Annotated in this window: 33 protein-coding genes; 16 read left to right on the top strand and 17 right to left on the bottom strand. The window is 60.1% G+C overall.

Going from position 1 to position 46,442, the window contains the following annotated elements:
• Positions 1-255 precede the first annotated feature (255 nt).
• The 3 genes from zipA to AC1DU9_RS18500 form a co-directional block, all read right to left on the bottom strand.
• Complete coding sequence (gene zipA / locus AC1DU9_RS18510) at positions 256-1,116, bottom strand: cell division protein ZipA (protein WP_477810593.1); 861 nt, start codon at positions 1,114-1,116, stop codon at positions 256-258.
• 258 nt (positions 1,117-1,374) lie between these two features.
• A complete protein-coding gene (smc, locus tag AC1DU9_RS18505; RefSeq protein ID WP_477810592.1) occupies positions 1,375-4,863 on the bottom strand; it encodes a chromosome segregation protein SMC in 3,489 nt (1,162 codons plus the stop codon).
• Positions 4,864-4,865: 2 nt separating this feature from the next.
• Positions 4,866-5,525, bottom strand: a complete 660-nt coding sequence (locus AC1DU9_RS18500; protein ID WP_223462914.1) for a GntR family transcriptional regulator — start codon at positions 5,523-5,525, stop codon at positions 4,866-4,868.
• A 267-nt stretch (positions 5,526-5,792) separates the two neighbouring features.
• Here AC1DU9_RS18500 and xdhA point away from each other — a divergent pair, with 267 nt between their 5' ends.
• The 4 genes from xdhA to guaD all read left to right on the top strand — a co-directional run bounded on the left by xdhA (position 5,793) and on the right by guaD (position 11,945).
• Positions 5,793-7,247: a xanthine dehydrogenase small subunit gene (gene xdhA / locus AC1DU9_RS18495; RefSeq protein WP_223462915.1), complete on the top strand. Its 1,455-nt coding sequence runs from the start codon at positions 5,793-5,795 to the stop codon at positions 7,245-7,247.
• The gene (gene xdhB, locus AC1DU9_RS18490) at positions 7,240-9,639 is read left to right on the top strand and encodes a xanthine dehydrogenase molybdopterin binding subunit (protein WP_477810591.1); all 2,400 of its coding nucleotides are present in this window, start codon (positions 7,240-7,242) and stop codon (positions 9,637-9,639) included. The genes xdhA and xdhB overlap by 8 nt, the downstream gene beginning before the upstream one ends.
• Positions 9,640-9,774: 135 nt before the next feature.
• Entirely contained in the window at positions 9,775-10,617 is an 843-nt protein-coding gene (xdhC, locus tag AC1DU9_RS18485) for a xanthine dehydrogenase accessory protein XdhC (protein ID WP_477810590.1), read from the top strand.
• Between the two features lie 23 nt (positions 10,618-10,640).
• The gene (guaD, locus tag AC1DU9_RS18480) at positions 10,641-11,945 is read left to right on the top strand and encodes a guanine deaminase (protein ID WP_477810589.1); all 1,305 of its coding nucleotides are present in this window, start codon (positions 10,641-10,643) and stop codon (positions 11,943-11,945) included.
• Between the two features lie 179 nt (positions 11,946-12,124).
• Here the strand turns inward: guaD and AC1DU9_RS18475 are convergent, their stop codons facing one another.
• Positions 12,125-12,889 (bottom strand): GntR family transcriptional regulator, encoded by a 765-nt coding sequence (locus AC1DU9_RS18475; RefSeq protein ID WP_007993504.1) that lies wholly within the window; start codon positions 12,887-12,889, stop codon positions 12,125-12,127.
• A gap of 373 nt (positions 12,890-13,262) precedes the next feature.
• On the opposite strand from AC1DU9_RS18475, the gene AC1DU9_RS18470 reads away from it, so the two are divergent.
• A complete protein-coding gene (locus AC1DU9_RS18470) occupies positions 13,263-14,477 on the top strand; it encodes a benzoate/H(+) symporter BenE family transporter (RefSeq protein ID WP_477810588.1) in 1,215 nt (404 codons plus the stop codon).
• A 112-nt stretch (positions 14,478-14,589) separates the two neighbouring features.
• Here AC1DU9_RS18470 and AC1DU9_RS18465 read toward each other — a convergent pair whose 3' ends face one another.
• The gene (locus AC1DU9_RS18465; RefSeq protein ID WP_007971486.1) at positions 14,590-14,934 is read right to left on the bottom strand and encodes a YggL family protein; all 345 of its coding nucleotides are present in this window, start codon (positions 14,932-14,934) and stop codon (positions 14,590-14,592) included.
• Positions 14,935-15,168: 234 nt separating this feature from the next.
• On the opposite strand from AC1DU9_RS18465, the gene dacB reads away from it, so the two are divergent.
• Positions 15,169-16,629: a D-alanyl-D-alanine carboxypeptidase/D-alanyl-D-alanine endopeptidase gene (gene dacB / locus AC1DU9_RS18460; protein WP_223462920.1), complete on the top strand. Its 1,461-nt coding sequence runs from the start codon at positions 15,169-15,171 to the stop codon at positions 16,627-16,629.
• A gap of 138 nt (positions 16,630-16,767) precedes the next feature.
• On the opposite strand, the gene AC1DU9_RS18455 is transcribed toward dacB, so the two are convergent.
• Both AC1DU9_RS18455 and rlmKL read right to left on the bottom strand, forming a co-directional pair.
• The gene (locus AC1DU9_RS18455) at positions 16,768-19,167 is read right to left on the bottom strand and encodes a sensor domain-containing diguanylate cyclase (RefSeq protein ID WP_477810587.1); all 2,400 of its coding nucleotides are present in this window, start codon (positions 19,165-19,167) and stop codon (positions 16,768-16,770) included.
• A 199-nt stretch (positions 19,168-19,366) separates the two neighbouring features.
• Positions 19,367-21,637 (bottom strand): bifunctional 23S rRNA (guanine(2069)-N(7))-methyltransferase RlmK/23S rRNA (guanine(2445)-N(2))-methyltransferase RlmL, encoded by a 2,271-nt coding sequence (gene rlmKL / locus AC1DU9_RS18450; RefSeq protein ID WP_223462922.1) that lies wholly within the window; start codon positions 21,635-21,637, stop codon positions 19,367-19,369.
• Between the two features lie 529 nt (positions 21,638-22,166).
• Here rlmKL and rmf point away from each other — a divergent pair.
• Positions 22,167-22,382, top strand: a complete 216-nt coding sequence (gene rmf / locus AC1DU9_RS18445; protein WP_003223300.1) for a ribosome modulation factor — start codon at positions 22,167-22,169, stop codon at positions 22,380-22,382.
• Between the two features lie 259 nt (positions 22,383-22,641).
• On the opposite strand, the gene AC1DU9_RS18440 is transcribed toward rmf, so the two are convergent.
• Positions 22,642-23,661: a quinone-dependent dihydroorotate dehydrogenase gene (locus AC1DU9_RS18440; protein WP_223462923.1), complete on the bottom strand. Its 1,020-nt coding sequence runs from the start codon at positions 23,659-23,661 to the stop codon at positions 22,642-22,644.
• 228 nt (positions 23,662-23,889) lie between these two features.
• Here AC1DU9_RS18440 and AC1DU9_RS18435 point away from each other — a divergent pair, with 228 nt between their 5' ends.
• From AC1DU9_RS18435 to cobA, 8 genes are all read left to right on the top strand, one after another.
• Positions 23,890-25,101, top strand: coding sequence for a CmpA/NrtA family ABC transporter substrate-binding protein (locus tag AC1DU9_RS18435; RefSeq protein ID WP_223462924.1), 1,212 nt, complete (start codon positions 23,890-23,892; stop codon positions 25,099-25,101).
• 15 nt (positions 25,102-25,116) lie between these two features.
• On the top strand, positions 25,117-25,692 hold the full coding sequence (locus tag AC1DU9_RS18430) for an ANTAR domain-containing response regulator (RefSeq protein WP_108218906.1): 576 nt from the start codon (positions 25,117-25,119) through the stop codon (positions 25,690-25,692).
• Between the two features lie 339 nt (positions 25,693-26,031).
• The gene (locus tag AC1DU9_RS18425; RefSeq protein WP_223462925.1) at positions 26,032-27,243 is read left to right on the top strand and encodes a nitrate/nitrite transporter; all 1,212 of its coding nucleotides are present in this window, start codon (positions 26,032-26,034) and stop codon (positions 27,241-27,243) included.
• 7 nt (positions 27,244-27,250) lie between these two features.
• A complete protein-coding gene (locus AC1DU9_RS18420) occupies positions 27,251-28,918 on the top strand; it encodes a bifunctional protein-serine/threonine kinase/phosphatase (protein ID WP_477810586.1) in 1,668 nt (555 codons plus the stop codon).
• A 290-nt stretch (positions 28,919-29,208) separates the two neighbouring features.
• Entirely contained in the window at positions 29,209-31,662 is a 2,454-nt protein-coding gene (gene nirB, locus AC1DU9_RS18415) for a nitrite reductase large subunit NirB (protein ID WP_477810585.1), read from the top strand.
• Complete coding sequence (gene nirD / locus AC1DU9_RS18410; RefSeq protein WP_223462928.1) at positions 31,659-31,976, top strand: nitrite reductase small subunit NirD; 318 nt, start codon at positions 31,659-31,661, stop codon at positions 31,974-31,976. The genes nirB and nirD overlap by 4 nt, the downstream gene beginning before the upstream one ends.
• Positions 31,976-34,693: a nitrate reductase gene (locus tag AC1DU9_RS18405; protein ID WP_223462929.1), complete on the top strand. Its 2,718-nt coding sequence runs from the start codon at positions 31,976-31,978 to the stop codon at positions 34,691-34,693. The genes nirD and AC1DU9_RS18405 overlap by 1 nt, the downstream gene beginning before the upstream one ends.
• 10 nt (positions 34,694-34,703) lie before the next feature.
• The gene (gene cobA, locus AC1DU9_RS18400) at positions 34,704-35,489 is read left to right on the top strand and encodes a uroporphyrinogen-III C-methyltransferase (RefSeq protein WP_223462930.1); all 786 of its coding nucleotides are present in this window, start codon (positions 34,704-34,706) and stop codon (positions 35,487-35,489) included.
• Between the two features lie 75 nt (positions 35,490-35,564).
• On the opposite strand, the gene AC1DU9_RS18395 is transcribed toward cobA, so the two are convergent.
• The 8 genes from AC1DU9_RS18395 to ppsA all read right to left on the bottom strand — a co-directional run bounded on the left by AC1DU9_RS18395 (position 35,565) and on the right by ppsA (position 43,762).
• A complete protein-coding gene (locus tag AC1DU9_RS18395) occupies positions 35,565-36,611 on the bottom strand; it encodes an OmpA family protein (RefSeq protein ID WP_223462931.1) in 1,047 nt (348 codons plus the stop codon).
• A gap of 107 nt (positions 36,612-36,718) precedes the next feature.
• Entirely contained in the window at positions 36,719-37,309 is a 591-nt protein-coding gene (sigX, locus tag AC1DU9_RS18390) for an RNA polymerase sigma factor SigX (protein WP_081501652.1), read from the bottom strand.
• A gap of 90 nt (positions 37,310-37,399) precedes the next feature.
• The gene (locus AC1DU9_RS18385; protein ID WP_007996721.1) at positions 37,400-38,224 is read right to left on the bottom strand and encodes a mechanosensitive ion channel family protein; all 825 of its coding nucleotides are present in this window, start codon (positions 38,222-38,224) and stop codon (positions 37,400-37,402) included.
• Between the two features lie 2 nt (positions 38,225-38,226).
• Entirely contained in the window at positions 38,227-38,475 is a 249-nt protein-coding gene (locus AC1DU9_RS18380; protein WP_223454991.1) for a CrfX protein, read from the bottom strand.
• 62 nt (positions 38,476-38,537) lie between these two features.
• A complete protein-coding gene (locus AC1DU9_RS18375; protein WP_477810584.1) occupies positions 38,538-39,533 on the bottom strand; it encodes a zinc transporter ZntB in 996 nt (331 codons plus the stop codon).
• Between the two features lie 26 nt (positions 39,534-39,559).
• Entirely contained in the window at positions 39,560-40,048 is a 489-nt protein-coding gene (gene rraA / locus AC1DU9_RS18370; RefSeq protein ID WP_477810594.1) for a ribonuclease E activity regulator RraA, read from the bottom strand.
• A gap of 140 nt (positions 40,049-40,188) precedes the next feature.
• Positions 40,189-41,178, bottom strand: coding sequence for an alpha/beta fold hydrolase (locus AC1DU9_RS18365; RefSeq protein ID WP_477810583.1), 990 nt, complete (start codon positions 41,176-41,178; stop codon positions 40,189-40,191).
• Positions 41,179-41,386: 208 nt separating this feature from the next.
• On the bottom strand, positions 41,387-43,762 hold the full coding sequence (gene ppsA / locus AC1DU9_RS18360) for a phosphoenolpyruvate synthase (RefSeq protein ID WP_223462934.1): 2,376 nt from the start codon (positions 43,760-43,762) through the stop codon (positions 41,387-41,389).
• Between the two features lie 173 nt (positions 43,763-43,935).
• Between ppsA and ppsR the strand changes: the two genes are divergently transcribed.
• Positions 43,936-44,754: a posphoenolpyruvate synthetase regulatory kinase/phosphorylase PpsR gene (gene ppsR / locus AC1DU9_RS18355; RefSeq protein ID WP_223462935.1), complete on the top strand. Its 819-nt coding sequence runs from the start codon at positions 43,936-43,938 to the stop codon at positions 44,752-44,754.
• A 63-nt stretch (positions 44,755-44,817) separates the two neighbouring features.
• On the opposite strand, the gene prpD is transcribed toward ppsR, so the two are convergent.
• On the bottom strand, positions 44,818-46,302 hold the full coding sequence (prpD, locus tag AC1DU9_RS18350; RefSeq protein ID WP_223462936.1) for a 2-methylcitrate dehydratase: 1,485 nt from the start codon (positions 46,300-46,302) through the stop codon (positions 44,818-44,820).
• Positions 46,303-46,442: the final 140 nt, after the last annotated feature.

The raw sequence follows: 46,442 nt of genomic DNA, 5'->3' as shown, positions 1-46,442 counted from the left end.
CGTCAGGCCAGCATTTTGCCTCGGGCTTCCTTCAGATTCGCAGTCACCCGCGACACCCTTGCCTCTGGCTAACACTTCCCCTTGCCGGGTGTGTAGAGGACTTTCACCTCCAAGTCACCAGCGAGGCCACCACAGCCAAGCTGGTTGCGCTTACGCGCAACGCGCCATGCCTGGCGCACAAGCAAAAGAGCAGCCGAGGCTGCTCAATCTGTTTTGCCGATTATCCCGCGCACCGCGCGGGAATAACCATTTCAATCAACGTTTCTGGGTCAGGGCGCGGCGTTCAAATTCCACGATCCGCTGACGGTAATGCTCGATCGTCTGGGCGGTCAGTACGCTGCGCTGGTCGTCCTTCAGTTCGCCGTTGAGCTCCTGGGACAATTTGCGCGCCGCTGCCACCATCACATCGAAGGCCTGCTTCGGATGACGCGGGCCTGGCAGCCCCAGGAAGAAACTCACCGCCGGGGTGCTGAAGTGGTCGATGTCGTCCAGGTCGAATACGCCCGGCTTGACCGCGTTGGCCATGGAGAACAGGACTTCACCGTTGCCGGCCATGCTTTCGTGGCGGTGGAAAATATCCATCTCACCGAAACGCAGGCCGCTCTCCAGAATGTTCTGCAACAGCGCCGGGCCCTTGAAGCCGGCAGCGTCGCGGCAGATCACGCTGATCACCAGCACTTCTTCAGCTTGCGGTTGTTCTTTGCCGTTGACCGCTGGCGAAGCCTTGGTGTCATCCGGGAAATCGTCGTCGCGGCTGCTGAAGCTCGGGCCGCCGTCCAGATCCAGACTGAGGTTCATATCGCCCTGGGAAGGTTCGCCGTGGCTACGCTTGCCGCGCTTGGACCCCGACTCGCGAGGCTCGCGGGCCGGCATGCTCACCGACGGCAGATCCTGCTCGTCCAGTTGCGGCTCTTTATGTGTGTCCAGCACGCGCGGCGGGCCCAGCAGCTCGGCGCTGGTGCTGCCTTCCTCGTCTGGCAGGCTGGACAGACTTCGATCAAGACGGAACTTCAGTTTTCCCTTGCCGCCGCGCATACGGCGCCAGCCATCGAAAAGAATACCGGCAATGACAATAATGCCGATGACGATCAGCCACTCGCGCAGACCGATTTCCATGTAATCCCGTGCCTCTATGAAAAATGCTGAAAAATAAGGGGTTTACAACCTGCAAACCGCTTTAAAACGTGGCGCCAACTCTATGTTCTGACAGGCGTTTTGCCCACGTATACGAAAAATTGACATTAAACTAGCACGACCAAAGGTAACTTTACACCGTCTACCACATTGGCTAGCGCGAATATGTCGATTGGCCAGCAAGTCGAAGCCAGTAAAAGAGTCCTACAAACCGTAAACACCCTTTCCTGCAACCACGACTCAGGCATCCACCATTGCCATCGCCTCCTCGACATCCACCGCCACCAGACGTGAGCAACCGGGTTCATGCATCGTTACCCCCATCAGTTGTTCGGCCATTTCCATGGCGATCTTGTTGTGGGTGATATAGATGAACTGCACTGTCTGTGACATTTCTTTTACCAATCGCGCGTAGCGTCCAACGTTAGCGTCATCCAGCGGCGCGTCAACCTCATCGAGCATGCAGAACGGCGCCGGGTTCAATTTGAAGATCGCAAAAACCAGGGCCAATGCAGTCAGGGCTTTTTCGCCGCCGGAGAGCAAATGGATGGTGCTGTTCTTCTTTCCTGGCGGCTGCGCCATGATTGTTACCCCTGTATCGAGTAGATCTTCGCCCGTCAGTTCCAAATACGCGCGGCCTCCACCGAAAACTTTTGGGAAAAGCGCCTGTAAACCGCCATTGATCTGATCAAAGGTATCCTTGAAACGGTTACGGGTTTCCTTGTCGATCTTGCGAATCACGTTCTCAAGGGTATCGAGCGCTTCCACCAGATCRTCGTTCTGCGCATCCAGATAACGTTTACGTTCCGATTGTTGCTGGTACTCATCGATGGCCGCCAGGTTGATCGCGCCCAGACGCTGAATCCTCGCGGCGATACGCTCGAGTTCTTCCTCGGCCTCTTTCTCGCTGGCCTCTGCAGTCAATGTCGCGAGTACGCCGTGGAGATCGTAGCCGTCTTCCAGCAATTGGTCCTGCAAGGTCTTGCGGCGCACGCTCAGGGCTTGCCATTCCATGCGCTGGGTTTCGAGCTGGCTGCGAATCAACTGGGATTGCTGTTCGGCCTGACTGCGACGCTTTTCGGCGTCGCGCAGTTCGCGGTCGGCGTCTTCGAGGGTGATCTGCGCGGTCTTGAGTTCTTCGTCGACGGTCATGCGCTTGTCGAGCAACTCCTCGAGTTTCAGGCGCAGCTCTTCCAGCGGTGCTTCGCCCTCCTCCAGATTGAGGCTCAGTTGCTCGCGTTTTTCCGTCAGCCGCTCGGACTGCATCTCCAGACGCTCCAGCGCCTGGCGCGTGGAATCGTGCTGCGCCTTGAGCGAGCCCAGACGCACCGCCAACTGGTGGGCGTGATCCTTGTGCTGCCGGGCTTCCTGACGTACCCGGTCAAGACGCTCACGCAGGCTGTCGCGCTGGGCCAACAGCAACTCACGCTGCTCGGTGTCCAGCGCCATGCTGTCGAGGGCTTCCTGCAATTGCAGGCGCGCTTCACCGATGTTTTCGTGCTCCAGGGCCCGCTGCTCGTCCAGCTCGGTGAGCTCTTCGTCGAGGCGGCTACGGCGCAGGGTCAATTGTTCGGCCTTGGCTTTGCCGGCGGACAATTGAGCCTTCAATTCACCTTGCTGGCGTGCTTCGTCCTGCAGCAAACGGCGCAAATGTTCGCGACCGTTTTCCTGCTGACGCTGCTGCGCCCYGAGATTCTGCAGCCGGGTTTCCAGGGTTTCGACGGCGGCTTCGCGCTCTTCACGCTCAAGGCCCAGTTGCTGGATTTCCTGACCGCGAGCGAGCACGCCGCTTTCCGCTTCACTGGCCCGACGCACCCGCAGGAAATGCCGTCCAACCCAGTAACCGTCACGACTGATCAGGCTCTGCCCGACGGCCAGTTGACCGCGCAAGGCCAAGGCCTGCTCGAGGCTGTCGACCGGCTTGACCTGCCCCAGCCATGGCGACAGATCGAGCTGCGCCTCGACCTTGTCCAGCAGGCTGCCCGGCACCCGTACGCCATCGCTGGACGGGCTGAGCAAACGCAAATCGCCCTGGGCAAACCCGGACAGATCGAAATCGTTGAAGTCGTCCACCAGCACCGCTTGCAGGTCGGCGCCGAGCACGGTTTCCACCGCCAGCTCCCAACCGGCTTCAACCTTCAGGCCTTCGGCCAGGCGCGGGCGATCCGCAAGATTCTGATCGCGCAGCCATTCGGCGGTGCCGGTGCCCGGATCGAGCGCGGCTTGTTGCAAGGCTTCGAGTGAAGCCAGTCGACCGTTGAGGCGCTGCAAATCGCCCTGGGCCTGCTGTTGCGCCGACAGCGCCTGCTGCAACTCCTGACGCAATTGCTCAAGCTTTTCGACCTGAGCTTCTTCACTGGTCTGCAAATCTTCAAGGGTCGCTTCGGATTCAGCGAGCTGCTCGCTGAGCCCCATGATTGCCGCGTCTTCGGGATCTGCCGAAAGCAAGGCGCGTTCTTCGCCAAGGCGCTTATGCCGGTCCGCCAGACGTTCCAGGCTGGTTTCCAGCTGCTGGATCCGCGACTGCTGCACTTCGGCCTGACGGCGCGGCTCGGCGGCGGTGAGGTTGAACGTATCCCACTGCTCTTGCCAGCCGTGCATGGTGGTTTCGGATTCTTCCAGCGCGGCAGCGGCCTCTTCGGCGGCGGCGCTGGTGACTTCCTGCTCCGGGGTGAGCATGTCCAGCTCTTCGCCGAGGGTCAGCAGCAGCGTGCGGTCGTGGCCCAGGTGCGATTCGGTTTCCAGGCGTGCGCGCTCGGCCTCTTTCAGGTCGTCCTGCAACTGGCGCAAACGCTGCTGACCGTGCTGGATGCTCTGCTCGACCCGGGCGATGTCGCCACCGACCGAGTAGAAGCGTCCCTGCACCAGATTGAAGCGCTCCGAGAGATCGTGATGCCCGTCGCGCAGGCGCTCGATGCTCGCATCGGCGTTACGTTGCTCGGCGACCAGGGCTTCGAAAGAAACTTCCTGGTTGCCGATGATCACTTCACGCTGGCCAACCTGATCGTTCAGCGCCTGCCAGCGCAGGGCCGACAGCTGGGCCTTGAGCTGACGCTCCTCGCCCTTGAATTCCTGATACTTCTTGGCGGCCTCGGCCTGGCGATGCAAGCGTTCTAGTTGACGCTCAAGCTCTTCGCGCAGGTCGGTCAGGCGCTCGAGGTTTTCGTGGGTGCGGCGGATGCGGTTTTCCGTCTCTCGCCGGCGCTCCTTGTACTTGGAGATGCCTGCGGCTTCTTCGATGAAGTTACGCAGGTCTTCGGGCTTGGACTCGATCAGCTTGGAAATCATCCCCTGCTCGATGATCGAGTAGCTGCGCGGGCCGAGGCCGGTGCCGAGGAAGATGTCAGTGATGTCGCGGCGCCGGCATTTGGTGCCGTTAAGGTAGTAAGTCGTCTGGCTGTCGCGGGTCACTTTGCGGCGAATGGAAATTTCCGCATAGGCGGCGTACTCGCCAAGCAGTGTCCCGTCGGAGTTGTCGAACACCAGTTCGATGCTCGCCTGGCTCACCGGTTTGCGACTGGTGGAGCCATTGAAGATAACGTCGGTCATCGACTCGCCGCGCAGGTTCTTCGCCGAGCTCTCGCCCATCACCCAACGCACGGCGTCGATGATGTTCGACTTGCCGCAGCCATTGGGCCCGACCACTGCCGCCATGTTACTGGGGAAGTTCACCGTGGTCGGGTCGACGAAGGACTTGAACCCCGCCAGCTTGATGCACTTGAGCCGCACGTTTAAGCGTCCGTCAGGGCAGAAACCACCAGATCGCAACTGCGCTGGGCGTAAGCCGTCAGCACTTCGCGGATCTGCGGAAAGTCACGGGCCAGCACGGCAGCGAGCAAGCGCTCGAACAGTTCCAGGAATTCGCTCATCGACGCTTTGCGCTGGTCCAGCGCGAGGAAATACGCACGGCTCATGGCCGGTTGCAGATTCTCGACGGTTTCCTGCAAGTACGGGTTGTTGGCGAACGGATACGCGGCGCGCATCACATTGAAGCTATCGTCGACGAAGGTGCGGATGTCCTGACGCTCGTAGCTGGCAGTCAGGCGCTGCTGGATCTGCAAGAACGGCGCCATGTCGGCCTGGGTTTTCCAGCCACTGGCCACCGAGTTACCGAGCAGAATGTAGAGCTCGCTCATCAGCGTGCACAGACTCCGCACCTTGTGCGCGGTGAGTTCGGTAACGTGGGCGCCACGTCGCGGCAGGATCGCGATCAGGTGCCGACGCTCGAGGATCAGCAAGGCCTCGCGAACCGAACCACGGCTGACATTGAGGGCCAGCGTGACTTTCTGTTCCTGGATGCGCTCTCCGGGCTTCATTTCGCCGCGAATGATACGTTCGGCGAGGTGGTGAGCGATTTGCTCGGCGAGGCTGTCCGGCGCCTTGAACGTCATGGTTGTCCTTCAAACTCTTCGATCTGTACAAGCGGCGCAGTGTAGCGCAATTGCTGCATCAGGGCGGAGTGCCCGTCCGGAGGTTTTTGGCACGATTCAAGCAAAAAAGCAGGCTATCGAACCAACGACAATAATTAAGGAACAGGTGGTTGATCGACAAATTGCAATTTCCTGACCTTTAAGTCAGAAAATCATTGACCGAAAAGTCAGACCTGCTAAATTCAGTTCCTGTCGGTTAACAACAATAATGAGTCTGCGAGGCCTTCCGTGATCCAGTTTTTACTAAACCAGGAACTCCGTAGCGAGCACGCCCTGGACCCGAACCTGACCGTGCTCAATTATCTGCGCGACCATGTGGGCAAACCCGGTACCAAAGAAGGCTGCGCCAGCGGTGACTGTGGCGCCTGCACCGTGGTGGTCGGCGAGTTGCAAACGGATGATGACGGCCGCGAACACATTCGCTATCGCAGCCTCAACTCGTGCCTGACGTTCGTGTCGTCCCTGCACGGCAAACAGCTCATCAGCGTTGAAGACCTCAAGCACAAGGGTGAACTGCACAGCGTGCAGAAAGCCATGGTCGAGTGCCACGGCTCGCAATGCGGTTTCTGCACCCCCGGTTTCGTGATGTCGCTGTTTGCCCTGCAAAAGAACAGCGATGCACCGGACCATGCCAAGGCCCACGAAGCACTGGCCGGCAATCTGTGCCGCTGCACCGGCTACCGGCCGATCCTGGAAGCCGCCGAGCAGTCCTGCTGCGCCAAGCAGCCGGACCAGTTCGACGCCCGCGAGGCCGACACCATCGCGCGCCTGAAAGCCATTGCCCCGACCGATATCGGCGAACTCAACAGCGGCGACAAACGCTGCCTGGTGCCGCTGACCGTGGCCGACCTGGCCGACCTCTATGACGCCTATCCACAGGCCCGCCTGCTGGCCGGCGGTACCGACCTGGCGCTGGAAGTCACGCAGTTCCACCGCACCCTGCCGGTGATGATCTACGTTGGCAACGTCGCCGAGATGAAGCGCATCGAACGTTTTGACGACCGCCTGGAAATCGGCGCCGCCACGGCCCTGTCCGATTGCTACGAGGCCTTGAACGCCGAGTACCCGGACTTCGGTGAATTGCTGCACCGCTTCGCGTCCTTGCAGATCCGCAATCAGGGCACCCTTGGCGGCAACATCGGCAACGCCTCGCCGATTGGTGACTCACCGCCCCTGCTGATCGCCTTGGGCGCGCAAATCGTGCTGTGCAAGGGCGAAACCCGCCGCACCCTGGCGCTGGAAGATTACTTCATCGATTACCGCGTCACTGCGCGTCAGGAAAGCGAGTTCATCGAGAAGATCATCGTGCCGCGTGCCAGCGCCGAAAAACTGTTCCGTGCCTACAAGATCTCCAAGCGTCTGGACGATGACATTTCGGCGGTGTGCGCCGCCTTCAACATTCGCCTGGAAAACGGTGTAGTCGCTGAAGCCCGCGTCGCCTTTGGTGGCATGGCGGCTATCCCGAAGCGCGCCGCCGCCTGCGAAGCCGCGTTACTCGGTGCGCCGTTCAACAACGCCACCATCGAGCGTGCCTGCGCTGCCCTGGGCGAAGACTTCACGCCGCTCTCGGACTTCCGCGCCAGCAAGGAATATCGCCTGCTCAGCGCGCAGAACCTGCTGCGCAAATACTTCATCGAACTGCAAACACCGCACATCGAGACTCGGGTGACCGCTTATGTCTAATCATCACGCCGTAGAGAAGACCCAAGCCGAATTGGCTGAACTGTTCGCCAAGGACCTGACCACCGGTGTCGGCCGCAGCGTCAAGCACGACAGCGCCGCCAAGCATGTGGCCGGTGAAGCGCAGTACATCGACGATCGCCTGGAGTTTCCGAACCAGTTGCACGTTTATGCGCGCATGTCGGACCGTGCCCACGCCCGGATCATCAGTATCGACACCGCCCCCTGCTACGCCTTCGAAGGCGTGCGCATCGCCATCACCCACGAGGACGTGCCGGGCCTGAAAGACATCGGCCCATTGCTGCCAGGCGATCCGCTGCTGGCCATCGATACCGTGCAATTCGTCGGTCAACCGGTGGTCGCCGTTGCCGCGAATGACCTGGAAACCGCGCGTAAAGCGGCCATGGCCGCGATCATCGAATACGAAGACCTCGAGCCCGTGCTGGATGTGGTCGAAGCCCTGCGCAAACGCCACTTCGTACTCGACAGTCACACCCACAAACGCGGCGATTCAGCCACGGCGCTGGCCACTGCCAAACATCGCATCCAGGGCACCCTGCACATCGGTGGCCAGGAGCACTTCTACCTGGAAACCCAGATCTCTTCGGTGATGCCCACCGAAGATGGCGGCATGATCGTCTACTGCTCCACGCAAAACCCCACCGAAGTGCAGAAACTGGTGGCGGAAGTGCTGGACGTGTCGATGAACAAAATCGTCGTCGACATGCGCCGCATGGGCGGCGGTTTCGGCGGCAAGGAAACCCAGGCGGCGAGCCCCGCGTGCCTGTGCGCGGTGATCGCGCACCTCACCGGCCAGCCGACCAAGATGCGCCTGCCGCGGGTCGAAGACATGCTGATGACCGGCAAACGTCACCCGTTCTATGTCGAGTATGACGTCGGCTTCGACAGCACCGGCCGCCTGCACGGCATCAACCTGGAACTGGCCGGCAACTGCGGTTGCTCCCCTGACCTGTCGGCGTCGATTGTCGACCGGGCGATGTTCCACTCGGACAACTCGTACTACCTGGGCGATGCGACCATCAACGGTCATCGCTGCAAGACCAACACCGCATCGAACACCGCCTACCGTGGGTTCGGCGGCCCGCAAGGCATGGTCGCCATCGAAGAAGTGATGGACGCCATCGCCCGGCACCTGGCCCTGGATCCGTTGGCAGTGCGCAAGGCCAACTACTACGGCAAGACCGAGCGCAACGTCACCCACTACTACCAGACTGTCGAGCACAACATGCTCGAAGAGATGACCGCGGAACTTGAAGAAAGCAGCCAGTACACCGAGCGTCGCGAAGCGATCCGTCGCTACAACGCCAACAGCCCGATCCTGAAAAAAGGCCTGGCGCTGACCCCGGTGAAATTCGGCATTTCCTTCACCGCGAGTTTCCTCAACCAGGCAGGAGCACTGGTGCACGTCTACACCGACGGCAGCATCCACCTCAACCACGGCGGCACCGAAATGGGCCAGGGCCTGAACACCAAGGTCGCGCAGGTCGTGGCCGAAGTGTTCCAGGTGGAAATGGACCGCGTGCAGATCACCGCGACCAACACCGACAAAGTGCCGAACACCTCGCCGACCGCCGCTTCCAGCGGTGCYGACCTGAACGGCAAGGCCGCGCAGAACGCTGCCGAAACCATCAAGCAACGCTTGGTGGAATTCGCCGCTCGCCAATACAAGGTCAGCGAAGAAGACGTGGAATTCCACAACGGCCACGTGCGGGTTCGCGATCACATCCTGACCTTCGAAGCACTGATTCAGCAGGCGTATTTCGCCCAGGTGTCGCTGTCGAGCACCGGCTTCTACAAGACCCCGAAAATCTACTACGACCGCAGCCAGGCCCGTGGCCGGCCGTTCTACTACTTCGCCTTCGGCGCGGCGTGCTGCGAAGTGCTGGTCGATACCCTGACCGGCGAATACAAGATGCTGCGCACCGATATCCTCCACGACGTCGGCGCCTCGCTGAACCCGGCCATCGACATCGGTCAGGTCGAGGGCGGTTTCATCCAGGGCATGGGCTGGCTGACCATGGAAGAGCTGGTGTGGAACAACAAGGGCAAGCTGATGACCAATGGCCCGGCCAGCTACAAGATCCCGGCCGTGGCGGACATGCCGCTGGACCTGCGGGTGAAGCTGGTGGAAAACCGCAAGAACCCGGAAGACACGGTGTTCCATTCCAAGGCTGTGGGCGAGCCGCCGTTCATGCTCGGCATTGCCTCGTGGTGTGCGATCAAGGACGCGGTGGCAAGCCTGGGCGATTACAAGCATCAACCGAAAATCGACGCACCGGCGACTCCGGAGCGGGTGTTGTGGGGTTGTGAGCAGATGCGCCAGTTGAAGGCGGCGAAGGCTGTCGAAGCCGAGACCGAGTTGGCTTCGCTCTAAGACCGAGGTGCGGCTATCGCGAGCAAGCTCGCTCCCACAGGGTTATGTGCTGACTGATGGACCTGTACAAATCCAATGTGGGAGCGAGCTTGCTCGCGATGGCGGACTAACAGACACACAGATGTCGAGGTGAACATGTACAACTGGATCGACGCCCTCGCCGACCTGCAAAACCGGGGTGAGCCCTGCGTGCTGGTCACTATCATCGAAGAGCTCGGCTCGACGCCGCGCAACGCTGGCTCGAAGATGGTCATCAGCGCGAACCAGAGCTTCGACACCATCGGTGGCGGGCACCTGGAATACAAGGCCATGAAGATCGCCCGCGAGATGCTCGCCAGCGGCAAGCAGGACACGCATCTGGAGCGCTTCAGCCTCGGCGCCAGCCTGGGCCAATGCTGCGGTGGTGCGACGGTATTGCTGTTCGAACCGATGGGCCAGGTGCAGGCGCAGATCGCCGTGTTCGGTGCCGGCCACGTGGGCCGCGCACTGGTGCCACTGCTCGCTGGCCTGMCCTGCCGGGTGCGCTGGATCGACTCGCGGGAGGAAGAATTCCCCGAGCAGATCCCCCACGGTGTGCGCAAGATCGTCAGCGAAGAACCGGTGGATGAAATCGATGACCTGCCCGCCGGCAGCTATTGCATCGTGATGACCCACAACCATCAACTCGACCTCGAACTGACCGCTGCGATCCTCAAGCGCAACGACTTCGCCTACTTCGGTCTGATCGGCTCGAAGACCAAACGCGTGAAGTTCGAACATCGCCTGCGCGACCGCGGTTTCGACAGCAGCGTTGTGCAACGCATGCGCTGCCCGATGGGCATCGGCGAAGTCAAAGGCAAATTGCCTGTGGAAATCGCCATCTCCATCGCCGGCGAAATCATCGCCACCTATAACGCGAACTTCGGGCAGCACACCGCCAGCGCCGGATCGATTGCCAAACTGCTGCCTGCGTCACGCCGCAGCCAAGCGTCGAACTAAAGAGCCACCATTTGAGAACGCCCATGCCACTGACTCGCAAAGCCTACCGCGCCGCCATCCTGCACAGCATCGCCGACCCCGCCATCGTGGGCATCGAAGCCTCCTACGAGTATTTCGAAGACGGCTTGCTGGTTGTGGATAACGGCCAAATCAGCGCCCTCGGCCACGCCAGCGAATTGCTGCCGACCCTGCCGGCTGACGTCGAAATCACCCACTACCAGGATGCACTGATCACTCCAGGTTTCATCGACACCCATATCCACCTGCCGCAAACCGGCATGGTCGGTGCCTACGGCGAGCAATTGCTGGACTGGCTCAACACCTACACCTTCCCGTGCGAAAGCCAGTTCGCCAACAAAGCCCATGCCGATGAAGTCGCGGAGATTTTCATCAAGGAACTGCTGCGCAACGGCACCACCACTGCGCTGGTATTCGGCAGCGTGCATCCGCAATCGGTGAACTCGTTCTTCGAAGCCGCCGAGCAGTTGGACCTGCGGATGATCGCCGGCAAGGTGATGATGGRCCGCAACGCCCCGGACTACCTGACCGACACCGCCGAATCCAGCTACGTACAAAGCAAGGCGCTGATCGAGCGCTGGCACGGCAAGGGTCGCCTGCACTACGCGGTCACCCCACGCTTCGCACCGACCAGCACTCCGGAACAGCTAACCCTGGCCGGCCAATTGCTGACCGAATACCCGGATCTGTACATGCAGACCCACATCAGCGAAAACCTCAAGGAAATCGAGTGGGTCAAGGCGCTGTTCCCGGAGCGCAAGGGTTACCTGGACGTCTACGATCACTACCAGTTGCTCGGCGAGCGCTCGGTATTCGCCCACGGTGTGCATCTGTGCGATGACGAGTGCGCGCGACTGGCGGAAACCGGTTCAGCCATCTCGTTCTGCCCGACCTCGAACTTCTTCCTCGGCAGCGGCCTGTTCAACCTGCCGATGGCCGAGAAGCACAAGCTCAATGTCGGCATCGGCACCGATGTGGGCGGCGRCACCAGTTTCTCGCTGCTGCAAACCCTCAACGAAGCCTACAAGGTCATGCAGCTGCAAGGTGCACGCCTGAGCCCCTTCAAGTCGCTGTACCTGGCGACCCTCGGCGGCGCCCGTGCACTGCGCCTGGAAGACAAGATCGGCAACCTGCAACCGGGCACCGACGCCGACTTCCTCGTGCTGGACTACAACGCCACGCCGCTGCTGGGCTATCGCCTGAAGCAGGCCAATAACATCGCCGAGACGTTGTTTGTGTTGATGACGCTGGGTGATGACCGGACTGTGCTGCAGACTTATGCGGCGGGGAATCTGGTGCATCAGCGCTAAAAGTTTGCGCCCATAAAAAATCCCCCGTCGCTGTACAGCCCGGGGGATTTTTATTGCCTGTCAGATCGTCATCGCGAGCAGGCTCGCTCCCACAGTTGATCTTCAGTGATCACAAATTTCGCATTCGACACAAAACCCTGTGGGAGCCAGCCTGCTGGCGATAGGCGCGACGCGGTCTATCAGAGTTTCGCGGTCGACCGCCCTGGCTTCTTGGTCTGCAACAAATGCGAGAACACCGCATGCAGATCATCCGAAGCACTTTCTTCGTCGAGGTTGAGCTTGCTGTCGATGTGATCCATGTGGTGCATCATCAGGTCGACCGCCAGTTCAGCGTCGCGTTTTTCGATGGCGTCGATCAACTGGGTGTGCTCGTCGTAGGAGCAGTGGGAGCGGTTGCCGCTTTCGTACTGGGCGATGATCAGCGAAGTCTGGGACACCAGGCTGCGCTGGAAACTGATCAACGGGGCGTTTTTCGCCGCTTCGGCCAGTTTCAGGTGGAATTCGCCCGACAGGCGGATGCCGGCACCACGGTCGCCACGGGAAAAGCTGTCGCGCTCGTCGTTGACCATCTGGCGCAGTTCGGCGATCTGCTCGGCGGTGGCGTGCTGCACCGCCAGCTCAGTGATCGCGCGCTCGACCAGACGCCGGGCCATGAACACCTGGCGCGCCTCCTCGACACTCGGACTGGCGACGACGGCACCGCGGTTCGGACGCAACAGCACCACGCCTTCATGGGCCAGGCGCGACAAGGCGCGGCGAATGATGGTGCGGCTGACCCCGAAAATTTCCCCCAGCGCTTCTTCGCTCAACTTGGTGCCGGGCGCCAGGCGCTGTTCGAGGATGGCCTCGAAGATATGCGCGTAGACAATATCGTCCTGGGTGCCGCTACGGCCGGCTTTGCCTGCTCGCGGTTGTTTCTTTAGGGGTTGCAACTGTTCGTTCATGGGCACTCGAGTCGGAAGAACTGCGGCGAATTGACGGTGACTGTATTACGGCACGGTGGGTCGCTGGCAAGTATCGCGTAAATAACACTGTGATTGTACACAATGGTTAGTGCCAACACGACTGTACGGCTGAATGTTGCTACGGCTGTATTGCAACGTCTGGTTACTTTTGAGTTTAGGCTTGTTCGTAGAATCCGCCTTTGTAACGCGATCCCTGTGGGAGCGAGCTTGCTCCGGGCGGCGTTCCGACGATGGCGGCGTCACATTCAGCACTCCTGTTGGCTGATCCACCGCTATCGCGAGCAAGCTCGCTCCCACAGGGGTTCAGACGTTGCCGCGGACATCTTCATTTGTAAAAGGAACACCATCCGTCATGAACGACGCCACCCAAACGCAGCTCCGCCCGTTGGCCGACACCTCGCCCTCGGCCATCGTCGCCGGATTCATCGCCATGATGACCGGCTACACCAGTTCCCTGGTGCTGATGTTTCAGGCCGGGCAAGCGGCGGGCCTGAGCAGCGGGCAGATTTCTTCGTGGATCTGGGCCATCTCGATCGGTATGGCGGTGTGCTCCATTGGCCTGTCCCTGCGCTATCGCACGCCGATAACCATTGCCTGGTCGACCCCCGGCGCCGCGCTGCTGATCACAAGCTTAGGCGGTGTGAGCTACGGCGAAGCCATTGGTGCCTATATCACCTGCGCGGTGCTGGTGACGATTTGCGGGCTGACCGGCAGCTTCGAACGGCTGATGAAAAAGATTCCCGCATCCCTGGCCGCCGCCCTGCTGGCGGGGATCCTGTTCAAGATCGGCAGCGAGATTTTCGTCGCGGCGCAACACCGCACCGCCCTGGTACTGGGGATGTTCTTCACTTATCTGGTGGTCAAGCGCCTGTCGCCACGCTATTCGGTGTTGGCAGCATTGCTGATCGGCACGGCATTGTCAGGCTTCATGGGGCTGCTGGACTTCAGCGGTTTTCACCTGGAGGTGGCGACGCCGGTCTGGACCACGCCGCACTTCTCCCTGGCCGCGACCATCAGCATTGGCATTCCGCTGTTTGTCGTCGCCATGACCTCACAAAACATGCCCGGTATCGCCGTATTGCGCGCCGATGGCTACACGGTGCCTGCCTCGCCGCTGATCACCACCACCGGCATCGCCAGTTTGCTGCTGGCACCGTTCGGCTCCCACGGGATCAACCTGGCGGCGATCAGCGCAGCGATCTGCACCGGACCGCACGCCCATGAGGATCGCCACAAGCGCTACACCGCAGCCGTCTGGTGCGGGATTTTCTACGGGATCGCCGGGGTGTTCGGCGCGACGCTCGCGGCATTGTTTGCCGCGCTGCCCAAGGAGCTGGTGCTGTCGATTGCGGCGCTGGCGCTGTTCGGCTCGATCATCAACGGCTTGAGCATCGCCATGAGCGAAGTGAAGGAACGTGAAGCAGCGTTGATCACCTTCATGGTCACGGCATCGGGGCTGACGCTGTTTTCCATCGGTTCGGCGTTCTGGGGGATTGTCGCGGGTGTTGTGACTCTGCTGATCCTGACCTGTAGGAGCGAGCCTGCTCGCGATGGTCGTCAACGATAACGCTGGAAACCTGAGACCCCGCAGCGCTCTCAGGTTCATCGCGAGCAAGCTCGCTCCTACAAAAAAAGCAAAAAAAACGGCGACCCTTGAGTCGCCGTTTTTTACTGGAACATCAAGCTACCGGATTGATCGGCTTTTCCGGGTACCAGACGTCCAGCAGCGGGCTGACTTCAACGCTGGTCAGCTCGGTGCGGCCTTTGAGCCAGGCTTCAACGGCAGCGCGCTGTTCAGCGCTGACCGAGCCACGCTTCTGCAGGCAAACCAGACCGTAGTCGTCGCCGCCAACATAACCCAGACCGTTGGCTTCCATGGCTTCTTTGAGGAACGCATCGAGGAAAGCATCAATGGCTTCATCAGCCAAATCTTCTTTGAAATCCAGGTTCAGTTCGAAACCCAGCTCTTGAAATTCATCGACGCACAGTTTTTTGCGCAGACGCTGGGAACGGTTAGTCGCCATTGAAACAATCCTCTTAAGTAATAACGGCCGGCACTTTAGCAGTTTAAGCCGCCGATTGCCTGACTCTCTGGGCCACGATGCCTACCGTCGGTAAAAAAATAGCCGATCAGACAGCCCGCGCACGGCACAAGCTGTGACACCTTGGGGCATAATGCCGACACTTTCATGACCATTGAGGGAATTTATCTCCATGCCCTCATCTTTTTTCCCCTCGACTGTAGGGTTTTATTTCAGATGATCAGATCTTTGCGTCCATTGCTGTTGGCCGGTTTTCTTCTCCCCCTGGCCCTCTCCGTTTCCGCCGCTCCAATCAATACCGCGTTGTCGCCCAACGTTGAAAAAGCCCTGAAAGCCAGCAAGTTGCAGGACAATGCCCTGTCGCTGGTGATGATCCCGCTCACCGGCCCCGGCACCCCGACAGTGTTCAACGCCGACGTGTCGGTCAACCCGGCGTCGACCATGAAACTGGTCACCACCTACGCAGCCCTGGAAATGCTCGGGCCGAACCACCAGTGGAAAACCGAGTTCTACACCGACGGCACCTTGAGTGGCGGCATTCTCAACGGCAACCTCTACCTCAAGGGTGGCGGCGATCCGAAGCTGAACATGGAAAAACTCTGGTTGCTGATGCGCGACCTGCGTGCCAACGGTGTCACCCAGGTCACTGGCGACCTGGTGCTGGATAAAACCTTCTTCGTGCAACCGCAATTGCCGGAGTTCAATGACGACGGCAACGACGAGAACAAACCGTTCCTGGTCAAACCCGATTCGCTGCTGGTCAACCTCAAGGCGCTGCGCTTCGTCGCGCGCAATGACTCGGGCAAGGTGCTGATCTCGGTGGAACCGCCGATTGCGACCATCCGTATCGACAACCAGGTCAAGGCCCTCAATTCCAAACAGTGCACCGGCGGCGTGCGCTACAACCCGGTGGCACAGGCCGACGGCAGCATGACCGTGACGGTCGGCGGTCAGCTGGGTGAAGGCTGCAGCTCGCAGACTTACCTGTCGCTGCTCGACCACGCGACCTACACCGCTGGCGCCGTCCGCGCGATCTGGAAGGAACTGGGTGGCAGCATTCAGGGCAAGGATGTGCTGGCGCCAACACCGAAAGACGCCAAGGTCCTGGCCCGGGCGTTTTCGCCAGACCTGGCGGAAATCATCCGCGACATCAACAAGTACAGTAACAACACCATGGCCCAGCAGTTGTTCCTGAGCCTGGGCCAACGCTTCCGCACCGATGCCGATGGTGACGACGCCAAGGCCGCCCAGCGCGTCGTGCGTCAGTGGCTGGCGAAAAAGGGCATCACCGCACCGCATCTGGTAATGGAGAACGGCTCCGGCCTGTCCCGTGCCGAGCGCGTCAGCGCCCGGGAAATGGCCTCGATGCTCGAAGCTGCGTGGCACAGCCCGTATGCCGCCGAGTACATCAGTTCGATGCCGATTGCCGGCACCGACGGCACCATGCGCAAGCGCCTGAAGACCACTGCGATGCGCGGTGAAGCCCACGTCAAGACCGGCACCCTGAACACTGTGCGGGCGATCGCCGGTTTCAGTCGCGACGTCAACGGCAACACCTGGGTGGTGGTGGCGATCCTCAACGACAAGGCCCCGTTTGGCGCCTCTTCGGTGCTCGATCAGGTGCTGCTCGACCTGTACCGCCAACCGAAACTGCCGCAGACGGCTTCGGTGTTGTAACCCGGCCCCTGAGAACTACAGAGATCCACTGTGGGAGCGAGCTTGCTCGCGATGACGGAGTGTCAGTCACATTAATACTGACTGAACTGTTGCTATCGCGAGCAAGCTCGCTCCCACAGGGTTAGCGTGCAACCCGGGTTAATTCATCTCCCCTTCTACCCGATCCCTTCCCGCCTGCTTCGCCGCGTAAACTCCCGAATCCGCGCGCAACAGCAAGGCATCGGCGCCCTCCCCGGCCCGCCAACTGGCAATCCCGAAACTGGCGGTGACCGTACCTACATCGTCAATGGGTGAACTGCGCAAGCCTTGCCACAATTGCCGGGCCAACACAAAGGCATGTTCGCCGCTGATATCCGGGCACAGCACCATGAACTCCTCACCGCCCAGGCGGCAGAACACATCGGTCCGGCGCAGCCGGTGACCGATCCGTTGGCACACGGCCTGCAACACCCGATCACCGATGGCATGCCCATGCAGGTCATTGATGCGTTTGAAATGGTCGATATCGAGCATGATCACCGACAGATCCCCACCGCCGCGCTCCACCCGGGCCATTTCGGTGGTCAAGCGCTCCTGGAAATAGCGCCGGTTGTGGATACCGGTCAGCGAATCGGTGACCGACAACGCGCGTAATTCTTCCTCCACCCGCTTCATATCGGAAATGTCCGAGATGTAGCCGTGCCACAGCACGCCGCCACCGGGCAGTTCCTCCGGAGTGGCTTCGCCGCGAACCCAACGCAAACCACGTTGAGGCAGTTGCACCCGGTATTCCTCGCGCCAGGGGCTGAGGGTGTCGGCCGAGGCGCGGATCGAGGCGCGGACACGGGTGGTGTCCAGAGGGTGAATCCGGGTAAAGATCGCTTCGGCATTGAGCACCAGCACGTCGGATTCGAGTTCGTAGATCTCGCGAATGCCGTCGCTGGCGTAGATCACACTGAAGCGTCCGTCGAACTCCATCTTGAACTGGTAGATGCCACCGGGCACGTGGGCACTGAGTTTTTTCAACAGCAGGTCCCGCGCCGCGAGCGCTTCGTGGACCCGTTTGCGTTCGGTGATGTCGATGCACACCGCCAGGTGCCCGACCCACAGGCCTTGCTCGTCGAGCACTGGCGTGGCGAGCATGTTGACCATCAAATGGCTGCCATCGTCGCGCACCAGCGTCCATTCCCGCGCCTCGTGATTGCCCTCTACGTCGCCTTCGACCAGCATCGCGTGGCAGGTTGGAACCGGCTTGCCATAGCGTGCGCTCAACTCCGCCGAGCGAGCGACCAGCTCCCGGGGCAGGTGCAGGTTCTCCAGGGTCATGTGCCCCACCACCTCGGCGCTGGCATAGCCGAGCATCTGCTCGGCACCGGCATTGAAGGTGCTGATGACGCCACGCAGGTCGGTGGCGATGATCGCAACCTGAGTGGCGGCATTCAGCACGCCACGCAACTGACCATGGGTACGACGCAGCTCCTGTTCTCGATCCCGCAGCTCCCGGGTGCGTTGCTCGACCAGTTTCAGCGCCCGCTGCCGCTGACTGACCAGCACATACAGCAAGGCACTGAGCAACACGCTGAGCAAACCACCCAACACCACCAGACTGGTCACGGAGGAATGGTTGGCCTGTACGAACGCGTCGCTGGGCTGGATATCGACTTGATAGTCATGGTCGGCCATGCGCAACAGGCGCGTGGCGGACAACTCGCTGATAGCCGGCGGGTTGGCCGACTCGAACAGCACCTCGTGCTGCTTGTCGGTCGACAAATCGAGGATGCGCACCGAGAGATAGTCACGACTCGCTTCCGGCAGTCCGTCCGCCAGCAACTGGCGCATGCTGATCACTGCCATGACATAACCGTAGGGCTTCGTGAGATTGAGGTCTTGACTGTTGCGTTGCGTGACCGGCGCGACCAGCAGCACGCCTCGCGCATAAGCCGGCTCGATACTCACCAGATGCATCGGTTGCGACACTGCCATGCCACCACGCTGATCGGCCCGATCGAGCGTGGCACGCCGTAGCGGCTGGGCCAGCAAGTCGTAACCGAGGGGGGGGCCGAGTCTGCTTTGCGTCTGGCTATACAGGACCGCTACGTATTCATCTCGCTCACCGGCCAGTTGCAATTGGCCGTCAGCGTTGAGTTCTCTCAGGGTGAAGCTGCTCAAGCCTTCGTCACGCACTCGCCCCTCGAACGCCGCCCGCTCGTCACGAGTGACCCGTTTGGCAAAGGAGTAAGCCTGGGTTCGCAGCAGTAAAGGCTGGGTGTAACCGTCGAAATCCGCTCGAGAAACCGATTCGGAGTTGGCGAAAAACCGGCGCAGGCCATCGAGGCGCTGCTCCTGATCTTCGAAACGCTCTTCGATACGGCTGTAACGCTCACTGGCCAGCAGTTGGAAACGTTGCCGCAATTGATGGTGATACAGATTCAGCGTCGACCACGCCAGCAACCCGGTGAGCACCCCGCCGACAAGCAATGCCAGCAGCGCGACCAGCCAGGCCGAAACATCTTCACTGATAAAACCCAGGATCTTGGGGCGCACGGCGTGCAACGACATAAAACGCAAACTCAAAACGCCAGGTGCGGAGAAGCCCTTTGGCCATGGACTGAGTTATAGCTATTAGCCACTAATTTGACCAGCACTGTAGGAGCGAGCTCGCTCGCGATGGACTCAAGAACACCGCGTGCATTCAGAAAGCACGCGTTATCGTTGTCGACCATCGCGAGCAGAGCTCGCTCCTACACAGATCCAGGTGTCAACGAGCCATGATTTTCCAGGCACGATGGATTTTGGCGTTGCGGGAAAAATCCGGATCGATGGTCTGGGCAGTGATTTCCTCGACCGCATAACGCTCGCCGAGGTTGGCCTCCAGTTCGAACTTGCGGAAGTTGTTGGAGAAGTACAACACGCCGCCGGGTGCCAGCCGCGCCATGGCCAGGTCAATCAATTGCACCTGGTCACGCTGCACGTCGAACACGCCTTCCATGCGCTTGGAGTTGGAGAACGTCGGCGGGTCGATGAAGATCAGGTCGTACTCGTCACGACTGGCTTCAAGCCACGCCATCACATCGCCCTGCTCCAGGCGGTTCTTGTCGGAAAAACCGTTCAACGACAGGTTGCGCCGCGCCCAGTCCAGATAGGTTTTCGACAGGTCGACACTGGTGGTGCTGCGCGCGCCGCCCTTGGCCGCATGCACACTGGCCGTTGCTGTGTAGCAGAACAGATTGAGGAAGCGTTTGCCGGCCGCCTCCTTCTGGATACGCATGCGCATCGGCCGATGGTCGAGGAACAGCCCGGTGTCGAGGTAGTCGGTGAGGTTCACCAGCAGCTTCACGCCGCCTTCATTGACTTCGACGAACTTGCCCTGCGCCGCCTGGCGCTCGTATTGTTTGGTGCCGCTCTGACGCTCGCGGCGCTTGACCACCACACGGTTCTTGTCGATGTTCAACGCCTGCGGGATGGCTGCCAGGGCATCGAACATACGGCCCGAAGCCTTTTCCGGATCGATGGATTTCGGCGCGGCGTACTCCTGGACGTGGACCCAATCGTGATACAGGTCGATGGCCATGGAGTATTCCGGCATGTCGGCGTCATACACGCGGTAGCAGTCGATGCCTTCACGCTTGACCCACTTGCCCAGGGCCTTGAGGTTCTTTTGCAGGCGGTTGGCGAACATCTGCCCGCCTTCGCTCAGGCGCGGCTGCTCGATCACCGGAGCCGGTGCCGGCGTCGGTTTGATCGGGTTGCCGTTTTTGTTGAACTTGCGTTCCTGCGGCTCGTTCGGCGCCTGATCGTAGGCAGCTTGCTCACGCTCGACCTGGCGTTGCTCCGGGGTACGACGCTCGCCGGTGACGAACTGGTCCGGCAGCACCTTGATCAGCAGCAGCTTGCACGGCAAGGCGCCGTTCCAGAACGAATACTGCTTGTGGCTGCGGATGCCCATGCGCTTGCCCAGGTCCGGCGCACCGGTGAACACCGCCGCCTCCCAGTTCAGGCAGGCCTGACGCAGGCGCTCGCCGAGGTTCTGGTAGAGGTAGAGCAGGCTCGCCTCGTCACCCAGACGCTCGCCGTATGGAGGGTTGCAGATCACCAGGCCTTTCTGGTTCTGGTCCGGACGCGGCTCAAAAGTCGCGACTTCGCCCTGGTAGATCTTGATCCACTCGCTCAGGCCGGCTCGCTCGACGTTGTTGCGACCCGGTTGAATCAGCCGTGGATCGGCTTCGTAGCCGCGAATCCACAACGGTGTTTTGGCCAGACCGGCAGCGGCGCGCTCGGAAGCTTCTTCGTGGAGTTTTTTCCACAGCGCCGGGACATGACCGAGCCAGGCGGTGAAGCCCCACTGCTCGCGACGCAGGTTCGGCGCGATGTCGGCGGCGATCATCGCCGCTTCCACCAGGAAGGTACCGACACCGCACATCGGGTCGGCCAGCGCGCCGCCTTCGGCCGCGATACGTGGCCAGCCGGAACGGATCAGGATGGCGGCCGCAAGGTTTTCCTTGAGCGGTGCCGCACCTTGCTGCAGGCGATAGCCGCGCTGGTGCAGGCTGTGGCCCGACAGGTCGAGGGAAAGAATGGCTTCGCCACGGTCCAGGCGCAGGTGAATGCGCAGGTCCGGGTTGAGCTTGTCGATGGACGGACGGTCGCCTTGCGGGGTGCGCAGCTTGTCGACGATGGCGTCCTTGACCTTCAGCGCGCCGAAGTGGGTGTTGTCGATACCCGAACCATGGCCGCTGAATTCGACGGCCAGGGTGCCGTCATTGAGCATGTGGTCTTGCCACTCGATGTCCAGCACGCCGTGGTACAGGTCTTCGGCGTCCTTCATCGGGAAACGTTTGAGCACCAACAGCACGCGGTTGGCCAGACGCGACCACAGGCACAGGCGATAAGCGGTTTCCATGGTGGCCATGCCGCGCACGGCCGAGGTGTGCTCCCGCGCTTCCTCAAGGCCAAGCCCGACGGCTTCCTCGATGAGCAGGCCTTCAAGGCCTTTTGGGCAAGTGAGGAAGAGTTCGAAACGATCGGACATGGGAATTCCAGAACCTTTAGCTGAGTGACCGGGCAACGCATTGCCGGTCCGGTTTTCAATCAGGCGCTTTTCTCGAAGAGCGCCCGCGTGGCACGAAGGTGTGCCGTTCCACCCTTGCTGCCCGGGTTAAAAGAGCTTAGATGCAAGGACAGATAAAAAAGTTGATGCAACAAAATGTCATAAGTCGACCCTTCGTCGAATAGTGCTTCCCGGTAACGGGAGCCATTCTCACTAAAGGATTAAGCCCATCATCCAGCGCGGGGCCGATCATACCGGGGTTTGGCCAATAAATACGGTAAAACACGCTGTTACTTATGGCCTTAACATATGAACGGTTACGTCCTTATGACAAAACGATCATTCCCTCGATGTGACGCATTGGTTAGAACTCAATACAGGTTGGCGCCGCAATGACGCCAACACTTTGGCTCGTCACGCCGGCAACGAGCCCCCAACGGCAGAATTTTTCTGCCAGACCTCAATTGAGGTCGACGCGATAAATACAGTCAACAAGTGAGGGCAACACCCTATGAGAAGACTTAAGCGTGATCCGTTGGAAAGAGCATTTTTGCGCGGATATCAATATGGCGTTGGTGGTAAATCCCGTGAGCTTTGCCCATTTACTCTACCGTCGGTACGTCAAGCCTGGATCAATGGCTGGCGAGAAGGACGCGGCGACAACTGGGACGGTATGACCGGCACTGCGGGAATCCACAGACTCAACGAACTTCACGCCGTCGGCTAATTACAGGGCATAACACTCCGACACGACAATCTGATTTTGTACCGAATTAACCATGCGCGTCCCATCCGGACGGCGGGCTCCGGCCCAGGGGCTCCTTTTAAGGAGCCCTTTTTTATGTCTGACGATTCAACGTTCGAACTGCAAACACACCTGTGGGAGCGAGCTTGCTCGCGATAGCGGTTTAACATTCAACGATGATGTTGACTGAAAGGCTGCCATCGCGAGCAATCGAGCGTCGACCGGCTGCTCCCACAGGGGATCAGCGTAGCGCTGCGATTGCGTCTACCGACTCGCGAATCAGCGCCGGGCCTTTGTAGATGAAGCCCGAGTAGATCTGCACCAGGCTCGCGCCTGCGGTGATTTTTTCTGCAGCGTGCTTGCCTTCGGTAATGCCGCCGGCAGCGATGATCGGCAGGCGACCACCCAGCTCCGATGCCAGCACTGTCACGGTGTGGGTGCTCTTGTCGCGAACCGGTGCGCCGGACAGACCACCGGCTTCTTCGCCATGCTCCATGCCTTCGACGCCTACGCGGCTGAGGGTGGTGTTGGTGGCGATGACGGCGTCCATTCCGGTTTCGATCAGCGCTTGTGCAACCTGGGCGGTTTCTTCGTCGCTCATGTCCGGCGCGATCTTGATCGCCAGCGGTACATGTTTGCCATGACGCAATGCCAGTTCCGCGCGGCGCTCGGCCAGATCGGCCAGCAACTGCTTGAGCGAGTCGCCAAATTGCAGGCTGCGCAGGCCCGGCGTGTTCGGCGAACTGACGTTGACCGTCACATAGCTGGCGTGGGCGTAAACCTTGTCCAGGCAGATCAGGTAGTCATCCACGGCACGCTCGACCGGGGTATCGAAGTTCTTGCCGATGTTGATGCCCAGCACGCCCTTGTACTTGGCCGCCGCCACGCGGGCCAGCAGGTGATCGACGCCGAGGTTGTTGAAGCCCATGCGATTGATGATCGCCTCGGCTTGCGGCAAACGGAACAGGCGTGGCTTCGGGTTGCCCGGCTGTGGACGCGGCGTGATGGTGCCGATCTCGACAAAACCGAAACCCAGTTGGGCGAACCCATCGATGGCCGCACCGTTCTTGTCCAGACCGGCGGCCAGTCCCACCGGATTCGGGAAGTCCAGGCCCATCACATTCACCGGCACCTTCGCCGGGGCCTTGCACAGCAAGCCGTTGAGCCCAAGACGTCCGCCCGCGCCGATCAGGTCCAGGGACAGATCGTGGGAGGTTTCCGGAGAGAGTTTGAACAACAGCTGACGGGCCAGGGTGTACATGGGCGGATTTGACTCGATTGGCGGCGAATTGAGGCGGCGATTATAGCCGGGCAACGGGGTTGCAAGCGAGGCGCGTGAGCAAATCAGCGGTTAATGGCATATGCCTTGCACCAATCCAGGTACCAGCACTCATGCCGACGACGGAATGTGTGCAAAGACAATGGCGTCGTCCACGGCCTGCTCATGCAAGGACTCGGGACGACGTTTTTTTTGCAAGGTGAACACGCGATGAACGAACCGTCAGCCGGCCCTTTGGCCTGGGTCAATGGCAGCGATGCCCCGGAAAAAACCGAAATCAATCTCGGCTTCATGGCCCTGAGCGACTGCGCCTCGGTGGTGGTCGCCGCCACCCAGGGCTTCGCCCAACCCCACGGCTTGACCCTGAATCTCAAGCGCCAGTCGTCCTGGGCCAACCTGCGGGACAAACTGGTCAGCGGCGAACTCGATGCAGCCCACAGCCTCTACGGACTGATTTACGCCGTACACCTGGGCATCGGTGGCGTGGCCGCGACCGACATGGCCGTACTGATGGGCCTGAATCAGAACGGCCAGAGCATCAATCTTTCCGGAGGCTTGCAGGCGCTTGGAGTGACCAGTCCTGAAGCACTGGATCGGCACGTGCACCAAACTCGCTCAAAACTCACCTTCGCCCAGACGTTTCCAACCGGCACCCACGCCATGTGGTTGTATTACTGGCTCGCCAGCCAGGGCATTCACCCATTGCAGGATGTCGACAGCGTGGTGGTGCCGCCACCGCAAATGGTCGCGCACCTGCGAGCCGGACGTATCGACGGGTTCTGCGTCGGCGAACCCTGGTCCGCCAGTGCCGTGCAACAGGACCTCGGCTTCACCCTGGCCACGTCCCAGACCATTTGGCCCGATCATCCGGAAAAAGTCCTGGGCTGCACCCACGCGTTCGTCGAGCAATACCCCAATACCGCCCGGGCATTGGTGATGGCGGTTCTGGAGGCCAGCCGCTTCATCGAAGAAAGCACCGAGAATCGTCGCAGTACCGCACAATTGCTCAGCGCCGATCAGTACCTTGACGCGCCACTGGACTGTATCGAACCGCGCCTGCTGGGTGAATACGCCGACGGCCTTGGCCACCGCTGGCAAGACCCGCATGCGCTGCGCTTGCACGGGGATGGCGAGGTCAACCTGCCGTACCTGTCCGACGGCATGTGGTTCATGACCCAGTTCCGCCGCTGGGGCTTGTTGCGCGATGACCCGGACTATCTCGCGGTGGCCCGGCAGGTCCAGCAACTGGACCTGTACCGTGAGGCCGCCAGTGCCGTCGGCGTCGCCTCACCAGCCGAGGAAATGCGCAGCAGCCAGTTGATCGACGGCAAAATCTGGGACGGCTCGGACCCGACCGGTTATGCCCGCAGTTTCAAACTGCACGCCATGAGCGACAGCTCCCATCGATCCGCCAGCCGCTGACAGGAGACCACGACCATGCTGCGTATCCTGCTGATCAACGACACCGCGAAAAAAGTCGGACGCCTGAAGGCCGCCCTGACCGAGGCCGGATTCGAAGTGATCGATGAATCCGGCCTGACCATCGACCTGCCCGAACGCGTCGAAACGGTGCGTCCGGATGTGATTCTGATCGATACCGAGTCACCGGGTCGCGATGTCATGGAACAAGTGGTGCTGGTGACTCGTGACCAGCCACGACCGATTGTGATGTTCACCGACGAACACGACCCCGGTGTGATGCGACAGGCGATCAAGTCCGGGGTCAGTGCCTACATCGTCGAAGGCATTCACGCACAACGCCTGCAGCCGATTCTCGATGTGGCCATGGCACGCTTCGAAAGCGATCAGGCCTTGCGTGCCCAGTTGCAGGCCCGCGACCAGCAACTGGCCGAGCGCAAGCGCATCGAACTGGCCAAAGGGCTGCTGATGAAAATGAAGGACTGCAACGAAGAAGAGGCCTACACCCTGATGCGCCGCCAGGCGATGAGCCGTCAGCAGAAGCTGATTCAAGTGGCGGAGCAGATTATTGCCATGAGCGAGTTGCTCGGCTGAAGTCCTGTAGCGCCTGTCCAGCCGCCATCGCGAGCAAGCTCGCTCCCACAGGGGAATTGTGTTCGACGTCATTCCCTTGTGGGAGCAGGCAAGCCCGCGATTGGCCACGACTCGATTTCGAGTGTTGGCACAGATCTCGCTATGTAATCACCACAGGTAACCAACGGCGGTTGCCCCACCTACGACAAAGACGTCGCGCACCTCATTTGCCCTTGGCGAATCGGGTGGCGGCGTTTTTTCGTTTTGGCCCCACAGCACGGGGCCGGTGGTGCGGCCGTAACGGCGCCCCACCTGCAAGCTCATGACTCCTTTCGAGACTCTTCACAGCTGAGGTGCGCGATGAATTCAAGCTTCTGGAAATCCGGCCATACACCCACATTGTTCGCAGCCTTCCTCTATTTCGACCTGAGCTTCATGGTCTGGTACCTGCTCGGTCCGTTGGCGGTACAGATCGCCGCCGACCTGCACCTGACGACGCAGCAACGCGGGCTGGTGGTCGCCACGCCGATTCTGGCCGGGGCGGTCTTGCGTTTCGTGATGGGGATGCTGGCTGATCGCCTGTCGCCAAAAACTGCCGGCCTGATCGGTCAGGTCATCGTGATCTGCGCATTGTTCGGCGCCTGGAAGCTCGGTATCCACAGCTACGAGCAAGCGCTACTGCTGGGGCTGTTCCTCGGCATGGCCGGCGCGTCTTTCGCCGTCGCCCTGCCCTTGGCATCGCAGTGGTATCCGCCGCAGCATCAAGGCAAGGCCATGGGCATCGCCGGCGCGGGGAACTCGGGTACGGTGTTCGCTGCGTTGATCGCCCCGGTGCTGGCGGCGGCGTTTGGCTGGAGCAACGTGTTCGGGTTCGCCCTGATCCCGCTGATTCTGACCTTGATCGTCTTCGCCTGGCTGGCCAAAAACGCCCCCGAGCGGCCAAAAGCCAAATCCGTGGCCGACTACTTCAAAGCCCTGGGTGATCGTGACAGCTGGTGGTTCATGTTTTTCTACAGCGTGACATTTGGCGGTTTCATCGGCCTGGCCAGCGCCCTGCCCGGTTACTTCAACGACCAGTACGGCTTGAGCCCGGTGACTGCCGGCTACTACACGGCAGCCTGCGTGTTCGGCGGCAGTCTGATGCGCCCCTTGGGCGGCGCGCTGGCTGATCGGTTTGGCGGCATTCGAACCCTGTTGGCGATGTACACCGTCGCGGCAATCTGCATTACCGCGGTCGGTTTCAACCTGCCGAATTCCTACGCCGCACTGGCGCTTTTTGTCTGCACCATGCTCGGTTTGGGTGCAGGCAATGGCGCCGTATTCCAGTTGGTGCCACAGCGTTTTCGTCGGGAAATCGGCGTGATGACCGGTCTGATCGGCATGGCTGGCGGCATCGGTGGTTTTGCCCTCGCGGCCGGCATGGGCGCGATCAAGCAAAGTACCGGCAGCTATCAACTGGCGCTGTGGTTGTTCGCCAGCCTCGGTGTACTGGCGTGGTTCGGTCTGCACGGTGTGAAACGGCGCTGGAGAACCACCTGGGGTTCGGCTGCCGTGACGGCTGCGCGGGTCTGAGGTCTCGATGAGCCTGCAACTGAGTTTCGCCGAAGCCAGCGCCATCGGTCCTCGCGAGGAAAACCAGGATGCCCTGCGCCTGGTCACGCCGGCTCCGGCGCTGGCCGCGAGCAAAGGTTACCTGTTCGCCATCGCCGACGGCGTCAGCCAGTGCGCCGATGGCGGTCTGGCTGCCCGTTCGACGCTGCAGGCCCTGGCGCTGGATTACTACGCCACGCCGGAAACCTGGGGCGTCGCCCAGGCACTCGATCGTCTGTTGTTGGCGCAGAACCGCTGGTTGCAGGCCAATGGCGGCGGACAACCGTTGCTGACCACCCTCAGTGCGCTAGTCCTGCGCGGCCGGCGTTTCACCCTGGCCCATGTCGGCGATTGCCGGGTGTATCGCTGGCACGCCGACCAATTGCAGCGGATCAGCGAGGATCACGTCTGGGACCAGCCGGGCATGCAGCATGTGCTGAAACGGGCGCTGGGGCTCGACCAACATCTGGTGCTGGATTTTCTCGACGGTGAGTTGCGCCTAGATGAAAGCTTCGTCCTGCTCAGCGACGGCATCTGGGCGGTCCTGGGCGATACCGCCATTGCGGCGATCCTGCGCGATCAACCGGATTTGCACAGCGCCGCGCAAACCCTGGTCAATGCCGCGCACCTGGCGGGCAGCCAGGACAACGCCAGCGCCCTGCTGGTGCGAGTCGATGCCCTCGGTGAAGCGAGCATTGGCGATGCGTTGATTCACTTGCAGCAATGGCCACTGCCGCCAGCCCTGAAACCGGGTCAGGCGTTCGAGGGCTGGCAGGTCGAAGGAATCGTCGCGCAGAGTCAGCAATCGCTGCTTTATCGGGTGCGCGACAGTCAGCACCAACCCTGGCTGCTGAAAACCCTGCCGGGACGTCTGCACGACGATCACCAGGCCGGACAGGCGTTACTCTCGGAAGAGTGGTTTCTCAAACGCGTGGCCGGTCGACATTTTCCTGAAGTGCATGCCGCCAGCCAGCGTCAGCATTTGTACTACGTGATGCGTGAATATTCGGGCGCTACCCTGGCCCAACGGCATGAGCAAAGCGGACCGTTGCCGCTGCCCCAGTGGCAGGACATCGCCGAACGTTTGCTGCGGGCGGTCGGCCTGTTGCATCGACGGCAGATTCTGCATCGCGATATCAAACCGGAAAACCTGTTGCTGGGGGACGATGGTGAGTTGCGCCTGCTGGATTTCGGCCTCGCCTATTGCCCCGGTCTCTCGCAAGATCTGCCCTGGGCTCTGCCGGGTACACCCAGTTACATCGCGCCAGAAGCCTTTCGCGGCGACATGCCAACGCCACAGCAGGACTTGTACGCCGTCGGTGTGACCTTGTATTTCCTGCTCACCGGGCACTATCCCTATGGCGAAATCGAAGCGTTCCAGCGCCCGCGGTTTGGCCTCCCGGTCAACGCCAGCCGCTACCGGCCCGACCTGCCGGACTGGATCGCCCATAGCCTGGAACGCGCCGTGGCGGCGGCCCCCGAACAGCGTTTCGAAACGGCGGAAGAATGGTTACTACTGATCGAGCAGGGCGAACGCCGCAGTTTGAATGTGCGCCCAAAGCCGTTGTTGGAGCGCGAGCCGCTGAAAGTCTGGCGGACATTGGCGCTGGTATCGTTGCTGCTCAACCTGGCGCTTCTGGTGGTCGCGCTCCATTAGCGGGCAGCGCGCTTTGAATCGGTGCATCCCCTCACGATTCTGCCCTTGTGAACTGGAAGAAAGCCAACGAATACGGGACCTGAGCGAGTTGGCACAACCACTGCATTACCTCTTTCAACAGACATAAAGCGCGGGCTTCAACGACGAAGGCTGCACTTCCCGAGAGAACGGGACCAGGACAAAGGCGTCCTCGCTAGGCAACTAGCGGGACGCCTTTTTTTGTTTGCGCAAAATTTGTCGAGCGTGGCCTGAACCCTGATGAGGCAGGCCTGAGCTCCCCGGAGAACCTGATGAAAAAACTAAAACTGGTGATGATCGGCAACGGCATGGCCGGGGTCCGGACCCTGGAAGAACTGCTCAAACTGAGCACAGAGCTGTACGACATCACGGTCTTCGGTGCCGAACCGCACACCAACTACAACCGCATCCTGCTGTCGCCGGTGCTGGCGGGCGAACAGACCTTCGAAGAGATCGTGCTCAACGACCTGGACTGGTACCTGGACAACAACATCAAACTGCTGCTCAACCGCAAAGTGGTGGAGATCGACCGGGTCAAGCGCCGGGTCATTGCCGAAGACGGCAGCGAAGCCGAATACGATCGCCTGCTGATCGCCACCGGCTCGACGCCTTTCATCCTGCCCATTCCCGGCAACACCCTCGAGGGCGTGATCGGCTACCGCGACATCGCCGATACCCAGGCCATGATCGACACCGCGAAAACCCACCGGCACGCCGTGGTGATCGGTGGCGGACTGCTCGGTCTGGAAGCCGCCAACGGCCTGATGCTGCGGGGCATGCACGTCACCGTGGTGCATATCGGCGAGTGGTTGCTCGAGCGGCAACTGGACAAGACCAGCGGCCAGCTGCTGCAAACCGCCCTGGAGTCTCGCGGCCTGCACTTTCGCCTGTGTGAGCAGACCCAGGCCTTGCACGACGCAGGCAACGGCCGCGTCGGTTCAGTGCAATTCAAGAACGGCGACATCATCCCCGCTGACCTGGTGGTGATGGCTGCCGGCATTCGCCCCAATACCGAACTGGCGGAAAAATCCGGCATTCCGTGCAACCGCGGGATTCTGGTCAACGACACCCTGCAAACCTACGATCCCCGGATCTATGCCATCGGTGAGTGCGCCAGCCACCGAGGCATCGCCTATGGTTTGGTGGCGCCATTGTTCGAACAGGCCAAGGTCTGCGCCAATCACCTCGCTCAACTGGGTTTCGCCCGTTATCAAGGCTCGGTCACGTCGACCAAGCTGAAAGTCACCGGCATCGATCTGTTTTCCGCCGGCGACTTCATGGGCGGTGAAGGCACGGAAACCATCACCCTCTCCGACCCGATTGGCAGGGTCTACAAAAAACTGGTGATCAAGGATGACGTGCTGGTCGGTGCCTGCCTGTACGGCGATACGGCAGATGGCGGCTGGTACTTCCGGCAGATCCGTGAGAATCACGCCATCGGCGAGATCCGCGATCACTTGATGTTTGGTGAAAATGCGCTTGGCGACGTAGGACATCAGGGCCAGGACAAAGCCATGAGCATGGCCGACACGGCCGAAGTCTGCGGCTGCAACGGCGTGTGCAAAGGCACCATCGTCAAGGCCATTCAGGAACACGGGCTGTTCAGTGTCGACGAAGTCAAGAAACACACCAAGGCCGCCAGCTCCTGCGGTTCCTGCGCCGGCCTCGTCGAACAGATCCTGATCAACACCGTGGGCGGCGCCGCCGACGTCAAACCAAAAAGCGAAAAGGCCATCTGCGGCTGCAGCGACCTCAACCACGGGCAAATCCGTCAGGCCATCCGCGAGCAGCACTTGCTGACCATCGCCGGCACCATGAGCTACCTGAACTGGCGCACCCCCAATGGCTGCGCCACCTGCCGGCCGGCGCTCAACTACTACCTGATTTCCACCTGGCCGGGGGAAGCCAGGGACGACCCGCAATCGCGCCTGATCAACGAAAGGGCTCATGCCAACATTCAGAAAGACGGCACTTACTCTGTAGTCCCGCGGATGTGGGGCGGTGTGACCAATCCTTCGGAACTGCGGCGCATTGCCGATGTTGCCGACAAGTACAACGTGCCGATGGTCAAGGTCACCGGTGGCCAGCGCATCGACTTGCTGGGCATCCGCAAGCAAGACCTGCCGGGGGTATGGAAAGACCTGGACATGCCGTCCGGCCATGCCTACGGCAAATCCATCCGCACGGTGAAAACCTGCGTCGGCAGCGAGTTCTGCCGCTTTGGCACGCAGAACTCCACACAGCTGGGTATCGAGCTGGAACATGACCTGTTCAACATGTGGTCACCGCACAAGGTAAAACTGGCGGTCTCCGGTTGCCCACGCAACTGCTCGGAAGCCGGCATCAAGGATGTGGGGATCATCGGTGTGGACTCCGGCTGGGAGATGTACATCGGTGGCAACGGCGGGATCAAGACCGAAGTCGCGGAATTCTTCGTCAAACTGAAAACCGCCGAAGAAGTCCGCGAATACAACGGTGCATTCCTGCAACTGTATCGCGAAGAAGCCTTTTACCTCGAACGCACCGTGCACTACCTGCAACGGGTCGGCATGGACCACATCAAGAAAGCCGTGCTCGAGGACCCGGAGCGTCGCAAGGCGCTCAACGTTCGCCTGCAATTCTCCCTGTCGTTCGAACAGGACCCGTGGAAGGAACGCCTGGAACAGCCACAACTGAAGAAAGAATTCGACGTCATCCCCGTGAAAAACCTGGAGGTGCTGGCATGAACTGGCTGGATATCTGCGCACTGGAAGAGATCAATGCCCTGGGCTCGCGGATTGTCGCCGGCCCCAAGGGTGACATCGCGATTTTTCGCACCAGCGACGACGAAGTGTTCGCCCTCGACGACCGTTGCCCGCACAAGGGCGGGCCGCTGTCCCAAGGCCTGATCTACGGCAAACGGGTGGCCTGCCCGTTGCACAACTGGCAAATCGACCTGCAAAGCGGTGAAGCCCTGGCCCCGGACATCGGCTGCGCCCATCACCATCGCACCCGGGTGGAAAATGGCCGGGTCCTGCTGGCCCTGCGGGATGCAGGCTGATGGACCGCCAGATCACCGCGTCCACCTGCTGTTACTGCGGGGTCGGTTGCGGGGTGCTGATCGAGCATGACGGCGAGCGCATCCTCGGCGTCAGCGGCGATCCGGCGCACCCGGCCAATTTCGGCAAACTGTGCAGCAAGGGCTCGACCCTGCACCTGACCGGCGACGAGACCGCGCGGGCGCTTTACCCCGAGCTGCGCCTCGGTAAAGGCCTGGCCCGCCACCGCACCGACTGGGATACCGCCCTCGATCACGCCGCCAGCGTTTTTGCCGCGACCATTGCCGAACATGGCCCGGACAGCGTGGCGTTTTACATTTCCGGGCAACTGTTGACCGAGGACTACTACGCCTTCAACAAGCTGGCACGTGCCCTGGTGGGTACCAACAACATCGACAGCAATTCGCGGCTGTGCATGTCCTCGGCGGTGGTCGGCTACAAGCGCAGCCTGGGTGCCGACGCGCCGCCCTGCAGCTACGAAGACCTGGAATCGAGCGATTGCGTGATGATCGTGGGCAGCAACATGGCCTACGCCCATCCGGTACTGTTTCGTCGGCTGGAAGAAGCCAAATCCCGCCGACCGCAGATGAAGGTCATCGTCATTGACCCACGTCGTACAGACACCTGCGATCTGGCTGACCTGCACCTGCCGATCTTGCCGGGCACCGATGTCGCTTTATTCCATGGGATTTTGCATTTGCTGCTGTGGGAAGACTGGATCGATCGTGACTTCATCAAAGACCACACCGAAGGCTTGCCCGATCTGAAGAAACTGGTGCGCGATTACACACCGCAGATGGTGTCGCAGCTGTGCGGAATCAGCGTTGAGCAACTGCAGCAATGCGCTGAATGGGTCGGTACTTCACCGTCTTTCCTGTCGTTGTGGTGCATGGGGTTGAACCAGTCCACCGCCGGCAGCGCGAAAAACAGTGCACTGATCAATCTGCACCTGGCCACCGGGCAAATTGGTCGCCCGGGTGCAGGACCTTTCTCGTTGACCGGCCAGCCGAATGCCATGGGTGGGCGGGAAACCGGTAGCCTGTCTAACCTGCTGCCGGGCCATCGTGACGCCGCCAACCCTGAGCACCGTGCCGACGTGGCCGCTTACTGGGGCGTTGATCAACTGCCTGAAAAACCGGGGCTGACTGCCATCGAGTTGTTTGAGCAGGTGGGCAACGGAAAGATCAAAGCCTTGTGGATCGCCTGCACCAACCCCGCGCAATCTCTTCCCGATCAGACTGCCGTGCGCGCGGCACTGGAAGCCTGCCCGTTCGTGGTCCTGCAGGAGGCTTTTCGCACCACTGAAACCGCCAGGTTTGCCGACCTGTTGTTGCCCGCCGCCAGTTGGGGCGAAAAGGACGGCACGGTGACCAACTCCGAACGGCGTATTTCCCACGTCCGCCGCGCGATCGTCGCACCGGGTGAAGCGCGTCCGGACTGGGCGATCACGGTGGATTTCGCGCAGCGCCTGGAGAAACATCTGCGTCTGGAAGCGACCAGCCTGTTTGCCTTTGAAACCTCGGCACAGGTCTTCGACGAATACAAACAACTGACGCGTGGCCGCGATCTGGATTTGTCCGGGATCAGCCACGGGTTGATCGACAAAATCGGCCCGCAACAATGGCCCTTTCCTACGGGGTCCAGCGCAGGCACCGCCCGCCTCTATCTCGACGGTATTTTCCCGACTTCCAGCGGACGCGCGCAGTTCGTGGCCGATCCCTATCGCGCCGCCAAGGAACAACGTGATGCGCGTTTCCCGCTAACGCTGATCACCGGTCGTCTGCGCGATCAATGGCACGGCATGAGCCGCACCGGCACCGCCGCGCAGTTGTTCGGTCACGTCAGTGAAGCCGTATTGAGCCTGCACCCGGATGAGCTGCGCCGGCATCGCCTGCAAACGGGCGATTTGATCTGCCTGAAAAGCCGACGCGGCGCGGTGATCGTACCGGTCGCCAGTGACGACAGCGTGCGTCCGGGCCAAGCCTTCTTGCCGATGCATTTTGGTGACCGTTTCCTCAAGGGGGGCGTGAACAGCCTCACCCTGCCCGCCTTCGACCCGTTGTCGAAACAACCGGAACTCAAACACAGCGGCGTGCGCCTGGAACCGGTGCATTTACCTTGGCACCTTTTCGCGCTGATAGAGGGCGATGTCCAACAACACTTTGAGACTCTGCGCCCCCTTTGCGAGGCGTTTTCCTACGTCAGCGTCAGTTTGACCGGCCGTGAGCGCCCTGCGCTGCTGATACGCGCGGCCAGCGCCATGGCGCCAGATCCGCAACTGCTGCGCGATATCGATCAATGCCTGGGGCTAAACGATGGACCGGTCCTGGCCTACGACGATCCACGACGCTCAATCGGTAAGCGGGTGCGGATCGAGAACGGCCGGATCACCGCGATCCGCTTGGCGGGTGAAACCCTCGCCCGGCACTGGCTGCAAAACCTTTGGCTCGAAGGTCGCACCGATGAACAACTACGGCGCTGGCTGCTCGCGCCACTGAGTGCCCCACCGGGCCAGGTTGACGCCGAAGCGACCGGCAACAAAACCCTGTGCAACTGCAAAAACGTCAGCCAAAACGCGGTCTGCGCTGGCATCCGCCGCGGCCTGGACTTGCCGGGTTTGAAACAAGAATTGGGTTGCGGCACGCAATGCGGCTCCTGCGTCCCGGAAATCAAGCGTTTGCTGGCCGCCACCGCGCAGTCGCAAGCCGCCATCTCGTGAGGAAAACACTATGAGCGCAAAAGTCTGGCTGGTGGGTGCAGGTCCCGGTGATCCTGAATTACTGACCCTCAAAGCTGTTCGGGCGTTGAGTGAAGCGGATGTAGTGCTGATCGACGATCTGGTCAACGACGCGGTGCTGGAGCACTGTCCCGGCGCGCGGATAATTCCGGTGGGCAAGCGCGGCGGCTGTCGTTCAACGCCGCAAGCCTTTATCCATCGCCTGATGTTGCGTTATGCCCGTCAGGGCAAATGCGTGGTGCGCCTCAAGGGTGGCGACCCGTGCATCTTCGGGCGTGGCGGTGAAGAAGCGCAGTGGTTGCGTGAGCGCGGGGTCGAGGTTGAGCTGGTCAATGGCATCACCGCCGGCCTGGCGGGCGCGACGCAATGCGATATTCCATTGACCCTGCGCGGCGTGGCACGAGGGGTGACTCTGGTGACCGCCCACACTCAGGATGACAGTAGCCTGAACTGGCAAGCGCTGGCCCAAGGCGGCACGACACTGGTGATCTACATGGGGGTGGCGAAGCTCAGCGAGATCCGTGAGCAACTGCTGGCGGGGGCAATGGCGGCAGATACGCCGGTGGCAATGATTGAAAACGCATCGTTGCCGCATCAACGAGAGTGTCGAAGCAGCCTGATGGCAATGGAGGAAGATGCCTGTGCTTTCGAGTTGAAAAGCCCGGCAATCCTGGTGATTGGCGCAGTCGCAGCCAACGCCATCCCCTCCTGTGGGAGCGAGCCTGCTCGCGAAGAGGTTCTGTCCGTCGACATCAATGTTGGATTTCAACGCGCCTGACGCGTCCTTCCTCACCAAATCGCAGACAAAGAAAAGCCCGGCCTAAGCCGGGCTTTTCTCGGAGCTGCGAGCTAATTACTTAGCGTGAGCTTCAACCTGCGCTTCTACGCGACGGTTAACAGCACGACCAGCTTCAGTTTTGTTGTCAGCAACCGGGCGGGATTCGCCGTAGCCAACGGACTGAACGCGGGACGATTCAACACCGTACTGGTTGGTCAGAACTTGCTTAACGGCGCTTGCACGACGCTCGGACAGTTTCTGGTTGTAAGCGTCAGGACCGACGTTGTCAGTGTGACCTTCAACAGTAGTGGTGGTGGATGGGTACTGCTTCATGAAGTCAGCCAGGTTCTTGATGTCAGCGTAGCTGCTTGGCTTGACTGCCGACTTGTTGAAGTCGAACTTCACGTCCAGCTCTACACGAACGACTTCAGCAACTGCTGGGCAACCATCAGCGTCAACAGTAACGTTGGCTGGGGTGTCCGGGCACTTGTCAACGTTGTCGCAAACGCCGTCGTTGTCGCTATCGGAGCAGACTTCTGGTGCTGGAACCGGAGCAGCAGCAGGCTTGTTGCCGCCACCGAAGTTCACACCCAGACCTACGGACGGGATGTAGTCCCACTTGCCGTTGTCCAGCTTGTAGTCAGCTTCTACGCCAGCACGAGCGTAAACGTTTTCAACGAAGTAGTACTTAACGCCAGCGCCAGCAGTCAGGAAAGTCGACTGGTCACGACCGGTGTGGCCGTCAGCGGCTACGTTGGTCATGCTGCCGTGCTTAACGCCACCTTGAACGTAAGGACGCAGAGCGTCGCCAGCGTTGTTGAAGTGGTACTGAGCGTTCAGACCGAACTGGTCGCCTTCGATTTTCTGATTACCAGTGCCGTTGTTCGAACGGGTGTGGTCGTCATTGTTGTAGGTCAAGTTCAACGATACGTCGTCGGTCAAGAAGTAACCGATGGAGGCGCCAGGAGTGTAGCCGTCTTCAACGTTCTTAACGCTGTCGTTGTACTTCTTCCCGTAGTTGAGCTCGCCTTCAACTGCGCCTTGGCCTTGTGCCAGTGCGCCGAACGAAGTAGCGGCAATAAGAGTACCAATGGCCAAGCCCAAGGTGTTTTTCAGTTTCATCCGTTAAATCCCCATCTGGTGATTGTGAAGCAGTCCCGCAAACCGGGGGACAACTCGGCGGCAAGTCTAACAGAACTTGCCTGCACGTAAGAGATATTTGCGCTGAACTAAGTTTCAGCAATGCCTGCAAATTTCTCACGTAATTTATCTAGAGCGCGCTTGTACCGCATTTTTGTTGCACTCAAACCCATGTGCATGATGTCTGCGATCTCCTGAAACTCCAGCTCTGCGACAAAACGTAGCACCAGAATTTCGCGGTCAATCGGGTTCACATACACCAACCAGCGATCAAGTCCGCCCTTTTCCTCAGGTTTCGGCGCCTTTTCTTCGGACGCTTCCTCGAGGGGGTCAAGACTCAATGCGTCCATCAAGCGACGCTTTCGCCGTTCCTTTCGATATTGTGTGATGCACTCGTTGTACGTGATGCTATATAGCCACGTCTTGAACTTCGATTTACCTTCGAAGTTCTTCAGGCCATACAGCACCTTCAACATGACCTCCTGACAGACATCGTCTGCGTCGCGATCGTTCCCGAGATATCGTGCGCATACGTTAAATAATGTTCGTTGGTAACGCCGCATCAGTTCTTCATAGGCGCGTGTTACGTGAAACAGTTCGGTATGCGAGCGCGCGACCAACTCCTCATCAGAGAGCTCGCGGGGGTCGTAGCGCATGGATAACGATTGGGTTTTATTCAAAACAAGTCGGGCCGACAGTCAGGTCAATGTCCGCCGCAGCCAGCATCAGCAGGCATTTTGCGGCGGCATACATTAGCAGAGTTTGCCGGGTTAGCGGCTACTCACATGCTGCTCAAGGAGGATCCGATTGGAAAGAGAGACTAGCTCACCCTCATCGGTCAGCAATGTGGTTTTAACCGTGCCGATCTCTTCGATCTGGCCTTCGACCTCGCCAACACGCACTTGTTGCCCAACCTGGTACAGCTCACGCACGTAGATTCCCGCAAGAATCTGGCCGGCAATTTCCCGGCTTCCCAATCCCATGGCCAGTGCTACCGCCAGACCAACGGTTATCAACACGATCACGATCACATGGTTCAGCAGGTCAGTCTTGACCTCCAGCTGGCTGATCGCAACCGAAATACTGATGATGATCACCAGGCCCTGAGCAATTCGACCAAGCCCCGAAGCATAGTCCAGGCCCACGCCTTCTGCCGCTCCACGCACCAGCCCGTTGGCCAGTTGCGCCAGCAAAACACCTACCAGCAACACCAGCGCCGCGCCGAAAACCTTCGGCAGATACAACGCAAGCATATCCAGCGTAGCTGAAACCCGCTCAAGTCCGAGGGATTCTGCGGCAGAAACCAGAAAAATAAGCAGAATGAACCAATAGACGATCTTGCCGATCAGGGTCGAGATAGGAACCTGCAATCCAGCGCGGGACAGCAGCTTGGTCAGGCCAGTGCCGCCCATCAAGCGGTCAAGGCCCAGTTTGGCGAGCAACTTGGAGAGCAGGGTGTCCAGCAGTTTGGCCACGACAAAACCCAACAGCAGCACAACCAGTGCGCCGAACAGGTTCGGAATGAAGTTCGCAACCTTGGTCCACAACGCAGTCATTGCAGTGACGAGGCTCTGAGTCCAGAGATCAAGTTCCATATTCAATCAGCCTTATCAGCAGTGCGGGCAGCAGGTTTACGAAGACGGGATACCGGCGCGACATGGGCCGACCCGTTATTCAGGGCGATCATCATTGCGGGCAACCAGCGCCCCAGCAGGCTGAACAGATCACCGGCGCCAACCTGGCGGTTGGCGGTTTTCAGCACACGCCCCAGGCAGGCATCGTCGTCCCGGGTGGACGGCGAGGCTTTGAGCATGTCGCGTAAAGACTGTTCAAACGGATCGTGCATACGCACCTCTCGTGATGTCTGTGGGAGACGCRGTCAGTTTTGGTCGGGTCACATGGTTTCCCTCAGACCCAGCGCAAACGTCGGAATAACCACCACTGCCCCAGCGCCACCGAGACCATTATCAGGCAGGCGACCAAAAAGCCATAAGGGCTTGCAGAGAATGGAATTCCACCGACGTTGATCCCCAAAAGCCCGGTCAGAAAACTCATCGGCAAAAAGATCCCGGTGATGACGCCAAAGCGATACATCGTGCGGTTCATGCGCACGCTCAACCGGCGATCTTCCGCCTCCAGGACCAGTCCCACCCGCTCCCGGGTCAATTCCAGCTCTTCGAGGTAGCGGGTCAGGCTGTTGTTCAATTCGTTCCAGTAATCACCATCGTCCTCGACGAACCAGGGCAACTTGATTCGCGTCAACTGCCCGAAAATATCCCGCTGCGGAGCAAGAAAGCGCTTCAACGCAGCCGCCCGGCGACGAATCTGCAAAACCGATCCGTGCTCAGGAGTATACCGTTCGTCGGCATCCAGTTTTTCTTCTTCCTCATCGACCACTTCCGAGAGACAGCTGACCAGATCCTGCACCTTGTTGGTGAGGTACTGCGCCATGCACAGGATGAGTTCGGAGGCTGTTTTCGGACCTTTGCCTTCGGCCAACTGCACCAGCAGCTCGTCAGTGGCCCGCAACGGACGCAGACGCAGGGAAATGACGCGCTGGGCAGAGCCGAAGATCCGCACCGACACCATGTCTTCAGGCTCGGCACCGGGGTTCAGATTGACCCCGCGCAAAAATAGCAGCAGTTCGCTGTCTGAAAGCTGTAAAAGTCGCGGACGGGTGTTTTCTTCGAGTAGCAAGTCACAACTGAATTCGCTCAGACCGCTGGATTTGCGTAACCAGGTCCGGGTTTGCGGATGACTGCGATCCCAGTGCAGCCACAGGCTTTCATGGGCCTGCAGTTGCAAGTCATCGAGTTCTGTCCGGGCTATCGAACGCGCACCGCCTTTACCGTCCAGCACCAGGGCATGTACCAGCCCCCATTGCGCGTTTTCTTCCTCGAACATCCGCACTCCTTTGGTCGACCAGCGCTTTATTCAGGCATTTTCAGCGGGCTGGGCGAGATGATCACGCCGTTGTTGTCCGCATAGATGTAATGGCCCGGATGGAATGTCACGCCGGCGAAGGTCACGGCAACGTTGAGATCGCCGAGCCCGCGCCTGTCGGATTTCCTCGGGTGGCTGGCGAGGGYCTGAACGCCCAGATCGGTCTGCGCGATGATATCGACGTCGCGGATGCAACCGTTGATCACCAGCCCTTCCCAACCGTTTTTCGCGGCTTTCTCGGCCAGCATGTCACCCAGCAACGCATGACGCAGGGAACCGCCACCGTCTACCACCAGCACTTTGCCATTTCCCTTGAGCTCGACCTGCTCCTTGACCCGCGAGTTGTCTTCGAAGCACTTGATGGTCACGATTTCGCCGCCGAAGGAATCACGGCCGCCAAAATTGCTGAACATCGGTTCCAGCACCTGCACCAGTTCCGGATAGGCGTCGCACAGGTCGGGCGTGAGGTAATGGATCATCGAGAAACTCCTGTAAAGAGGAAGACAGCACGAACATCGGTGATGACTCAGCCACGGAAAGTGACCAGAACAGCTCAATGCGTCATATCTTAGCCGCAAGCCGATCAGAGCGAAATGCCCTTGTTAGAGCGTCAGCCTCAGATTGCCGCGGCAAAATCCTGTTGCGCTCCCGGCAAAGGTGTCTGCTGATCGGCCAGCCAGCGAGTCACCAAAGGCCAGACTTCAGCCTGGGCCGCCTTGCTGACAAGCATTTCCACGTGACCGAAATTGTCGCCGAAGCCCTGCTCGCGCCCCAGATTGATGAATTGCTTGTGCTCGGAACCAAACTGCTCGAACAGTTTGCGACACGCCCAGGCCGGGTCCYGATGATCACCCGCGGCACTGACCGCCAATACGGGTAACTTGACCTCGGCCAGGCCTTTCCACCAGTCCTTGTCGGCATCGCCGAAGCGCCCGAACAAGCCGAACCAGCGCATGCTTTCCAGGGCCAGGCCGATGGGCTCGTCCTCCGGGCCGCGCTTGAGCCTTGAGCCCGACAACTGGGCAAAACGCTTGAGAATGAAGCGACCGCTCCACTCCACTGGTGGAATCTTCAATGGCCAGTAGGTGCGGCTCACCTGGGTGCCGAAAAACGCCGCGGAAGCCACCACCGGCTCTCCGATGTACTCGCCACCCAGCGCTGCGGCCAGGGTAGTACCGCCCAGCGAGTGACCGATCCAGTGCGGCACCTGCCCGCTCTGCTCACGGACAAATGCACCTATGGCCGGCAGATCATAGCGAGCGTAGTCGGCGACACGATTCTTGCGGTAGTCGTGGTTACGCTGGGACAAGCCGTGACCGCGCATTTCCGGAATCCAGACGTCGAACCCCAGTCGGGCCAGATAAGCGCCCAATCCCAGGCCCTTGGGAGAAAACCAGAACCGGCGATTGGAAAAGCTGCCGTGCAGCAGGATCACCGGCACGCCACGGGAGGACGACTCATCGGCCATACCAAGGCGCGTCACAGCCAGTTCGACGGTGAAGTCGGGGCTGTTACCGGGTTTCAAACGATACACATCTTCGCTCAGATCACCGCGCCGTTCGGCGCTGATCAGAGCGACAGGAAATAGGTTGCTGCTGCTTTGCATAATCTCTTGCACAAAAAAGGGCGGCATCCAGATGGAGCCCGCCCTGCTTGAATCTTAAAGGCAGCGTTCACCGACCACGCTGCCAATCATTGTAGGAGCGAGCCTGCTCGCGATGGTCGCCAACGATGACGCGTTCATGCTGAAAAAACGCGGCGTTCTGCAGTCCATCGCGAGCAGGTCAGATCGCCGCACCGTCGCTCCTACAGGATCAAGCCTGCGCCTGACCCTCGGCCAGGAAGAACCAGGTTTCCAGCACGGAATCCGGGTTCAACGAAACGCTTTCAATGCCCTGCTCCATCAGCCACTTGGCCAGGTCCGGGTGGTCCGAAGGGCCCTGACCACAGATGCCGATGTATTTGCCGGCCTTGTTGCACGCGGCAATGGCGTTGGCCAACAGCTTCTTGACCGCCGGGTTACGCTCATCGAACAGGTGCGCAATGATCCCGGAGTCACGGTCCAGGCCCAGGGTCAACTGGGTCAGGTCGTTGGAGCCGATGGAGAAGCCGTCGAAGAACTCGAGGAATTCTTCAGCCAGGATGGCGTTGGACGGCAGTTCGCACATCATGATCACACGCAGACCGTTTTCGCCGCGGGCCAGGCCGTTTTCCGCCAGCAAATCGACCACCTGGCTCGCTTCGCCCAGGGTACGGACGAACGGCACCATGATTTCGACGTTGGTCAGGCCCATCTCGTTGCGCACACGCTTCAGAGCGCGGCATTCGAGTTCGAAGCAGTCACGGAACGATTCGCTGATGTAACGCGACGCACCGCGGAAGCCCAGCATCGGGTTCTCTTCTTCCGGCTCGTAGAGCTTGCCGCCGATCAGGTTCGCGTATTCGTTGGACTTGAAGTCCGACAGACGCACGATGACCTTTTTCGGCCAGAACGCCGCGGCCAGGGTGCTGATGCCTTCGACCAGTTTCTCGACATAGAAGCCGACTGGATCGTTGTAACCGGCGATGCGCTTGTCGACGCTTTCCTTGATGTCCAGCGGCAGGCCGTCGTAGTTCAGCAGTGCCTTGGGGTGCACGCCGATCATGCGGTTGATGATGAACTCCAGGCGGGCCAGGCCCACACCGGCGTTCGGCAGTTGCGCGAAGTCGAAGGCGCGGTCCGGGTTGCCGACGTTCATCATGATCTTGAACGGCAGCTCAGGCATGGCGTCCACGGAGTTCTTCTTGATGTCGAAGCCCAGTTCGCCTTCGAAGATGAAACCGGTGTCGCCTTCAGCACAGGAAACGGTCACGCCCTGGCCGTCTTTCAACAGCTGGGTGGCATTGCCGCAACCCACTACAGCCGGGATACCCAGCTCACGGGCGATGATCGCCGCGTGGCAAGTACGGCCGCCACGGTTGGTGACGATCGCGCTGGCGCGCTTCATGACCGGTTCCCAGTCCGGGTCGGTCATGTCGGACACCAGTACGTCGCCTGGCTGGACCTTGTCCATCTCGGACACGTCCTTGATGATGCGGACCTTGCCAGCGCCGATGCGCTGGCCAATGGCGCGGCCTTCCACCAGCACGGTGCCGGTTTCTTTCAACAGGTAACGTTCCATGACGTTGGCCTGGGTGCGGCTCTTCACGGTTTCCGGACGGGCCTGCACGATGTACAGCTTGCCGTCGTCACCGTCCTTGGCCCACTCGATGTCCATCGGGCACTTGTAGTGCTTCTCGATGATCATCGCCTGCTTGGCCAGCTCGCTGACTTCGGCGTCGGTCAGGCAGAAACGTGCGCGTTCGGCCTTGTCCACGTCGACGGTCTTGACCGAACGACCGGCCTTGGCTTCGTCGCCGTAGATCATCTTGATGGCCTTGCTGCCCAGGTTACGGCGCAGGATGGCCGGACGACCGGCCGCCAGCGTGCCCTTGTGGACGTAGAACTCATCCGGGTTCACCGCGCCTTGTACGACGGTTTCACCCAGGCCGTAGGCGCCGGTGATGAACACTACGTCGCGGAAGCCCGATTCGGTATCGAGGGTGAACATCACGCCGGCGGTGCCGGTTTCGGAACGGACCATGCGCTGCACGCCAGCAGACAGGGCAACCAGCTTGTGGTCGAAGCCCTGGTGCACGCGATAGGAAATGGCGCGGTCGTTGAACAGCGAGGCGAACACCTCTTTGGCGGCGCGAATGACGTTTTCGACACCACGGATGTTCAGGAAGGTTTCCTGCTGGCCGGCGAAGGAAGCGTCCGGCAAGTCTTCGGCGGTGGCGGAAGAGCGCACGGCCACGGCCATGTCAGGGTTGCCGGCGGACAGCGTGGCGAACGCGGTACGAATTTCGGCATTCAGTTTTTCAGGGAACTCGGCTTCCATGATCCACTGGCGGATCTGGGCACCAGTCTTGGCCAGGGCATTCACGTCATCGACGTCCAGGGCATCGAGGGCGTCATGAATCTGCTGGTTCAGGCCGCTCAACTCCAGGAAATCACGATAAGCCTGAGCGGTCGTGGCGAAGCCACCGGGCACCGATACACCGGCACCTGCCAGATTGCTGATCATCTCGCCGAGGGATGCGTTCTTGCCCCCCACATGCTCTACATCATGGACGCCGAGCTTATCGAGGGAAACTACGTACTCTACCAAGGTGATCTCTCCACTAACTGTGTTGGAAAAGCTCAAAACCGGCTGCTCGGGGGAGCGTTTGCCGGCTATATGGCCTGGACCTGGAAAATAAGTGAGAATGCGGGCCAACGGTGGCCGACAAATCGCGCCTATCATATCCAAGATTCGTCACTAGCTTAAGGCCCAAGGTGCAAATGAAACGATCTGCTTTCTTTATCTCCGATGGTACCGGCATTACCGCCGAAACCCTGGGTCAAAGCCTTCTGGCGCAGTTCGAAAACATTACCTTCAGCAAAGTCACGCGGCCGTATATCGACAACGTGGACAAAGCGCGGGCCATGGTACAACAAATCAACAAAGCCGCTGAAACCGACGGTTTCCGGCCGATTATCTTCGACACCATCGTCAATCAGGACATTCGTGAGATTCTCGCAACCTCGAATGGTTTCATGATCGACATATTCTCGACGTTCCTGGCACCGCTTGAACAGGAACTGACCGAGCATTCTTCCTACACCGTGGGCAAATCCCACTCCATCGGCTCCAATACCAATTACATGGAGCGTATCGAAGCGGTGAACTTCGCCCTCGACAACGACGATGGCGCCCGCACGCACTATTACGACAAGGCCGACCTGATACTAGTGGGCGTGTCGCGATGTGGTAAGACGCCGACGTGCCTGTACATGGCGATGCAATTCGGTATCCGCGCAGCCAACTACCCGCTGACCGAAGACGACATGGAACGCCTGCAACTGCCAAACGCCCTGCGCGCCCACCAGCACAAGCTGTTCGGCCTGACCATCGACCCGGACCGCCTCACCGCGATCCGCAACGAGCGCAAGCCCAACAGCCGCTATTCGAGCTACGCCCAGTGCGAGTTCGAAGTGCGCGAGGTCGAGAACCTGTTCCGCCGCGCAAACATCCCGCACATCAACTCCACGCATTTCTCTGTAGAAGAAATCTCGGCGAAGATTCTTGTGGAGAAAGGTGTGGAGCGGCGGTTCAAATAACTCTGTAGCGCCTGATCTATTGCCATCGCGGGCTTGCCCGCGATGAACGATGACGCGGTTTAACTAAATGACAAACAAATCCACAAACCGGTTCACCGCTGTCGCCTCAAGCTTCTCCTGATCATTGCACAACGCAAAAATCTCCTCGCTACGCTGACCGGTGAATCGTGTCAGTAAATTCGCCTTGAACTTGTCCTCCAGCAACGGGATACCTTCAGCCCGGCGCCGCCGATGCCCGATCGGGTACTCCACCACGACGTTATCAGTGCTGGACCCATCCTTGAAAAACACCTGCACCGCATTGGCAATGGAGCGCTTGTCGGCCTCCAGATATTCACGGGTGTATCGTGGTTCCTCGACGATAACCATCTTGTCGCGCAGCACATCGATGATTGGATGCGCCCTGTGGAAATCGTCCTCGTAGTGCTCCGCCACCAGATTGCCGAAGGCCAGCGGCACGGCGGTCATGTACTGGATGCAGTGATCGCGGTCAGCGGCGTTTGCCAATGGACCGACTTTGGAAATGATGCGAATCGCCGATTCATGGGTGGTGATGACAATCCTGTCGATTTCGTGCAGGCGATTACGTACTTGCGGATGCAAGGTCACCGCCGCTTCGCAGGCCGTTTGCGCATGGAACTCGGCCGGAAAACTGATCTTGAACAGCACGTTTTCCATCACATAACTGCCGTACGGTCGCGAAAAACCGAATGCACGTTTGTCTTCAGGCTTGAGCGCCAGGTCATTGTTGGTGTGGCTGAACAGTACGTCGTAAAAGCCCCACTGTTTGGCACTCAACACGCCGGGAATACCCATCTCGCCACGCATCGCAATATCCGCCAGGCGCACGCCACGACTGGACGCATCGCCCGCCGCCCAGGACTTGCGCGAGCCGGCATTCGGCGCATGCCGGTACGTGCGCAAGGCCTGGCCGTCAGCAAAGGCGTGGGACAACGCCGACAACAACTGCTCGCGATTGGCGCCCATGAGTTTGGCGGTGACCGCGGTCGAGGCGACTTTCACCAGAATCACGTGATCGAGGCCGACGCGGTTGAACGAATTCTCAAGGGCGATCACGCCTTGAATCTCGTGGGCCATGATCATCGATTCAAGCACCGTGCGAACGGTCAGCGGCACCTCGCCATTGGCCAGGCGTTTTTGTGAAAAATGGTCAGCCACCGCGAGAATGCCGCCGAGGTTATCCGACGGATGCCCCCACTCGGCGGCGAGCCAGGTGTCGTTGTAGTCGAGCCAGCGCACGATGCAGCCGATGTCCCAGGCCGCCTTCACCGGATCGAGCCGGTAACTGGTGCCCGGCACACGGGCGCCAAACGGTACGACGGTGCCTTCGACCACAGGTCCCAGGTGTTTGGTGCATTCGGGAAAACGCAGGGCCAGCAGGCCGCAACCCAAGGTATCGATCAGGCAGTTGCGCGCGGTGTCCAGCGCTTCTTTGGACTCGACTTTGTAGTTCAACACATAATCGGCAATGTCCTGCAGGACCTTGTCGTAGTCGGGACGGTTGTTCAGGTCGACGTTGGCACTCATGTTCGATTCACTCTATGAAGCGGGTCGTTGATGGGACCTCGGTTCAGGGACCAATCTCAGTCGGTGACCAGTTTCTTATTATCGAAATACAGTTCCCTGTGGGAGCGAGCTTGCTCGCGATGACGTCGGCACATGCACAT

The organism is Pseudomonas sp. P4_C1, assembly GCF_056402155.1.
Note: the sequence above shows the minus strand (reverse complement) of the source record. Positions and strands in the feature narration are given on the sequence as shown.

What these genes read in the sequence shown, in the direction of transcription:
- AC1DU9_RS18385 (WP_007996721.1), bottom strand. Translation starts at nt 38,224, where the DNA reads ATGGAACTTGATCTCTGGACTCAGAGCCTCGTCACTGCAATGACTGCG.
- zipA (WP_477810593.1), bottom strand. Translation starts at nt 1,116, where the DNA reads ATGGAAATCGGTCTGCGCGAGTGGCTGATCGTCATCGGCATTATTGTC.
- AC1DU9_RS18435 (WP_223462924.1), top strand. Translation starts at nt 23,890, where the DNA reads ATGAACGAACCGTCAGCCGGCCCTTTGGCCTGGGTCAATGGCAGCGAT.
- AC1DU9_RS18430 (WP_108218906.1), top strand. Translation starts at nt 25,117, where the DNA reads ATGCTGCGTATCCTGCTGATCAACGACACCGCGAAAAAAGTCGGACGC.
- AC1DU9_RS18500 (WP_223462914.1), bottom strand. Translation starts at nt 5,525, where the DNA reads ATGACGTTCAAGGCGCCGGACAGCCTCGCCGAGCAAATCGCTCACCAC.
- prpD (WP_223462936.1), bottom strand. Translation starts at nt 46,302, where the DNA reads ATGAGTGCCAACGTCGACCTGAACAACCGTCCCGACTACGACAAGGTC.
- AC1DU9_RS18475 (WP_007993504.1), bottom strand. Translation starts at nt 12,889, where the DNA reads ATGAACGAACAGTTGCAACCCCTAAAGAAACAACCGCGAGCAGGCAAA.
- nirD (WP_223462928.1), top strand. Translation starts at nt 31,659, where the DNA reads ATGAACTGGCTGGATATCTGCGCACTGGAAGAGATCAATGCCCTGGGC.
- AC1DU9_RS18465 (WP_007971486.1), bottom strand. Translation starts at nt 14,934, where the DNA reads ATGGCGACTAACCGTTCCCAGCGTCTGCGCAAAAAACTGTGCGTCGAT.
- rlmKL (WP_223462922.1), bottom strand. Translation starts at nt 21,637, where the DNA reads ATGTCCGATCGTTTCGAACTCTTCCTCACTTGCCCAAAAGGCCTTGAA.
- AC1DU9_RS18420 (WP_477810586.1), top strand. Translation starts at nt 27,251, where the DNA reads ATGAGCCTGCAACTGAGTTTCGCCGAAGCCAGCGCCATCGGTCCTCGC.
- AC1DU9_RS18440 (WP_223462923.1), bottom strand. Translation starts at nt 23,661, where the DNA reads ATGTACACCCTGGCCCGTCAGCTGTTGTTCAAACTCTCTCCGGAAACC.
- AC1DU9_RS18425 (WP_223462925.1), top strand. Translation starts at nt 26,032, where the DNA reads ATGAATTCAAGCTTCTGGAAATCCGGCCATACACCCACATTGTTCGCA.
- ppsR (WP_223462935.1), top strand. Translation starts at nt 43,936, where the DNA reads ATGAAACGATCTGCTTTCTTTATCTCCGATGGTACCGGCATTACCGCC.
- AC1DU9_RS18380 (WP_223454991.1), bottom strand. Translation starts at nt 38,475, where the DNA reads ATGCACGATCCGTTTGAACAGTCTTTACGCGACATGCTCAAAGCCTCG.
- cobA (WP_223462930.1), top strand. Translation starts at nt 34,704, where the DNA reads ATGAGCGCAAAAGTCTGGCTGGTGGGTGCAGGTCCCGGTGATCCTGAA.
- AC1DU9_RS18405 (WP_223462929.1), top strand. Translation starts at nt 31,976, where the DNA reads ATGGACCGCCAGATCACCGCGTCCACCTGCTGTTACTGCGGGGTCGGT.
- AC1DU9_RS18395 (WP_223462931.1), bottom strand. Translation starts at nt 36,611, where the DNA reads ATGAAACTGAAAAACACCTTGGGCTTGGCCATTGGTACTCTTATTGCC.
- dacB (WP_223462920.1), top strand. Translation starts at nt 15,169, where the DNA reads ATGATCAGATCTTTGCGTCCATTGCTGTTGGCCGGTTTTCTTCTCCCC.
- AC1DU9_RS18375 (WP_477810584.1), bottom strand. Translation starts at nt 39,533, where the DNA reads ATGTTCGAGGAAGAAAACGCGCAATGGGGGCTGGTACATGCCCTGGTG.
- rmf (WP_003223300.1), top strand. Translation starts at nt 22,167, where the DNA reads ATGAGAAGACTTAAGCGTGATCCGTTGGAAAGAGCATTTTTGCGCGGA.
- AC1DU9_RS18455 (WP_477810587.1), bottom strand. Translation starts at nt 19,167, where the DNA reads ATGTCGTTGCACGCCGTGCGCCCCAAGATCCTGGGTTTTATCAGTGAA.
- nirB (WP_477810585.1), top strand. Translation starts at nt 29,209, where the DNA reads ATGAAAAAACTAAAACTGGTGATGATCGGCAACGGCATGGCCGGGGTC.
- AC1DU9_RS18470 (WP_477810588.1), top strand. Translation starts at nt 13,263, where the DNA reads ATGAACGACGCCACCCAAACGCAGCTCCGCCCGTTGGCCGACACCTCG.